Source organism: Frederiksenia canicola, from assembly GCF_011455495.1.
GTDB classification, from domain to species: Bacteria; Pseudomonadota; Gammaproteobacteria; order Enterobacterales; family Pasteurellaceae; genus Frederiksenia; species Frederiksenia canicola.
This window is the reverse complement of the sequence record NZ_CP015029.1, coordinates 2,017,869-2,075,539: the sequence shown is the minus strand read 5'-3', so window position 1 is coordinate 2,075,539 and position 57,671 is coordinate 2,017,869. Positions and strand designations below refer to the sequence as shown.

Genomic DNA, 57,671 nt, shown 5'->3' with positions numbered 1-57,671 from the left:
TCAAGGCAAATCCACCTATGGCTTGCTTAACTTGTGATGAAATTGCCGTTATTTACCCAGAACCAAAATATTTTGATTTTATTAAACTAGATACAGCAACACCGGCGGAGACAACTGAAGAGGAAGGAAGTGATTTAATTCCAGAGTTGGATATTGCAACGGTCAAAAGAGAGAATGCACCGAGTTTAATGGCAGATTCTGTGCATAATTCGAAAGAATCACGTTACGCACCAAGAGTCATTAGTGGTGAGCTCGCATTCTTAATGCGAAGTGCATTAAACTCGGCGATTTTTGGTGAACCAGGACAGAGCTGGCGTGGAACCAGTGCGAGAGTTGCGAATGAAATCAAACGTAAAGATATCGGTGGTAAAACAGGGACAACCAATAATGCGAAAGTTACCTGGTATGCTGGTTTTGGTTCAAATATTGTCACCACGGTTTATGTGGGATTTGACGATAATAAACGTGAACTAGGTAAAGGTGAAGCGGGAGCACAAACAGCATTGCCAGCCTGGATCAGCTATATGAAAGTTGCTCTAAAAGATAAGGAAGAGGCAAAAGAACATCGTCCGCCTAATATTGTTGAGGCGAAAATTGATGCAACAAGCGGTTTTCTTGGAGAAAGTATGACCGAGTACTTTATTAAGGGAACCGAGCCAACGAAAAAATATATCGTAGAAAAAGCCTATACTGAGCCACATGACGCGTTAAAACAGCGTTTAGGTTTACCACCACCTGGCGTGTTACAAAACGAAGGCAAAGAATTGTTCTAAAAGCAGAAGAATTATAGGTTTTAGGTTGAAAAGAAGGGCGATTTATTGAGATAATATCGCTCATCTTTATTTTTGGGCGATTTGTGGTTTATTCATATCTAAGTGTCAGCACTTTTTTGTAAATTTTAACGCATAACAGACCGCTTGTATTTTGCAAGCGGTCTGTTTTTTCCAAACTTTTCCACAAATCAAATCGTTACATTTCATTTTATAGACAAACAATACAATGGCAGAAAAACGTAATATTTTCTTAATTGGACCAATGGGGGCGGGTAAAAGCACTATTGGTCGCCAATTAGCACAAATGTTAAATATGGATTTTTTAGACTCGGATGCAGTGATTGAAGAACGAGCTGGAGCAGATATAGATTGGATCTTTGATCTTGAAGGTGAAAGTGGCTTCCGTAAGCGTGAAGAAAAAATTATCAATGAACTAACGCAATCTCAAGGATTAGTGCTGTCAACCGGTGGCGGTACGGTGGTCTCTAAAGATAGCCGCAATGCATTATCGGCTCGTGGGATCGTAGTTTATTTGGAAACATCGGTAGATAAGCAATTTGAACGTACTCAACGTGATAAGAGGCGTCCTCTGTTACAGACAGAAGATCCTTATCAGGTATTAGTAGAGCTGGCCAAAGTGCGTAACCCCCTTTACGAAGAAATTGCAGATATTACCATTCAAACTAATGATCAAACCGCCAAAGTGGTGGCGACTCAGATCATCGAAATGATGGATAACCTTCAATAATCAAGGAGTCGCAAGATGGTGCAAGTCAATGTGGAATTAAATGAACGTCGCTACCCAATTTCCATCGGGGCAGGGTTATTGCAAAATCCTGAGAGTTTCCGACCGCTTGTGGCGGGCGATAAAGTGATGATTGCTTCTAATCCCACCGTTGCTGAACACTATCTTGCAACCGTTGAGCAAAGTTTGAAAAGTCTCGGTTGTTCGGTGGACAGCGTACTTATTCCTGATGGTGAAAAACATAAAACGTTGGATTCACTTAACCTGATTTTTACCGCATTGCTCGAAAAAAATCATAATCGTGATAGTACGTTGATTGCATTAGGCGGTGGTGTGATTGGTGATGTAGCAGGTTTTGCTGCCGCCGCTTATCAACGTGGCATTCGTTTTATCCAAATCCCAACCACATTGCTCGCACAAGTCGATTCTTCTGTTGGTGGCAAGACTGCGGTGAATCATCCCCTTGGCAAAAATATGATCGGGGCGTTTTATCAGCCGGTATCGGTGATTATCGACACCAATACCCTTTCAACTTTACCAAAACGTGAAGTGAGTGCGGGTTTAGCGGAAGTAATCAAATACGGGGCGATTTTTGATCTGCCGTTTTTCGAATGGCTTGAGCAGCATATGGATGCGTTAGTTGCACTTGAACAAACCGCGTTAATGCATTGTATTCAACGTTGCTGTCAGCTCAAAGCGGATGTTGTAGCCCGTGATGAAACGGAAAAAGGCGATCGTGCTTTACTCAACTTCGGGCATACCTTCGGGCACGCCATCGAAGCTCATCTCGGTTATGGTAATTGGCTACACGGCGAAGCAATCGCAGTCGGAATGCTCGAAGCTGCAGCACTTTCGCAACTGTTGGGCGATCTCAGCGAACAAGATGTCGCTCGCCTTGAAAAACTGATTGCCAGAGCGAATTTACCAACCATTTCTCCAGACGGAATGCAAGCAGCGGAATATCTGCCTTATATGTGGCGAGATAAAAAAGTATTAAGCGGTCAGCTTCGCTTGATTTTACTCAACCGCCTTGGACAAGCCTACGTTACTGCAAAAGCCCGTGAGGATCAGGTGATTGCGGCGATTACTCGTTTTACCCAACACTAACTCCCATGAGCAAACAGCGTGCCTTTTTGAAATGGGCAGGCGGAAAGTACCGCTTAGTCGATGAAATTTCTCGCCATTTACCGAAAAAGGCGTGCTTAGTAGAGCCTTTTGTGGGAGCAGGCTCTGTGTTTCTGAATACAGATTTTGAACGTTATTTATTAGCGGATATCAATCCTGATCTGATTAATCTCTATAAAACTGTTCAGCGAGACGTAGAGTGCTATATCCAAGCCGCTCGTCAGCTTTTTTCTCACCCACAAGCGAACACGCCGCAGTTTTATTACGAACAACGCAAGCGGTTCAATTCAAGCCAAGATTTGCAAGAGCGGGCGGTACTGTTTCTTTATCTAAATCGCTTTGGATTTAATGGGCTATGCCGCTATAACAAAAAACAGCAATTTAACGTCCCTTTTGGTGATTATCACAGCCATTATTTCCCAGAAAAAGAGCTCTATTTTTTCGCAGAAAAAGCACAGCGAGCGACCTTTTTGTGTATTGATTTTGACCAACTTTTTAGCTATTTGTTTGAAAATCCTGACGACTATGTGGTTTATTGCGACCCGCCTTACGCCCCGTTGGTACAAGAAACCAACTTTACTCAATATGCAGGTGGTGGCTTTAGCTTAATACAGCAAGAAACATTGGCGGAGCGAGCTAAACAAGCGGCAAATGATCAAATTCCCGTCCTAATTTCCAACCACGATACTGCATTCACGCGTGAAATTTATCAAGGTGCAGAAATTAGCACCTTACAAGTCCAGCGAAATATTGGGCAGAAAGTTGAATCCAGAGTGAAGGTGACAGAGCTTTTTGCCTTGTTCAAATAATTCGTTCGGATTTGCAAAATGTTCAGTGGAACTGACCGCTTGTATGAGCCTTTTCTTCAATTCATAAGCTGTCAGATTTCCCCCTAGCCTCTTTTAGCACAGATAAGTTAGGGAATATTTGTCAGAAATAAAAGCAAAGTGATGGCAATAACAACGTATTGAATTTTTATTTGTATATGGAGCTGTAATGACAAATCAAACAACCGAGCGTCAATCGTGGTCTAGCCGCTTGGCGTATATTATGACTGTTGCAGGTGCAACGGTCGGTTTTGGTGCCACTTGGCGTTTTCCTTACCTTGTCGGCGAAAATGGTGGCGGGGCTTATGTGTTGCTGTTTTGTGTGGCAATGATTGTGATTGGGATCCCAATGATTTTGGTAGAAAACGTGATCGGTCGCCGTATGCGTGTGAATGCGATTGATGCTTTCACGGGGAATGCCAACGGTAAAAAAATCAACCCTGCGTGGAAATTGCTTGGCTATATGGGGTTGCTCGGTGCCTTTGGGATCTTGGCGTACTATATGGTGCTTGGTGGCTGGGTGCTGAGCTATATTGGCAGTTTTGTGTCGGGCAGCCTAGATATTTCTTCGCCAGTGAGTGCAGAAATCACTGCTGCTCATTTCCAGCAGAGCATTTTCAGTAGTCCCACAACGATTTTAACCTACACCGCACTATTTGTGGTGGTGAACTATGTGATCTTGGTAAAAGGCGTTGTGGATGGCATTGAGCGTTCAGTGAGATATTTAATGCCATTATTGTTCGTATTCTTAATCATTATGGTGGTGAGAAACGTGACTTTAGACGGCGCGTGGGAAGGGGTTAAATTCTATTTAATGCCAGATTTTTCTAAAATTACCCCGAAATTATTCGTGTTTGTATTGGGGCAAGTCTTCTTTGCGTTAAGCCTTGGTTTTGGCGTGTTGATCACCCTTTCAAGCTATTTGGATAAAAGCGAAAATCTAGTAAAAACGGCAGCAATTACTGGCGTTTTGAACACCTTAATTGCCTTACTTGCGGGCTTTATGATTTTTCCATCGCTCTTTAGCTTCGGCATTGCACCAAATTCAGGACCAACCCTTGTGTTCCAAAGTTTACCTGTGGTCTTTTCAAATATGTGGGGTGGCACTCTCTTTGCAATCATTTTCTTTAGCTTATTGATTGTGGCGGCATTAACCACTTCTCTTACCATCTGCGAAGTAATCATCACCGCTTTGCAAGAAAAAACCAAAATGGGGCGTAAAATAGCGATTTTCGTTACCTTGGCCGCGATTTTTGTGCTTGGAAATGTGCCGTCAGTGCTTGGCGACAGCGTGTGGAAAGACGTAACCATTATGGGTAAAAGCATTTTTGATGCTTTTGACTACATCAGTGGCAACATCTTATTTATTTTAACGGCCTTAGGCAGTGCGGTATTTGTTGGATTTGTATTGAAAGATGAAGCAAAATCAGAATTAAATGCAAATAGTGTATTAACAGCCATCTGGTTTAATTATGTGAAATACATTATCCCACTATTTATTTTGCTTATTTTTTTCTATTCTATTTAGTTTAATATTTGGAGTACGGCTCTCAGCTTTACTCCAAATAATTCGAAAAGTCGAGAACGGTATCAGGTTCATTTACTCGCCATTCTAATTTTCCGTAAAAGCCTAATGTGTGATCAATCATTCTGATATATTGTAGTGAAATTTCCCACACGGATAATTTATCAATGACTTCATGCTTATATTCTTTTTTATATAGTTCAGCCGCTTTTTCGATTTCGTCACCTTCTAATCTTTTAGCAATGCCTGTGAACTGGACGCCTTGCAATGAAGGGTTGAAGCGTGTTGGCGAGAAAATCGTGCCTGCCACATTTGGGTTTTGGAACATCGTTTTAGCGTGATGGGTCTTATCACTCGTCACATAAATTAGCCGATGATTGTCTTCATCAAATACATAATAAAAGGTATTTGCCCAAGGTTGATTGCCATCGCTACAACAAACGGTACATAAATATTTTTTCTTAATAAATGTGAAAATTCGTTTCTTCATAAAATAGTATTTTTTACCAGAATTAAACTTTAAACTATTTTATTATAGCTAAAGTTATTTGAAAGGGAATTACTTTTTTTTACATTATTGACACATTTATTTTAAAACTAATAAATCAGGTAGAGAACCAAAACTTTCTGATTGAACGGTATGATGAAAATCTGAAATATATGCCATTTCGGCATCTGACTCTCGGATAGCACCGTAAAGGTTGCTATATAAACCTTGTTCAGTAATTTTCCGAGCAACAACGTAGCCTCGCTCTAAATATGGCTTGACCGCCCAATAAGGCAATGCCGCCACACCACGTTTGCTGGCAACAAGTTGAATAATCGCAATGGTCAATTCACTGGTTCGCCGAGCAGGGTTAATGCCTTTTGGCAACAGTACTTTTCGTAATAAATCTAACATATCATCTGGCACGGGGTAATGAATCAGCGTTTCATGACGAAAATCTTCGGCATCCCAAATATCTTTATTTGCTAATGGATGATCTTTGGAACAAATCGCCACCATTTCATAGGAAAAAAGCGGTTTATAAACCACGCCTGTTGCTTCTTCCATGTCTGACACCACTGCCCAATCGGCTCGATGAGTGAGCAACAATCCTACCGTATCCGTATGGAATCCCGAGACAATATCTAACTCGACCAAGCCCCAACTTTGACGGAATTTATCCATTGCGGGCATCAGCCAATCGAAGCAGGTATGGCATTCCACCGCAATACGTAATTCACCCACTTCTCCTTGTTTAACTCTAACTAAATCTAACTCTGCTTCCATCACTTTAGGTAAAATTTCATAGCCTAATTTTATCAGTCGCTCTCCTGCGGGAGTGAAGCGAATGGGCTGCGTTTTGCGTTCAAAAAGTGGTAATTCGTACTGATCTTCTAACAACTTGATTTGATGAGATAATGCAGATTGTGTCAGATGAATACGTTTAGCAGCTAGTGAAACACTGCCGCTCTCTTTTAAGGCGATCAAGGTTTTTAGGTGGCGAAGTTCGAGAAAAATCGGTTTCATTATGAGAAATGTTCATTAAAAAGCGAAAATGGATGAAAATTATAACACTTTCTTGCGGTAACAAGCGGTCAGTTACCACAAATTTTTTGCAAATTGTTTGAGGGAAGTGACCGCTTGTCTTTTTATGTATATGAAAATATTTCACGTTAATTGTGAAAATTATGAAGTTGCATAATGTTATGAATTTGTAGATGATGCATTCAAGCCATTTAGACGGCTAAACGTCTAAATACAATTCATATATTTAAGCAGGAGATGCAAGATGACCACATTCCATATTTTAGGTTTCCCACGCGTTGGGGCAAAACGTGAACTGAAATTCGCCCAAGAGCGTTATTGGCGTAAAGAGTTGGCGGAGCAAGATTTATTAGATTTAGCTAAAGCATTGCGTGAAAAAAATTGGAAACATCAATCCGATGCAAAAGCTGATTTTGTCGCCGTGGGCGATTTCACCTTTTACGATCACATTTTAGATCTGCAAGTGGCAACGGGGGCGATCCCAGCTCGTTTTGGGTTTGATAACCAACATTTAACCCTTGATCAATACTTCCAACTGGCTCGTGGTAACAAAGCACAATTTGCGATTGAAATGACCAAATGGTTCGATACTAACTATCACTATTTAGTGCCAGAATTCCACAAAAATACCCAATTTAAAGCGAATCCAGCCCATTATGTGAACCAAATTCGTGAAGCCAAAGCGGCAGGACACAAGGTTAAACCTGTGATTGTTGGGCCTTTAACTTTCCTTTGGTTAGGAAAAGAAAAAGGCGAAGCCTTCAACCGTTTTGAGCTACTCAATCAACTTGTGCCTGTGTATGTGGAAATTTTAAATGCGTTAGTGGCAGAAGGTGCGGAATGGATCCAGATTGATGAGCCCGCTCTTGCATTAGATTTACCACAAGAATGGGTTGAAGCTTACAAAGCTGTTTATGCGGAACTGAGCAAAGTCAATGCGAAATTATTGCTCACTACCTATTTTGGATCTGTGGCAGAACACGCTGAATTATTGAAAGCCTTACCAGTGGACGGCTTACATTTAGATTTAGTGCGTGCACCAGAGCAACTTGCTGCCTTTGAAGATTACAGCAAAGTGTTATCTGCAGGTGTGATTGAAGGACGTAACATTTGGCGTGCCAACTTAAATGCAGTGCTTGATGTGCTTGAGCCTTTACAAGCTAAGCTCGGCGAGCGTTTATGGATTGCCCCAAGCTGTTCGCTGTTGCATACCCCTTATGATTTAAGCGTAGAAACACAACTTCAGGCGAAAAATCCTGATCTCTATTCTTGGTTAGCCTTCACGCTACAAAAAGTGGAAGAATTAAGCGTGATTAAGACCGCACTTGAGCAAGGTCGTTCTGCGGTAGCAAGCGAGTTAGCAGCAAGCCAAGCAGCCGCTGATGCTCGTGCCAACAGCAAAGAAATTCATCGTCCAGAAGTTGCGGAACGTTTAGCCAATTTACCTGCCAATGCGGATCAACGTAAATCGCCATTTAGCGAACGTATCAAATTGCAAAATGCGTGGCTAAACCTACCGCTATTACCAACCACCAATATTGGTTCATTCCCACAAACAACGGAAATCCGCCACGCTCGTGCAGCATTTAAGAAAGGCGATTTATCCCTTGAAGATTACGAAGCGGCGATGAAAAAAGAGATCGAGCTTGTGGTGCGTGAGCAAGAAAAATTAGATTTAGATGTACTTGTACATGGCGAGCCAGAGCGTAATGATATGGTGGAATATTTCGGCGAATTATTAGACGGTTTTGCCTTCACCAAATTCGGCTGGGTACAAAGCTACGGTTCACGCTGTGTCAAACCCCCTGTGATTTATGGCGATGTGGTTCGCCCTGAACCGATGACAGTACGTTGGTCACAATATGCACAAAGTCTCACGCAAAAAGTGATGAAAGGCATGCTGACAGGCCCTGTGACAATCCTACAATGGTCATTTGTGCGTAACGATATTCCACGTTCAACGGTATGTAAACAGATTGGTGTGGCACTTTCCGATGAAGTGTTAGATTTAGAAAAAGCGGGCATTAAGGTAATCCAAATTGACGAGCCTGCAATTCGTGAAGGCTTGCCACTCAAGCGGGCAGATTGGGACGCTTATTTACAATGGGCAGGCGAAGCTTTCCGTTTAAGCTATATGGGCGTGGCGGATGACACTCAAATTCACACCCATATGTGTTATTCCGAATTTAACGACATTCTGCCAGCCATTGCAGGCTTAGATGCGGACGTAATCACCATTGAAACTTCTCGTTCTGATATGGAATTACTAACTGCTTTCGGCGATTTCAAATATCCAAACGACATCGGCCCAGGCGTGTACGATATTCACAGCCCACGAGTGCCAACAGCAGAGGAAATTGAACGCTTACTTCGCAAAGCCCTCAATGTCGTACCAAAAGAGCGTTTATGGGTAAACCCAGACTGCGGTTTAAAAACTCGTGGCTGGCCTGAAACCATCGCGCAGCTTGAAGTGATGATGGCAGTAACCAAAAAATTACGGGCAGAATTGGCATAATAGAAGATGAAAAAGCAGCGTGGAAAAACGCTGCTTTTTTATGCCTTTTGTTGATACAAGCGGTGAGATCCTGATAATGTTTTGCAAATGGTTTCTCGGATCTGACCGCTTGTTGCTACTTCAACTTCAACTTTTTACCGACAAAAATTTTATTATCCTTAATATTGTTCAGCTGACTCAGCTTTTCAGGCGTGGTCTTATACATTCTTGCGATCGAATAAAGCGTTTCATCTTTTCCAACAATATGATGCGTTGCATTGGGATTGATTGTTTTACTGTCTTCTTTTTTCGATCCTTCTTTTGTCGCTTGCTCTTTTTTTACCTTCTCTTTAGCGTCAGCTTTTTTATCGGAAGATTTGGCGGCTTTTTCAGTTGCTTTATTTTTGGCGTCTGTTTTTTTATTGCTAGTCTGAGCAGGACTCGATTTTTTATTGGCTTTTTCCGCTTTTTCTTCTTTAAACACCGTTTTCGGCGTAAGGTAGCCAGCATTGCGAGTACGATATTCGCTTAATCCGTTGTAAATCGCCCTAGCAACTTGGCGGCGATAGGTGATACTTGCCAATTTTTGCTCTTCTGTGGCATTCGATAAAAAACCCGTCTCAACCAAAATAGATGGAATATCCGGTGAACGTAGCACACTCAAACTGGCGTGCTGTGGTGAACTTTTGGCAAGTGATGTGATTCCGCTCATCTTTTTCAATACCGTTTTCCCTAGCTCATAACCCGAACGTTGTGAATGAGAGAATTGCAGATCTAGCACGGTTTGGCTCAAATAGCGTTCGTTTGCGTTTGATAATACTGAACCTGCACCACCAAGGAGTTCGGATTGTTTTTCGTGATCTTCTAGCCATTTTCCTAACTCGTCATTGGCTCGGCGGTTTGAGAGTACCCAAACAGAAGCCCCTTTCAGATCTTTTGAGCTGGGGGACGAATCAGCATGAATCGAAACCAAGTAGTTCGCTTTATTTTTACGGGCGATTTCAGTGCGGTTTGGGAGTTGGATAAAATAGTCGCCCTTACGTGTCATCACCGCCTTGAAATTTGGGTCGGCATCAAGCAGAGCTTTGAGTTCTTTTGCGATCGACAGGGTGACATCTTTTTCTTTTATTCCTAAATGTTTACCGATAGCACCGGGATCTTTACCACCGTGCCCTGCATCAATGGCGATAACGGTCTTGGCTTGAAGGGCTGTGCTAAAAAGGCATAAAAAAGTAAAACAGCTTAAAAATTTCTTCATTATTCTCTCTGACAAGCGGTTAGATCATTAAAAAGTTTTGCAATTTCTCATTCTGTGGCAGAAGGTGAATGTGTCTGCCTTGCTCGGCGTAATCGAGTTGAATCACCAAATCTGCTGGTGGAATCATCCCTTCGCCACGGCTCGCCCATTCTAATAAACAGAGCGTTTGTGGACGGAAGTAATCCCGAATACCCATAAACTCCAATTCTTCAGGATCAGCAAGACGATAGAGATCAAAATGGTAGATTACACAATGCGGCAATGAATATTCTTCCACCAAGGTATAAGTCGGGCTTTTTACATTACCTTGATGCCCAAAGGCTCGCACGATGCTGCGGGTGAGTGTCGTTTTGCCCGCCCCAAGCTCGCCATTGAGATAAATCGTCAAGGCGTGGTTCGGATCTGCCGCTAAATAGCGTTTTAGTTGTTCGGCAAGTTGGCTGCCAAAAGCGAGCAGGGCATTTTCGTCTGCGGCATAAATGTCGGTTGTCATTTTCGTTAGTCTAAGTTGATAAAATGGCGACGATAAAATTTCAGTTCTTCGATAGATTCTTTAATGTCGTCTAAGGCTAAGTGTGTATTTTTCTTAGAAAATTGCTTGAGTATCTCTGGTTTCCAGCGGCTTGCCAGCTCTTTGAGCGTGCTGACATCTAAATGGCGATAGTGGAAATAATCTGCCAGCTCAGGCATATAGTGGTATAAAAAACGTTTATCTTGCGGCACACTGTTACCACAAATAGGAGAGGCCCCTTTCGGTACCCATTGTTTAAGAAAATCCAACGTTTGCAATTCAGCCGCTCGCTCGGTGAGTTTGCTCTGTTTCACACGTTCCACCAAGCCATTTTCGGTGTGGGTTTTGACGCACCAGTCGCTCATTTTATTCAGCAATTCATCGGATTGATGTACCGCAAGCACAGGTCCTTCCGCCAAAATATTGAGATCTTTATCGGTTACGATCGTCGCAATTTCAATAATTCGTTCTTTTTCAGGATCAAGTCCAGTCATTTCTAGATCAATCCAAATTAAATTCTGCTTATCTTGTTTCATTTCAAATCCTTAAGTGCTTGATAGACCACCGTAGGCACAAATTGTTCCAAATCACCATGATGGCGGTAAATTTCACGCACCATAGTAGACGAGAGATAACGCCATTCAACTGAAGGCGGGAAAAAAATCGTTTCTAGCGAATTGGCAAGTTTATCATTCAGCTGAGCAAGTTGGATTTCATAATCAATGTCGTCCGCCCCTCGCACGCCACGAATTAATGCCACCGCCTGGTGCTGTTGGGCAAAATTTGCAAGTAATCCGCTAAAACCGACCGCTTGTACATTGGCAAGCTCCGTACAGCTTTGCTCGACGAGTTCGATCCGTTGTTCAAGGCTAAAAAGTGGCTGTTTACTTGGGTTTTTGGCTACTGCAACAATCACATGTTCAAATAGGTTGGATGCACGTTGAATAATGTCTAAATGCCCATTAGTGATGGGGTCAAAAGTACCTGCATAAATAACTGTTTGACTCATTTTATAAATATCTCGCTAATAATTTCAAGGTACGAGCTAAGGCACCTTGGTTTTCTTTTAATACATCAAAGCCCGCTTGGCTAATTTTTTGGCTCAGTTCAGGGCGTTCAAGAAAGTAGTTTACGGCTTCGACAACGGCGTTTTTATCCGTTTGAATTTCAACTACCCCATTCATTTCTCTCAGTTTTGAAAAAACTTCAGGAAAGTTGAACGTGTGTATCCCTGAAATGACGGGGAGTTCAAAAGCAATCGGTTCTAATGGATTGTGTCCGCCATGTTTGACTAAGCTGCCGCCCACAAACGCGATTTGTGCTAAGCCATAGAGTAGCATCATTTCACCCATGGTATCGCCAAATAGCACCTGCGTGTTTTGCAAAATTTTCACCGAATCTGACCGCTTGCAATAAGGGATTTGTTGCTTTTTCAGCAACTCCTCCACGTTTTTGAAGCGTTCTGGATGCCGTGGTACAAGGATCAATAACAGATTTGGGTAGCATTCTAAGAGTTGCTGGTGTGCTTCTAAAATCAGCTTTTCTTCGCCTTCGTGGGTGCTGCCCGCAATCCACACTGGGCGATTGGTAATCCCGAGTTGCTCACGGGTTTCACTCACCTTTTGGCGAAGTTCGGGGGTGATTTCTAAATCAAATTTGAGATTCCCTGTATTGATCAGTTTTTGTGAATCAAAGCCAAGCCTGATATAACGTTCGGCACTGACTGCATCTTGAGCTAAAATTAGATCCACTTCTTGCCACATCTCTTTGAGTTGCGACTTGATCCAGCCGTAACGTTTTGCCGAGCGTGGCGAAAGGCGAGCATTGACGATGACAAAAGGGATTTGGCGTTGATCGATTTGGTGAATTAAATTTGGCCAAAGTTCCGTTTCAATCACCACAACTAATTTAGGCTGAACAAAATCTAAAAAGCGTTTCACTGCATCAGGTAAATCGTAAGGCAAATAAAGATGCGAAACGGTTTCACCAAACGCGGCTTTCACCCGAGCTGAACCTGTTGGCGTAACGGTTGTGACTGTCATTGGCAATTCAGGATAACGCAGTTGTAACGCTTTGATTAATGGCGTTGCGGCAATCACCTCGCCAACAGATGCCGCATGAATCACAATGCCATTTGGCTGTGGCGGTTTCATTCGATCATAACAACCATAACGTTCAGTCAAACGTTGTCGGTATTCAGGCTGTTTTCGCCCCCGTTGCCACATCAGCAGTAAAATCAAGGGCTGGATAATATAACTGAGTAACGTATAAATTCGACGTAGCATTTCTTGATCTCGTAAGATGGGATTTAGCCCATTAAAAAATGTAAATTTGTTGTTGGGCTAAAGCCCATTCCATCGCTGTACAAGCGGTAAGATTTGCGAAGAATATTGCAAATCTATTCAAATTCTAACTCCACCGCATTTTCGCCAAGCAGGGATTTTAAGGCAGTGAGCATCTCTTCTTTTGGCGTTACTCTCCATTCTATCCCGCCTTTGAGTAAGGCTCGCCCTTCGGGACTTTGGTAGTAGAAATGTAGCGGTAAAATGCCATCTTTGTGTGGTTCGATAATGGATTTCAGCTGTTTGATAAAACTTGGGTTTAGCTGCTCTTGGTGAATCGCAAGGGCGAGGCTTTTGGCAAATCGCTCACGGGCTTCGTCGAGTGAAATTACTTCTCGAGCCGACATTTTCAAGCCACCACTGAAGTCATCAAACTGAATGGAACCACTGGCGATAATGATATTGTCTTTCTGAAGCAAATGCCCAAAATTTTCCAAGGCTTCAGAAAACAGGGTAATATCCAACTTGCCAGAGCGGTCTTCAATGGTGGCAATGCCGATGCGGTTGCCTTTTTTCGTGACCGCAATGCGTGAAGCCATTACTAAACCCGCTACCGTTGCCACTTGGCCACGATAAGTTGGTTGCAATTCATTCAAGCGTGCGGGGGCATAGTGGGAAAGTTCTTTTAAGAACCGCCCAACAGGATGCCCACTCAAATAGAGCCCTAAGGTATTTTTTTCGCCTTCTAGCACCGCTTGTTCAGTCCACTTTGGCGTGTTGGCGTAGGCGTTTTGCACTTCTTCCACGGTTTCGGTCAGCACGCCGAACATATCGCTTTGCCCCAAGGCTTCCATTTTGCTGTGTTGATCGGAGGCTTTGAGAGCATCTTCCAAATTCTTCATTAGTGCGGCACGGTGCGGTCCGAGTTTGTCAAAGGCACCCGCCATAATTAAGCCTTCAAAGGTACGGCGATTGACTTTACGCAGATCCACCCGTGCGGTGAGATCGAACAGATCTTTGAAAATACCGTCTTGGTTACGGGCTTCCAAAATCGCATCAATCGGGCCTTCACCCACGCCTTTGATTGCCCCTAAGCCGTACACAATTTCTCCTTTTTCGTTTACGCTGAAACGGTGTTTACCACTGTTGATGTCTGGCGGCACGACGGTTAAGCCCATATTGATACATTCATCATAGAAGCCAACGATTTTATCGGTATTATCCAATTCCGAAGTCATTACTGCTGCCATAAATTCCGCAGGGTAGTGGGCTTTGAGCCACAAGGTCTGGTAGGAAACTAATGCATAAGCGGCAGAGTGGGATTTGTTAAAGCCGTAGCCGGCAAATTTTTCCACTAAGTCGAAGATTTTCATCGCCAACTCGCCATTAACGCCTTTTTCTACGGCCCCTTTTTCAAAAATTGCTCGCTGGGCTGCCATTTCTTCGGGTTTTTTCTTACCCATCGCACGTCGTAGCAAGTCTGCCCCCCCGAGGGTATAACCCGCTAACACTTGTGCGATCTGCATTACCTGCTCTTGATAAACGATAATGCCATAAGTGGGTTCTAAAATCGGTTGCAGCCATTCGTGCTGATATTGAGCATCAGGGTAAGAAATCGGTTCTTTGCCGTGTTTGCGGTCGATAAAGTTCTGCACCATTCCTGCCTCTAACGGGCCAGGGCGAAACAGTGCGACTAACGCAATAATATCTTCAAAGTTACTCGGTTGTAGGCGAGAAATAAGGTCTTTCATACCGCGAGATTCGAGCTGGAATACCGCAGTGGTTTTCGCCGCTTTAAGTAGTTTGAATGCCTTTTCATCATCAAGGGGAATGCTTTCAATTCGTACTGGCTCTTTGCCTTCTTTAGCAAGGCGGGCATTGATCATTTCTAATGCCCATTTGATGATGGTCAGTGTCCGTAAGCCCAAAAAGTCGAACTTCACTAAACCGGCGTATTCCACATCGTTTTTATCGAAATGGGTAACAGGGTGTAAGCCTTGTGAGTCGCAATAAAGCGGTGAGAAATCGGTGATCGCTGTCGGAGCAATCACTACGCCGCCTGCGTGTTTGCCTGCGTTGCGGGTGACGCCTTCCAGTTTGCGAGCCATATCAATCAACGCTTCGACTTCTTCATCGCTGTCGTACAGCTCTTGCAATTTGGGCTCAACCCCGAAGGCTTTTTCTAACGTCATACCAGGGTCTGGTGGAATGAGTTTGGAAATCCGATCAACAAAGCTATATGGGTGCCCAAGCACTCGCCCTACATCACGAATGACGGCTTTCGCCGCCATCGTACCAAAGGTGATAATTTGCGATACCGCTTGGCGACCATAAGTTTCAGAAACGTGTTCGATCACCCGATCTCGCCCGTCCATACAGAAGTCCACGTCAAAATCGGGCATTGAAACCCGCTCTGGATTTAAGAAGCGTTCGAAAAGCAAATCAAATTCAAGTGGGTCTAAATCGGTAATTTTTAACGCATAGGCAACTAGCGACCCTGCCCCTGAACCACGCCCAGGACCTACGGGAATGTCGTTATCCTTCGACCATTGAATAAACTCCATCACGATCAGGAAGTAACCAGGGAAGCCCATTTGGTTGATCACGTCCAGTTCGATTTGCAATCTTTCGTCATAAACTGACCGCTTGTTGGCTCGTTCTTCAGGATCGGGGAACAGAAATTCCAATCGTTCTTCCAACCCTTCTCGAGATTTCTGCACCAAATAGTCTTCAGTAGAAAGCTCGCCTGTCGGGAAATTCGGCAAAAAGTACTCGCCTAACCGAATGGTGACATTACAGCGTTGGGCAATTTTTATTGTATTTTCAAGCGCTTGTGGTAAATCGGCGAATAATGCACACATTTCCTCTTCGCTACGGAAATATTGCTGAGGTGAGTATTTTTTTGGGCGTTTTGGATCATCTAAGGTGTAGCTGTCGTGGATCGCTACGCGAATTTCGTGGGCATCAAAATCGTCTTCTTTCAAGAACACGACATCATTCACCGCCACCACTGGAATTGTAAAACGTTGAGCGAATCTGACCGCTTGTTGAATATAGCGTTCTTCGTCCAACCGTCCTGTACGACAGAGGGACAAGTAATAATGGTTTGGAAAATGGGTTTGGTAGAAGTGAAGCAGGCTTTCGGCTTCTGCTTGATTTTCTTTTAATAACGCTTTGCCAACATCGCCATGGCGGCCGCCAGACAGCACAATGATACCTTCTGCGAGTTCCGACAACCACGCTTTTTCCACCACGGGAAACTCAAAATAGCCTTGCTGATAAGCTCTGGAAATCAAAAGCGTAATGTTATGATAGCCAGTATTATTTTTGGCGAGTAGTGTCAGCTCAAAAAATTCTTCACTTTCAGGCTCAGGGCGAACCATCACATCTACCCCAACAATCGGTTTCACTCCCGAACCCAGAGCCTCGCCATAAAACCGCACCAACCCGCAAAAGTTGGTGAAGTCGGTCAATGCCATTGCCACCATATTGTTGGTAACGCAGGCTTTCACCAAAGGCTTCACCTTGGCTAAGCCATCAATCATTGAGAAGTCACTGTGAACTTTAAGATGTACAAAACGGGGTTGGGACATATGTATATCGTATCTCTATGCGTGGGGCGGACTTGTGTATCCGACCGAAAACAAGCGGTTGAATGTATTTTAAACTTTACAAATAATTAAGCGGGCGGACATGCAGGTCCGCCCCGACAAAAGTTAATCCCTTTTCTTGCTGAGTAACCACCAAACGATCATCAAGCTGAGCAAACTTGGAGTAAGGGCACCGAGCGGGACAGGGAGCCACGAGGCGACGAGGCTGAGGTTGCCGAACACGATGTTGGCAACGTAAAACACAAAGCCTGCCAAGATGCCGATAACAATTTTCGCTCCCATGGTACTGCTGCGAAGCGGTCCAAAGATAAATGAAATCGCAAGTAGCATCATCACGGCCATGGAAATCGGTTGGAAAATTTTCCGCCACAGCGTGATTTCAAATCGTTTCGGATCTTGCCCCGTTTCTTTTAAGAAGCCGACATAATCCGCTAAACCTGAAATGGAGAGAGATTCGGGTTTCAGCGACACAATTCCTAATTTACTTGGTGTGATTGATGTTTGCCAAGGTTGATCTGCTTCTTTGACTTGCTGAATGTGGTTTTCGTCAATCGTTGATTTTTCTACTCGTTTTAACACCCAGCCATTATCAGAATAGTTGGCTTGATCGGCTTTTAGGATCGATGTTAACTGGCGGTTTTCAAATTCATATACCAGTACGTTGTTTAAATGTTTTTCGTCTTGAATTTGGCGTATATAGATAAAATTATTCCCATCTTTTGCCCAGAATCCACCACTTGTGGCGAGCATCGAGCCGCCGCTTTGGGCAACAGAACGCATATTTCGGGCAAATTGTTCCGTTTGTGGCACGCCCCATTCGCCAATCACCATCGTGAAAATCACCAACGGAATAGCGGTTTTCATCACCGCTAAACCGATGCGAAAACGAGAAAAGCCCGACGATTGCATCACCACCAATTCGCTACGGCTGGCTAATCCACCTAAGCCCAATAAGGAACCAAGCAGCGCAGCAATGGGGAAGAACGTTTCCACATCGCGTGGAATGGTTAAAAAAGTGTAGTAGGCAGCGTGTAAACCATCGTAAGAACCACGTCCAACCGCACGAAACTCTTCGACAAATTTAATAATCGCTCCCAGTCCAACTAACATAAACAGCACCAACATAATGGATGCCAAAATCGTTTTACCGATATAACGCTCTAATACATTCATTATGCTGCCACCTTTTTAGCTGAAAAACGATACCGCAAGGCAGAAAACCATTTGCTATTCCAACTGTTGAGAACAATACCCAGAAGCAAGAAAGCGATAGAAACCAACGGCATCAAAATGCGGACATCGACTTTTCCTGAACTGCCCGCAGATTTGAGCGAACTTTGCAGTAAAAAGTAAATGAGATAGAGCAACAACGCAGGCAAGAGTTTAGCAAACCGTCCTTGGCGAGGGTTTACGCTGCTCATCGGCACCGCCAACAATGCCATTAACGGCACGGCAAAGATCAAGGCAAAACGCCATTGCAATTCGGCGTGGGCTTCGGGAGAGCTCTCTTGCATTAGCTTGGCAAAATCTGCCCGCTGCACCAGTTTTTCATCTGTTTCAACATCTTGATAGCCCAAATAGGCGGTGTAGTTATCAAAGCTAGAAATACGGAAATCAGCGGTTTGTGGTGTGCCTTCGTAGCGGATGCTGTTAGTGAGAGTCAGCAGTTGATCACCATTTGGTAAACCTTGTAACTCGCCCGATTCGGCAACGACCACGGAGGGTTTGTTTTTCTTTACTTGGTTGGGCTGAAACACATAAATATCGTTGATTTTTTTGTCTTCAATATTATCAATAAACAACACATACCCCCCCGCAGACATAAATTGCCCTGCCGATAATGCGGCAAAACGCGGGTTGGCTTTGGCTTCGGCAAGCATTTCACTCTGTTTATTAATTGCCCAAGGGGTGAGCCAGAAGACGTTATAGACTGCAATCGCCGTGGTAAATAGCGAAAGAAAAAGAGCGACTTTCACTAGTAAACTTTGCCCGACCCCGCAAGCTCGCATTACGGTAATTTCACTTTCAGCATAAAAACGCCCTAAAGTCAGCAAAAGAGCAATAAACAACGATAATGGCAACATCAGTTGTGCCATTGTCGGCATACCTAATCCCAACAGACTCAACACGAGATCTGTAGGTACTCGTCCGCTGACAGCGGAGTTAAGAACACGAACTAATTGTTGGCTGAAAAAAATTACTAACAGTATGAAAAGTATAGCAATTTGGCTCTTAAAAATTTCTTTCGTTAAATATCGACTTAAAATCACGATTGGTTCTCATTTTTGCAAATTAATTCTTGCATTTTTTACATAACAGAGTAGCTTTACGACCCGCAAATAGTCTGCAAGTTCAAGCGGTTAGATTTTGGTAAAATATTGCGAATAACTCACCGCTTGTAAAATGCGTAATCATACCTTTTTATCCTGAAAAAATCACGGGAGGATTTATGGAATTTAGCGTAAAAAATGGATCGGTTGAGAAACAACGGACGGCATGTTTAGTAGTAGGCGTGTATGAACCACGTCGCTTATCGCAAGCCGCAGAACAACTCGATAAATTGAGCGATGGTTACATCAGTACCTTGCTCAAAAAAGGTGATTTAGAAGGCAAAGTGGGGCAAACATTGTTGTTGCACCATGTTCCCAATGTGCCAGCAGATCGCGTTTTACTCGTTGGCTGCGGTAAAGAACGTGAGCTGACTGAGCGTCAATATAAACAAGTAATGCAAAAAATGATCCAAGTGATCAACGACACAGGCTCAACGGAAATCGTCTGCTGTTTAACAGAATTACACGTCAAAGCCCGTTCGATCTATTGGAACGTACGTTTTGCGGTCGAAGCGATTCAAGAAGTTGGCTATACTTACACTGATTTCAAAAGTGTGAAGCCTGAAGTTCGTCGTGAGTTGCGTAAAGTTGCGTTTAACGTACCTACTCGTAAAGATCTTACCGATGCAGAACTTGCATTAAAACACGGTAAAGGCATCGCGGCAGGTGTTGCGGTGGCGAAAAATGTGGCCAACTGCCCACCAAATGTCTGTACCCCGAAATATCTTGCTGATTGTGCTAAAGCACTCGCCAAAGAGTATACCAATATCAGCACTACAATCATTGACGAAAAAGAGATGAAAGGCTTGGGAATGAATTCCTATTTAGCCGTGTCGCAAGGGTCGCAAAACCCTGCTTATATGTCGATCATCGAATATAAAAACCACCCAAATCCAAATGCTAAACCGATTGTGTTAGTCGGCAAAGGAATGACGTTCGACAGCGGCGGTATTTCTATTAAGCCGTCTGAAGCGATGGATGAAATGAAATACGACATGGGTGGTGCAGCAGGGGTTTACGGCACAATGAAAGCCATTGCGGAAATGGAATTGCCGCTGAATGTGATTGGTGTGTTGGCAGGTTGTGAAAATATGCCCGATGGCAATGCTTACCGCCCAGGTGATATTCTCACCACAATGTCAGGGCTCACGGTGGAGGTGTTGAATACCGACGCAGAAGGGCGTTTGGTCTTGTGCGATGCCTTAACTTATGTGGAGCGTTTCGAACCTGAATTGGTGATCGATGTGGCGACACTTACTGGTGCTTGTGTGGTTGCTCTTGGTGCCCATACAACGGGGTTGATTTCAACCAGCAACGCATTAGCACACGATTTGCTCAATGCATCTGAACAAGCAGACGACCGTGCATGGCGTTTACCCATGGGTGAAGAGTATCAAGAGCAGCTTAAATCGAACTTTGCCGATCTGGCCAATATTGGCGGTCGTTACGGCGGTGCCATTACCGCAGGCGTGTTCTTGTCAAACTTCACCAAAAAATACACTTGGGCTCACTTAGACATCGCAGGTACGGCTTGGAAATCAGGAGCCGCCAAAGGGGCAACCGGTCGCCCAGTACCGATGCTTTCTCAGTTCTTGATTGAAAAAGTACAAAAGCCGTCTTAAAAGCAAATCCTATTTAACGGGAGTTTCCATGAAGATAAAAGTGATCTTATTAAGTGTGATTGCGGCGATTATCATGACGGCGTGTACGTTTGTATCGCCACAAATCACCAAGTCCCTTTATTGGCGTGGTAAGCCAACAATCGAATTTTTTGAGCGTTACCGCTTTCCTGATGTGTCGTTAGAATGTATGAAAGACAATACATTTCGTCATATTTATGGTTACAGTGTTCGGCTGTTTGAATACAGTGATTCCTTTCTTGGACAAGATGCCACAACCATTTATATGCAGCGTGATAAAGTCTATACAGGCAGAGAATGGACAATAGTCTTTGCGGATGAAAAGGACAATATTACCTCAATCGGCACATTGGAGTGGGGGGATGTAGAAAAAGAATACGGCTGTGGACAGTACGCTGAAAACAAAGCGGATTTTATTGCGAAAGATCTATCCAAACGCCCTGTTAAAGAACGCCAGTGGCGGGCTTATAGTATGGATGATGGTAGCGATAGCACAGCGGTCTATGTTTCTGGTTTACACCGCAGTGAAGAGGCAGCGAAAGCAGATGCCGTTAAACGATGCCAAAAAACAGGAGCAAAAGGATGTGTTGCTTGGCAGTGGTTTAGCAATGTCTGTTTAAGCACGGCAGTTGGTATTAAAGACGGTAAAGAACTGGCTTATATGGGCACAAGTTTGAGTGCCCAACATGCAGACTATATGGCCATTAAGCAGTGTGAAAAAGTCGGTGCGACACAGTGTAAAGTCTTCAATAAAGCAGCATGTGCAACACCTTGCGATGTTTCGAAAGACAAAAATTGTATGTTCGACCAACCACAAATGGGCATATACAACATGTTCCCAACCTCGCCCGTGGATTTAAGCACTGAGTAAGATCACTTATCACGATTTGCAACATTGTCGTAGGAAGTGACCGCTTGCAAGCGGTCACTTCCAGTCAAAAATTTCCAAAAAAAGGGGAATGAATAAAAGGTTGTTCATTCCCCTAAAATGTTTTTAAAACCGCTCTAAATAGCGGTTTTAATATGATGAGTAGCTAGGTTTACCGTACTTATGTTTTGCAATTACGGGTTAAGGCTTCTCATTTTCTAACTGTAACGGTAAGAATAGGCTAAGTGGGCGTTTTTTCGCAATCTGCCAAACACATTTTGCAATATTCCCCCAGCTATCAATTTCAGTGCTAAGTGAACGTAGAGCAACCCAAAGTGTAAGGGAGAAGCTAACGATCAAATTCACCAAGCCAATGATTAACACATAGCAAAGTCCTTGTACAAACAAACCGCTTGCAATTTCACCACTAACGGCAGCATAGCCTAAATTTGCTGAGGAAAATGCCACATGGCGAATATCTAATGGAAGCCCTGTCCAGTAGCCAAAAAGCCCTGTTAAGCCAAGTAGAAAACCGAAACAAAGGTTTCCCATAATCGACCCGTAATTGTCGTGCATATAATTGGCAAAGCCTTCACGCAGTTTGGAGGGCATTATCATTTTTAGCAAGGGGTGATGCTGCAATCGCATTCGCAAGTTGAGATAGTTTGTACGGTTATCAAAAAAGCCCGAAATAATGCCTGATAAAAACAGCCAAACCCCGGCTAATGCCGCAAACCACAAGGTGCCACCGAAAATATCAATCGAATGCAGCTGATAAGCCACTTGCTCAGCACTGAGCAGAGAAGTGCCTGTATAGTGGGCAAAACCGAATGCAATGAGCATTGCTAGACTCAGAGCGACCGACACATTACCCAACACCGCAATGCTTTGTGAACGGAATACATCGACTAAAAGTTGTGCCAATTTCATATCCACCGCACGTCCTTGCGGGTTTTTCTCGACGGCTTCAGCGAAGCGAGCAGCTGTCATCGCAGGTTGCTTCGTTGCAACGGTACAATGCAACATAAAAATAATCACAAACCCAATGCCATAGTTAAGTGCTTCTAAAAGACTTTTGGTTACTTTATCATCAATCACATTGCCAATATGGATTTTAATCAACGCCATCAATGCTATCAGCAAGCCCCCTGCGGCGGCGGAAGAGAACATACCAAAATACTCTTTTTTATTGCGAGTGATGTAATGCTCACCGTGGTCGCTAGTATTTTGCGTAATACTACGAGAAAGCATTTTGACACTTTGTCTCCATAGACTTGACACACTATGTTGATCTGCCGATGCCGCAGCAAGTGAGCCCGTTAAAACCAATACTCGGCGAGATAAAAAACGATCGGAGGCGAACACATCCATCAATTCTGCTAAACGCACTAACGTTTGTGAAAGTCGTTCTAACAAATGAGCTGCACCTAGCGATGATCCCGCAACACTTCCCCGTTTTTGTAAGCGTTCGATTTGCTGTTGGCTTTGCTCAAACATCACTTCCAAATGGGCACTATCATATGTCTCATGTTGACGGCGAGCAGCAGCCCAGTTTGCGACTTCCCGTTGTAGCTCAACAAAGGGGCTTTCAGTATCCAGTAATTCAGGATCAAGTCGCATCAGTTCAGGTTCCATTTCTTCGGCAGCGATCCAAATAGAGAGCATTTCAATGGCAAACAAACCTTCATAACGCAAATGGTTGTGGACCGTTTCTCGTTCGTGTGGTGTGGCATAGCGGCGAAGTAAATTGAGAAATGTTTCCCAATATTGCATTGGGATCGCATTCAACCAATTGGCATCGTCTTTACGATTGAACAGCAAGAAAAACACATCGCGTAAGTCATTGACATCTTTGAAAGAAGGGTTAATTCGCTCATATAGACGGTTTTTCATCTCTTTACCGAAATTTTCCCGAGCTAAAATGCCACGGCTAACGAGCAGAGGATAAATTCGCATTCCGCATAGCCAACGGCACATTTGAGAGGCGAATTTTTTCCCTAACTCATTGTTTTGTTTCAGTACTTTAATCACAAAGTAGAGCCGGTCACCTGCTTGTGGGCCTCCTTCTCGTAGCCATTCACATAAGCCATCAAGTAGCCCGAAGATGTCATTCTGACTGAGCTTTTGTTCAATAAATGGTGTTAAATTATCTTGGTTTTTCAATAAGTTATCTTTCAAATTGTTATCCTTTTGTTGTGAGTGGCTTAAGACTACCAAAACTTTAAAAAATTCAATTTTATCGCATTTTATAGTATTATCCGCCCACAATGATAAACGACAAGCGGTCAGATCCAGCAAAAAATTTGCAAAATTTTTCACGGATCTTACCGCTTGTATTTTGGAAATCGGAATGGAAAACACTTTTTACCGTGGGCGATTCTCGGTGGCTCCGATGTTGGACTGGACGACACGCCACTGCCGTTACTTTCACCGTCAATTTACGCATCACACCCTGCTATACAGTGAGATGATTACTGCACCTGCTATTTTACATGCAAAATACGATTTGTTGGCTTTTGATTCACAAGAGAATCCAGTCGCATTACAGCTTGGTGGGAGTGATCCAGAACAACTAGCGAAATGTGCTAAATTGGTGGAAGAGCGAGGTTATGCCGAAATTAATCTCAATGTCGGTTGTCCATCAGATCGTGTTCAAAATGGGATGTTTGGTGCTTGCTTAATGGGCAAGGCAGAGTTGGTGGCTCGCTGCGTTGAAGCGATGCAAAATCAGGTACAAATTCCCGTTACCGTTAAGCACCGCATCGGCATTGATGATTTGGATAGCTATGAATTTTTATGCGATTTCATTGAAAGAATTCAGCCGTATTGTAATGACTTTATCGTCCATGCTCGCAAAGCGTGGCTTTCTGGGCTGAGTCCGAAAGAAAATCGTGAAATTCCACCGTTGGATTATGAGCGAGTTTATCAGCTCAAACGGGATTTTCCGCATCTCAACATCAGCATTAACGGCGGAATTAAAACCATTGATGAAATCAAGCAGCATTTACAGTTTGTTGATGGCGTGATGGTCGGACGCGAAGCCTACCAAAATCCATCGTTGCTTGGGCAGATCGATCATGAATTATTCGATCAGAATGCCCCGATCATCACAGCCAAACAAGCGGTTGAAAATATGCTCCCGTATATTGACAATCAACTCAGTCAAGGGGTTTACCTCAACCACATCGTCCGTCATATGCTCGGGGCATTTCAACACTGCAAAGGAGCAAGACAATGGCGGCGGCACCTCAGCGAAAACGCCTGCAAACAAGGGGCGGGAGTGGAAGTCGTGCAGCAAGCATTGGCTTTTGTGGAATAGCGATTGGAAATTAGAGTCAGGCAGCAGATTAAACCGCTGCCTGATTTTTTAGCTGACTAATTGCAAAACTTATGCCGAAACAGACCGCTTGTAGTAAGACAATGCAAGGACCGGTGGCGACATTGAAATGGAAGCTAAGTAGCACGCCGAAAATGGCACTGAATAGCGAAGTAGCAATCGCAATAAGCAGCATGCGATCAAAGCGTTTGGCTAAAATGTAGCCCGTAATCCCTGGGGTGATCAGCATTGCCACTACCAAAATGACACCAACTACTTGCATGGCACTAATGATCACTAAGGCTAAAATCACCAATAAACCGTAATGCAGCACTTTGCTGTTTAGCCCAACGGTGCGGGTGTGGCTTGGATCAAAGCAGTAGAGCAGTAAATCTTTGCGTTTGAGTAAAATGGCGAGAAATGCCACCGCGGAAATGGCTAAGGTTTGCCAAAATTCTTGTTCAGTGATACCGAGAATATCGCCAAATAAAATATGCATTAAATGTTGGTCAGTTTCCACTTTGGCAAACAGCACTAAACCGAAGGCGAACATTCCCGAGAACACGATGCCCATCACAGTATCTTCTTTAATGCGGCTGTTGTCTTTCAAGTAGCCAACGGTTACCGCACAAAAAATCCCCGAAACAAATGCGCCGATCGCAAGCGGAATCGAAAGCAGATAAGCAATGACAATCCCTGGCAAAACGGCGTGAGAAATCGCATCGCCCATCAACGACCAGCCTTTCAACACCAAATAGCAAGAGAGTGTTGCACAAACAATGGCGACAATCGGTGCGACAATCAAGGCTTGTTGCATAAATGGATACGCCAACGGCTCGGTGAACCACGCAAGGAGACTATCGATCATTTTTCCTCCTTACAAGCGGTCAGATCTGAGCTATTTTTTGCAATCGCCCTGTTGCGTGGCACTAAGCCATACTTTGGTGCAAAGAAAAATGCCAGAAGGAAAATCAAGGTTTGCAGAGAGACAATAAATCCCCCCGTAGCACCGTCAGCAAAGTAGCTTAAATAGGCACCAATTGCACCTGTTGAGCCGCCCAGTAGAATGGAAATAATCAGCAATTTGCCGAACCTGTCCGTGAGTAAATAGGCGGTTGCTCCTGGGGTGATGACCATTGCAATGACTAAAATGGCCCCAACGCTTTGCAAAGCGGTGACAATGCAGGCACTTAATAGGGTAAAAAACAGGATTTTGAATTTGAGTGGTGAGAGACCAACGGCTTTTGCCTGAATTTCATCGAAGAAGACCAGTAAGAGATCCTTCCAGAAAATCAATAATAAAATCAATGAAATACCTAAAATAATCGCCACTTGAATCATATCTTCATCGGCAATCCCCAAAATGTTGCCTAAAATAATCGATTGCACATTAACCGAAGTTGGATTGATGGAAATGATCAGCAAACCAAGGGCAAAAAAGGTAGTAAAAATAAAGCCGATAATCGCATCTTCTTTGAGTTTGGTAACGGATTTCACCGCCAAAATGGCAATGGTTGCGAGCAAACCCGAAAAGAACGCTCCAATGGCATAGGGTAGAGCCAAGGCATAGGCAATTGCCACCCCAGGCACCACGGCATGAGAAAGGGCATCGCCAATCAGCGACCAGCCTTTGAGCATTAAATAAGCGGATAAAAAGGCACAAACTGCCCCGATTGCCCCGCTGGCGACAATCGCTTTGAACATATAATCGTAAGAAAATGGCTCTACGAGTAGCGTGAACAGTTCCACTAAGGCTTCCATTGGGGGCTACTCCGCATTGTTTAATTGGTGTTTGTAACGTAATACTCCACCGAAAACCCGTTCTAGATTTTCAGGAGTAAAGGTGGTTTCGATAGAGCCTGCAGCAAGTACCGTGCGGTTAATCATTACCGCTTGATCGCAAAAACTTGGCACAGTGCTTAAATTGTGAGTAGAAACTAAGATCAAATGTCCTTCGGCTCTGAGCTGTTTGAGTAGTTCGATAATTGAATTTTCGGTCCCAACATCAACGCCAGTGAAAGGCTCATCTAACAAAATAATTTGGCTTTCTTGGGCAAGGGCTCGGGCGAGAAATACGCGCTTTTTTTGCCCGCCAGAAAGTTCGCCAATTTGGCGATCAGATAAATGGGTGATATTCACCCGTTCCATGGCTTCATGGACTTTTTGTTTGTCGATTGCGTTTGGTATACGTAAAAAATTCATATAACCATAACGTCCCATCATGATGACATCGTAAACCGAGACGGGAAATTGCCAGTCCACTTCTTCGCTTTGTGGCACATAAGCAACTAAATTACGTTTTAGGGCTTGGTTTACCGGCATGCCGCAAATTTCAATTTTGCCTTGTGGATTAACCAAGCCCATAATGCTTTTGAATAAGGTTGATTTCCCACTACCATTCACGCCCAGTAATGCACAAATCGTGCCGCCTTCAAGGGAGAAATTCACATCGTGTAATGCGGTGTGTCCGTTGTTATAACGAACGGCAACATCTTTAACAGAGAGAGAACTTAAGTGAGTCTTCATTAAAAAGTATAACCTTATTGCTTAAATCCGTTGACGATAGTCGAAACGGTGACGTTTAATAAATCAATGTAAGTCGGTACAGGACCATCTTTAGCAGAAAGTGAGTCAACGTAGAGCACACCACCGTAGTTCGCTTTGGTTTCTTTTGCGACTTGTTTGGCTGGTTTATCTGAAATAGTACTTTCGCTAAATACCACAGGGATTTTGTGTTCACGCACTTTGTTGATCACATTGCGGATTTGTTTTGGTGTACCTTGAGCATCAGCATTGATCGGCCATAAATAGAGTTCTTTAAAGCCGTAATCGCTGGCTAAATAGCTAAATGCCCCTTCGCTTGTCACTAACCAGCGTTGTGCTTCTGGCACATTGTTCAGTCTAGCACGTAGCGGCTCATCTAACGCCATAATTTTATCCGCATAGGCTTTGGCATTCGCGTTGTAGCTTTCGGCATTATCAGGATCGTATTTTACCAAGGCTTTGCGAATATTTTCGATATACACTAAGGCATTTTTTGGCGACATCCATGCATGTGGATTTGGCATATTTTTGTATGGACCTTCGTAAATCGAAATTGGTGTAATACCTTCTGTTACAACCACCGCTGGTTTATCTTTCACTTGTGTGAAGAACCGCTCAAACCAGCGTTCTAAATTCATTCCGTTCCAAAGCACTAAATCTGCTGATTGGGCTTTGACAATATCTTGCGGCGTAGGTTGGTAGTCGTGGATTTCTGCACCTGGTTTGGTGATGGATTCCACCATGGCTTTATCACCTGCTACATTTTGAGCAATATCTTGGATAACCGTAAAGGTAGTCACCACTTTAAATTGTTTGGCTGAGACAGGTAGTGCCACAATAAAAAGGGTGGATAACAGCGCGACGATTTTTTTCATTTTGATCTCCTTAAAAAAGTCATGGTCTTACGCAACGCTGCATTATAAGGAGGTGTAAATCATTGTCAAGTGATAATTGTTCTCATATTTGATAATTCTCAAATATGGTTAATCTGGGCTTGTCAATTAGGGGCTACAAGCGGTTAGATACGCTCACTATTTTACATTTCTTCTTTCCTAAAATGTCTTTGGCTTTTGGTCTCGTCACGGCTTTCAATTAAACGGTGATAATTTTCAAACCGAACTGGGTCGATTTCGCCGTTTTCGACGGCTTCTCGCACGGCACAACCAGGATCGGTTTTATGTTTACAATCACGGAATTTGCAAGTGCCTATCACTTTTTGAAATTCCCGATAGCCATTGGTGATCTGCTCTGGTTCCAAATGCCATAAACCAAATTCACGAATACCTGGAGAGTCGATCAAATTGCCACCTTGTGGTAAGTGGTAAAGGCGTGATGCGGTGGTTGTGTGTTGCCCAAGCCCAGATACATCGCTAACCAAACCCGTTAATGCATTTACTTCAGGTAATAACTGATTGATTAAACTGGACTTTCCAACGCCTGATTGGCCCACGAAAATGGATGTTCCTTGCGATAAATAGCGGTCTAATTCTGCCATATTTTCACCGCTATCTGCCGATAAGCAGAGCGTGTTGTAGCCGATTTTTTCATAAATAGCGAGTTGCTGTTCAACTGCTTTTCGTTCCGCTTGGCTCAGTAAATCAATTTTATTTAACACAATTAATGCAGGGATTTTTGCCGTTTCGCAAATGACTAAATAGCGATCAATAATGTTGAGCGACAACTGAGGCAGCACCGCGGAAACAATGATAATTTGATCGATATTCGCCGCCATCACTTTGATGCCATCATAATAATCAGGGCGGCTCAGCTCGTTTTTGCGTGGATGCACCGCTTCAATCACACCGCTGATCCCTTGCAATTGCTCACTTCCCAACCGCCACGAAACCAAATCACCCACCACGACATTTTTCAAGGTGCGGCGAAGGTTGCAGCGAAAAATCTCGCCCGTGTCTGTTTCCACATCCGCATGTTTGGCGTGACGAGTGACCACAATACCTTGCTGCACATCGCCCAGCATTTCATCTTGCCATTCAAACTCTTTTTTACTGATTTTTTTGTGGTGGTTGGATTGAATTCGCCGTTGCTGGTTCTGTGTTAATCGTCGCTTGCTCAAAGTGATATCCATTTTGCCAAAAAAGGAGACAAGGATACTATAAAACACAGACAAGCGGTGAGATTTTCCCAATTTTTTGCAAGTTGCAAAAAATCTACAGGATCTGACCGCTTGTCTTTTAGCTGTTTTAGTCTATTCAAAAATTAAACCCCCGTTTGTGCATCACAACCGAGGGTTATATCAGAGATTGGGGATAATTTAGTTTTTACCAAACAATTTTTGGTCTAATGAAAGTTTGCCTGCCCCAGTAAAGATAAATAACAAGAACACAACAGAATAAAGAGCGGCTAATTCACCATTATTTAAAATAGGTTGGAAGAACGTATCGGCTGTTGCGTGTACGATGAAATAAGCATATGCCATTTGCCCAGAAAGAATAAAGGCCGTAGGACGAGTAAATAAGCCTAAAATAATAAGTACCCCACCGATTAACTCTAAAACAGCCGCTGCACCAAAGAGTGAGAAGAATGGTACGCTACCATTTCCGCCAGTCATTGAGATAGGAAATTCAAAGAATTTCGCGGTGCCGTGAATTAAAAACATATAGCCTACAACAATACGAACTAATAAAAATGCGATTGGTTGGATTTTCTCTAATTGTGGATTCATTTTTTTTCCTTTTTAATAGTAAATTTAAAACTGATAACTTGCTCTAGTGAAGCAAGGCGCGCATTATAGAAGAGATGTATTTGGTTGATAATCACTGATTTACTTAATATACTATTAACTAAAACTTAATAATAAAAAGAGGGAGAGATGCAAGACTATAAGGCAATGATTGCATTTGCGACAGTGGTTGAGCAAGGTTCTATGCAGGCGGCGGCTGAAAAATTAGCGATTACGCCTTCTGCCGTTACGCAAGCTATTCAAAAATTGGAAAGCGAATTACGAATAAAATTACTGAATCGTACAACCCGTAAACTTTCTCTTACTGAGGCAGGTGAAGTATTCTATCAACATACTTCACAAATGCAAAAGAGTGTGGATGAGGCATTTAAAAATATCGAGTTGCTACGTTCGCAGCCAGTTGGCCAATTAACCATTGCTTGTGCAACAGGGCTGACAGATAGCCTATTTGTGAATATGTTTAAATCAGTATTGAAAAACCACCCTGAGTTTCATCTTAATTTATTATTTGAAGACAAGGTCATTGATTTGTCAGAGCAAAGGGTGGATATCGCGTTGCGTGCGGGGCCTGATGTACTGAATGATAATATGATTGCTCGACATCTCTATGATTTTGAGTGGAAGATTGTGGCTCACCGTGACTATGTGCGAGAAAAAACAGCAGAAACGGGCGAGCCTAAAAACTTATTAGAGATTGCTAAATGGGATTGGATCAGTTTTTCTAACCCTCGTTTTTCTTCCCTTAAAATGCAAAATCAATCGAAGGAAATGGAGATCACACCGGATTATCGCATTAACTGTAATTCGCTTTATGCGAGCCGCCGTTTGACAATGAGCGGCTTAGGGGTTTCGATTCAACCAGATAATGATGTGCAGCAGGCACTTGCTCGAGGCGAGTTAGTTGAGCTTTTTTGTGATTGGAAATTACCTTCTGTGCCGTTGTATTTAGTCACTTTGCAACGCGTACAATCAGAAAAAGTACGCATTGCATGTGAACTGATTACCGAATATTTTAAGAATCTTAACGTAATAAACGCTGACTGTTCAGCACAACCGTAATGGAGGAGAGAGCCATTGCGATAGCGGAAATCATCGGATTGAGCAACCAGTTGGTCAAAGGATAAAGAATACCCGCAGCAATTGGAATGCTAATCACATTGTAGATGAATGCACCGAGTAGGCTCTGCTTCATATTTGCTAATACCCGTTTGGAAAACGGTAACACCGCTGCCAGTGGCTGCAAACCTGCCCGCATTAGTGAAAGATCCGCTGTTTCGACCGCTACTTCGCTACCGTTGTGCATTGCCACGCCAACATTCGCTTGGGCGAGAGCTGGTGCATCGTTAATGCCGTCGCCAATCATCGCCACTTTTCTCCCTTCTGCTTGTAATTTAGCGATTTCAGCTGCTTTCTGTTCAGGTAATACTTCGGCAATCACGCCGTCTAAGCCAAGCTGTTTGGCGTAATAGTCGGCGGTCACTTGGCGATCGCCCGTGAGCATGAGGCAGCGATAACCTTGGCGTTGGAACTGGTTGATTAGCTCGGCACTTTCAGGACGAAGTTGGTCTTGCAGGGTAATGACACCGATGAGCTGGCTATCAACGGAAATAAAAACTTGCGTGCCAACGGAATGCACCCCTTCCATTTGCGAGAGAGATATCTTTGTAGAAGAAAGGGGAGAAAGCACTTCTGTCACGAATTTTTCATTTCCAATTCGCACTTTTTGTCCGTTCCAGTCAGCTGAAATACCTTTTCCTTTGCTGATTTGAATATCTGAGACATCACAAGCGGTCAGATTTTCACAAAATTTTACCAAGGCTTTGGCGATCGGGTGGCTGGCTTGGCTTTCAAGACTTTTGACTAATCGCAGTAGCTCCGTTTGATCGACATCGGCAAAAGTTTCCACTTGGCTGACCGTCATCTCGCCCGTGGTGAGTGTCCCCGTTTTATCAAAAACGAGAGTATCGATTTCGCTACTGGCTTGCAGGGCTTCGATATTACGAACCAGCACGCCAAATTCGGCGGATCTCGCCACGCCCGCAATAGTCGAAAGCGGAATGGCTAAGCCCAAGGCACAAGGGCAGGCGATGATCAGCACGGTGGTGAAGATCGACAACGCAAATTCAAACGATTTGCCAAAACCAAGCCAAATCAGACTGCTTGCAAGGGCGATAAGCAACACTATCGGCACAAAAACGGCGGCGATTTTATCCACCCATTTTGCTAATGGTGGTTTGCTAGATTGGGCATGGCGAACGGCGTGAATAATCCTAGCCAATGCCGTTTGCGAACCGACTTGCTCTGCCACATATACGCCCGCTCCGTCTTGCACGATAGTACCTGCCCGCACGCTATCCCCAATTTTTTTCTCTATTGGCAAGGCTTCGCCAGTGAGCATCGACTCATCCACCCAAATCGTACCGCTTTCCAACACGCCATCGACCGCCAACCTATCGCCTGTTAGAGCTTGTACCCGCATTTGCGGCTTGATCGCTTTTACGGGAAGGGTTTTGGTAAAATCTCCGTCTAAAATGACCGCTTGTTGTGGGGCAAGATCAAGCAATTTCTCCAACGCCAACGACGAACGTTGCTTGGCTTTGAGTTCCAAAAACTTGCCGAGATTGACGAAGCCGATGATCATCACACTGGCTTCAAAATAGAGATGCCCGCCCAGTTGATTGACCATCAACAGATAGCCTGAATACGCCCACGCCACACCCGTGCTGATCGCAATGAGTGTATCCATATTTGCCGAGCGATTTTTCAGACTAACCCACGCCCCCGTGAAAAAGTGCTTACCAGTGACCATCATCGTTACCAAGGTGATCACCGCCCAAATCAGCCATTGCCCGCGATTTTCGTTGGTCAACTCCATACCGAAAAGCATTCCGTAGATCATCAACGCCGCTCCAACGGCTAGTGCAGACATAAACGCAAATTTTTTCTGTTTTAGTGCTGCTTGGGTTTGGGCTTGCTGCTTGGCTCGGCGGATTTCCTCGCTTTCCAGCAGCTCCGCCCCAAAGCCAATTTTGGTAATCGTGTCAATCACTTGGCTGGCTGAAACGTTGCCTTGCACAAAAGCGGTTTGATCGGCTAAATTGACTGAAACCAGTTCGACTTCGGACAATTTCCCTACCATTTTTTCCACCCGATGGACGCAGGCTGCACAATGCAAGCCGCTGAGCAGAAATTGTTGTTCTTGCGACATTAGTTTGCCAACTCCGCATCAAAGCCAATATTTTCAATGGTTTCTATCAACGTTTGCACACTTTCTTGGCTGTCAATTTCTGCCATTTGCGTGGCTAAATCGATCTTAACATCAGCCACACTTGGTAAGCCTTTTAATGCTTTTTCCACGCTTTTTACACAGTTGCCGCAGTGTAAGCCGTCGAGTTTTAAAGTAGTTATTGTCATTTTCTGTTCCTCTTTGGTGAAAAATTTGTGCTATCTTAAACCTTTACCCTAGGTTAAGGTCAAGTCGATGAATATTAGTCAAATAGCAAAGCAAAGCGGACTTTCCGCCAAACAAATTCGGGATTATGAAAAAGCGGGATTATTGCCCGCAGCAGTGCGAAATCAGGCGGGTTATCGCCAATATTCACCACAGGATTTAGAACGTTTGCACTTTATCAGCAATGCTCGCAAGGTCGATTTTTCACTTAAGCAAATTGCGGAGTTGCTCAAATTACGGGATAACCAGATGCGTTCAAGCCGAGAAGTGAAACAGTTGACTGAGCAGCATCTAATTGAATTAAAAGCCAAAATTGCCGATTTAGAAAAGATGGTTGAATTGCTGCAAAGTTGGAATAGTGCCTGTTGTGGCAACGATAGTCCCGACTGTGCAATTTTGAAAGGCTTAGCAAATGAGTAACAAGCGGTCACTTTTCGAGAAAGTTTTACTAACTGCAGAGAAAATAGAAAAAATGTGCAAAAAATTCAGCGGAACTCACCGCTTGTCGTGACGCAATTTGAGTTGAGTCAGGGCTATAAATTCGGTAAAATCCGCCCCTGTTTTTATTTACACTAAAGAGCAAATCATGTCTGAAAAACGCTATGGAGCGGATGAAATTACCGTTCTTAAAGATCTTGAACCAGTGCAGCTTCGCCCGGGAATGTACACTGATACAACGCGTCCAAACCATTTGGGACAAGAGGTTATTGATAATAGCGTAGATGAAACTCTATCTGGTTTTGCATCACAAATTGATGTTATTTTGCATGCAGATAACTCGTTAGAAGTGATTGATAATGGACGAGGAATGCCTGTTGATCTGCACTCAACAGAGAAAATTTCAGGGGTCGAACTGATTTTGACTAAATTGCATGCTGGCGGGAAATTCTCCAATAAAAACTATACTTTTTCAGGCGGCTTGCATGGCGTGGGGATTTCGGTTGTTAATGCGTTATCTAAACGAGTCGAAATCACCATTAAACGTGGCGGTGAAATTTACACCATCGCTTTTGAAAATGGTGTGAAAGTTGAAGATCTGAAGGTGATTGGTAATTGCCCGAAACGCCAAACAGGGACAACGGTTCGGTTCTATCCGAATGAGAAATATTTTGACTCGCCTAAATTTTCGGTGAGCCGCTTACGCCATTTGTTGCGTGCAAAAGCGGTGCTTTGCCCGAAACTCACGATTCATTTTACCGATCACATCAATCATACCCAAGAAACGTGGTACTACGAAGACGGCTTAGCAGATTACTTAAATGAAGCTTTGCAGGGCTATGAAATTATCCCAACGCCTGCTTTTATTGGCGATGTTAAAGGGGAAAGCGAAGCGGTGAGTTGGGCGTTAGCCTGGCTACCTGAAGGTGAATTGCTGAATGAAAGCTATGTAAACTTGATCCCAACTTCTCTTGGCGGAACCCATGTAAATGGTCTGCGACAAGGTTTGTTCAAGGCAATGAGTGAATTTTGCGAACTGCACAATTTGTTGCCACGAGGGGTAAAACTAGCTGCTGATGATGTGTGGAACCGCTGTGCTTATGTCCTTTCGCTCAAAATGCAAGAGCCACAATTTGCAGGTCAGACAAAAGAGCGATTATCTTCTCGCCAAGCGGCAAGCTATGTTGAGAATGCGATTAAAGATGCGTTTAGTTTATGGTTGAATCAAAATGTTCAGGCAGGGCAGCAGTTAGCTGAAATGGCAATCAGCTCCGCACAAAATCGTTTAAAAGCGGAGAAAAAAGTGGTGCGGAAAAAGTTAGTGAGTGGTCCTGCATTACCTGGAAAGTTGGCTGACTGTATTTCGCAAGATCTCAATCGTACTGAACTATTTTTAGTAGAAGGGGACTCCGCAGGCGGTTCTGCAAAACAAGCAAGAGACAAAGAATTCCAAGCCATTCTACCTTTGCGTGGGAAAATTTTGAATACGTGGGAAGTTTCACCTGATCAGGTTTTAGCGTCGACAGAAGTTCACGATATTGCTGTAGCAATGGGAATTGATCCGGATAATGATGATTTAAGCCAATTGCGTTACGGTAAAATTTGTATTCTTGCTGATGCGGATTCAGACGGTTTGCACATTGCAACCTTGTTATGTGCGCTATTTTTACGTCATTTCCCGAATTTAGTGCGTCATGGACACGTTTATGTGGCTATGCCACCGTTATATCGGATCGATATTGGTAAAGATGAAGTGCATTATGCTTTGGATGAAAGCGAAAAAGAGGCGATTTTATCCCGCTTGTCTCATAAAAAAGGTACACCGAATGTACAACGTTTTAAAGGCTTAGGTGAAATGAATCCTAGCCAATTGCGTGAAACGACAATGGATCCAACAACTCGCCGCTTGGTTCAACTGACTTTTGATGAGCAGATGGAGGAGCAAGACGATAGCGTGGATACCTTCGAGCTAATGGATATGTTACTTGCCAAAAAACGTGCGGAAGATCGTAAAAAATGGCTGCAAGACCGTGGAGATGAAGCGGATTTAGCGGTTTAACTAGAATGAAAAAAGGGACGAAATATGTCGTCCCTTTGTGTTGTCGTTTAAATTAGGCTTGGCAAACACCACAAGTTGCGGCTGCAGTAAACATCCACACTAATTTTTCTTGCTCTTTGATGTAGTCGCTCATTTGTGAAGCCGTTCCTTCATCATCAACTTCACCTGCAAGGGCCAAAATTTGGCGTTGTTGTTGTAATAACGCTTTTAAGCCACTTACTGTACCATTTAAGCATTCTTGAGCATTGCTCACGCCAATATGTTCTTCGATTGCAGAGGTTTTTAAGTATTGGCTGTAACCGTTTGCTGGAACGTGACCTAAAGTTAAAATACGTTCTGCAATTTCATCTACTTTCACCACTAAGTCGTCGTAAATTTCTTCAAATTTAGCGTGTAATTCAAAAAAGCTCACACCTTTAATATTCCAGTGGTAGCCACGCACGTTGGTATAGAAAACTTGGTAGCTAGCAAGTAGGTTGTTGAGTTCATGAGCCAATTTCTCTGAGGCAGCTACATTTAAGCCGATTGAGTTAGTCATCTTATTTTCTCCTATCATGATTGACTGAATTTAGAGCAGTATAGGTAAAATTGAATACTGTGTAAAATGGATATAATTTATCCATTGTATAGGCAAAAGCTATCAAATAAATGAGATTAATTTGTATTTTCTATTGTTTGAAAGTCATTCTCTTTTATAAATTCGCAAATTTTTTACCTAAAGTGACCGCTTGTCAGTGTTCTTTTTGCATGATTTGCTGAATTTCAAGCATCGTTTCTTGATCATTTTCTAATGCCAGTTTGAGCATTTCTTCATTTTTGAATCGTTCAATTTTTGGATCATACACTTCTGCCATCAGTTTTACGCTATGGCGATCACGGTAGAAATAAGCCTCTCCAATTTCATCCACTATTTCTTTATCCATTCCCATTGCGAGTAAGACTTTTTTGCCGGTACGTAATGCGGAGTCAAAGGTTTCACGAACCTGAATATCTGCACCAGCTTGGTAGAGATCGAACACGTGTAAGCGGTCGTAGGCTCGAGCAATAATTTTGATATTCGGGTTCATTTTTCGTGCTAATTCAACAATGTGTGTTGCTTGATGTTTATTATCTACCGCAACCACCAATAATTCGGCACTTTCCACCCCAGCGGCGTGTAAGATTTCAGGGCGAGAGGCATCGCCATAATAGCATTTAATTCCCCGCTTTTTCATTCCGGCAATTATTGTGGCATCTTTATCGATCACAGTTGGGTGGCAACCTGTCATCATCAATAAGTGATTTACAATCTGCCCATATCGACCTAAACCAATAATAATCGTTGGGTGAATAGTATCAATATGATCGGCTTCAGGTTCGATAGTCGAATGATCTAAGTGTGGTACGACAAAGCGTTTATGCAAAATAATAAACAATGGGGTAAGTACCATCGAGAGCACCACAATTGCTGTCATATTGGCTTGAGTTTGGGCATCGATTACATTTTGCGAAGCTGCTGCAGAATAGAGTACAAAGGCAAATTCGCCGCCTTGAGCCATCAAAATTGCTCGGTCTAATGATTTCGCATTGCCTTTTTTAGTGATTCGAGCAACCAAATAGATGGCGAACCCTTTTACTAACATAAAAGCAAGTACACCAGAAATAATCAGAGCCCAGTTTTCAAAGACAACGGAGAGATTCAGTGACATTCCCACGCCTAAGAAGAACAAGCCTAGCAACAAGCCACGAAACGGCTCAATATCTGCTTCTAATTGATGACGGAAGCTAGATTCTGACAGCAACACGCCCGCAACGAATGCCCCCATTGCCATTGACAGCCCTCCCATTTCCATCAATAGGGCTGAGCCGAGAACAACAAGTAACGCGGCAGCTGTCATCACTTCACGAGTTTTGGTTTTTGCCAAGATCTTAAATAATGGATTGAGCAACCATAAACCCGCCGCAACTAAAGCGGCAATTGATAATCCTGCAATTCCAATAGATTGCCAAAGTGAACCAGAGTCATTGTGGTTTGGGGAGAGAAAAGTCACAAGTGCGAGTAATGGTACGATCAATAAATCTTCAAATAGTAAGATTGATACAATTTGTTGTCCGCTTGGTGACGCAATATCACCACGTTCGCTCAGCTCTTTCATTACTATCGCCGTTGAAGTAAGGACAAAGCCCGCCGCAGAGATAAAAGAAACTTGCCAAGAGAAACCGAATAAAATCCCCACGCCAGTCAAACCTGCGATGGCACTGAAAATTTGAGCAGAGCCTAAACAGAAAATATGATTACGCAGCCCCCAAATGTGTGATGGTTTCATTTCTAATCCGATAATAAATAGGAACATCACCACACCAAGTTCAGCTAAATGAATAATGCCTTCGGGGTCGTTAAAAAAACCGAATCCAAAGGGACCAATAATTAACCCAGCGGCAAGATAGCCGAGAATAGATCCCAACCCTAATTTTTTAAAAATGGGGACAGCAATAACTGCTGCTCCGAGTAATGTCACTACGCTGACTAAGTGGCTTGCACCTTCTGCTGCCATAAAAACTCCCTAAGATGATGAATTAAAAATTGTCTAAACCATATTGATACAAGGCATTTTTCTTATATCCAAAAGTCTCTGCAACAATCGCAGCGGCTTTTTTCAGTGGTAGTTCATTTGCTAAATTTTGCAATAATCTGACCGCTTGTAATGAAATTTCTTCGTTTGCCATTTGTGGTTTGCCTTCTACGACTAATACGATTTCACCTTTGATCCGATTGCTGTCTTGTGCTAGCCATTCAATTAGCTCACTCAATGGCGCACCGTAAATAGTTTCCCATGTTTTGGTAAGTTCTCTTGCCATCACGACATAACGATCAGCCCCGAAAATCTGTTGCATATCAGCAAGGCTATCTAAAATTCGATGGGTGGACTCATAGAAAATCAGCGTACGAGATTCATTAACAAGTTCGCTGAGTTTATCGCAACGCCCTTTGCTTTTGGCGGGTAAAAAGCCTTCAAAGCAGAAACGGTCAGAAGCAATGCCCGAACTGCATAATGCAGTAATTGCTGCACAAGCTCCAGGAATGGGAACAATTTTAACACCAGCTTGTCTGCATTCTCGTACTAAATGAAAACCAGGGTCGCTAATGAGCGGCGTGCCAGCATCGGAAATTAAGGCAATGTGTTGCCCTTGTTGTAGTTTTTCGACTAAAACGGCAGAGCGTTGCTGTTCGTTATGATCATGTAAGGCAAAAAAGGGCTTTTTGATGCCATAATGACTAAGCAAAATGCCGCTGTGGCGGGTATCTTCGGCTGCGATTAAATCAACCGATTCAAGTGTAGATAACGCACGTTGAGTAATATCTTGTAGATTGCCAATTGGGGTAGCAACAATATATAAAATGCCAGTTTGATCGGCTTGATGTCCGTTTTTCATTTGATTTTCGCTTATTTGATAAGTAAGATTTACTATTATGTGTTCGTAATCTATTTACTCGAATATTGAATTCTGATTTTAACTCAATGGAGTCATAAAATGCCTACTATTCTAGTACAAACTCACCGTTTTAGCCAAAAAATGAAGCGAGTTTTAGTTCCAACCACATTGGCATTATTTTTATCTGCTTGTACAGGCACGAGCTTCTTTGGTAACGAAGTCACGGAATCGTTAAAAAATGATGCCTATGCCAGTTCAGAATTTTATATTAATAAAGCGGAGCAAAGTAGCAAAGAAACGCAACAAAGTTACCGTTTGTTAGCTATTCGCAAATTGATTGAAGAAAACAAAATTGTTGAAGCCCAAAATACGATAGAGCAACTAAAACCTGCCGAATTTAATAATGCTCAACGTTTAGAATTCCAATTACTCTCTGCACAACTTGCTGTGTTGCAAAATAACAGCCAACAAGCGGTCACTTTATTAAGACAACTTGCAACCTCATCGCTAAGCCGTTCACAGCAGCAACGAGTCTATCAAATTCATGCTCAGCTTGCCGAAAAACAAAATGATATTCTTGAAACGGTAAGAGTGCGTTCATTACTTGATGCTTACTTGACTGATAACATTCGCCGTCAAGAGAATAATGATAAAATCTGGGAAATTCTGCGTAATGCGAATCGAGGCATGTTGGAAAAAGCCAATGCGGGAGCGGGCGAAATTGGTGTTGCGGGTTGGTTAGCATTGGTTAATACCTATAACCAAAATGTGATTAATCCAATGGAGCTTCCTTTTGCGATTGAAAATTGGAAAAAACAGTATCCAAATCATAGTGCTGCACGTATTTTACCCACGGAATTACAAAGCGTAACAAACTTCCAGCAAACTCAGCTAAACAGTGTCGCATTACTTCTGCCATTAACGGGCAATACTAAAATTTTAGGTGAAATCATTAAAAAAGGTTTCAATGATGCCAAAGGTGGCGATAGCACACCGGTTCAAATTTATGATACCGAAATTCAGTCTATAACAGAAATTGTTGATCAAGCAAAAATGCGTGGTGCTCAAACGATTATTGGTCCATTAATTAAAAGCCGTGTTGATGAACTGATCGTGAATCCAAATATTCGTGATGTAAATGTGCTTGCCTTAAATGCAACACCAAGTGCTAAAGCAATCAGCAAAGTATGCTATTACGGCTTATCTCCAGAGGCAGAAGCCCGTTCTGCAGCAGAGCGTTTAAACCGAGATGGCGTGATGAATGCGATTGTGGTTGCTCCACAAGATGATTTTGGCCAGCGTTCTGCGGATGCGTTTGCTAAACGTTGGAGACAGCTAACAGCACGTGATGTAGACGTTCGTTATTACCATCAGCCATTAGACAGTGTAACAGCACTTGAAAACTCAGGGCTTATCCAAAGTAGTGGGCTTTATTTATTGGGGACCGCTCAACAAATTCGTGAGATTAAACAAGGGTTAGATAACTCTAGTCTTGCGGGTAAATACCCTCTTTATACATCGTCTCGTAGTAACTCACCCAATAATGGGCCGGATTTCCGTTTAACGATGGAAGGCGTGAAATTCAGTGAAATTCCATTACTTGCAGATACGGGGTCTGAGCTTTATAAAAAAGCGGAAAATCTTGCAGAGAGTGATTTCTCAATGATGCGATTATACGCAATGGGTTCAGATTCGTGGTCAATTGCTAATAAATTCAACGAGTTCCGACAAATTCCAGGTTATAAAGTGTCTGGCTTAACGGGGGTATTGAGTTCTGGCACAAACTGTAATATTGAACGTGAAATGACATGGTTACAATACCAAAATGGTTCTATCGTTCCGGCTAACTGATAAAAATAAAAGGGCCAAAGGGGCCGTTTATGAGCAAAAAGCCCGCGTTTTTCTTGAAAAACAAGGGCTAAAATTTATTGCTCAAAACCAAACGTTCAAATGTGGCGAATTGGACTTAATTATGCAACAGCGAAATACGTTGGTGTTTGTTGAAGTTCGCCACCGCAAAAATGCTGACTTTGGATCAGCCGTCGAAAGCATCAATTTTCAGAAGCAACAAAAATGGCAGAGAGCTGCTAATGCGTGGCTCACATTACGCAATCAAAGTTTGGAAACGGCTGATTGTCGTTTTGATGTGGTTGCTTTTGAAGGAAATGATGATGCTGTCTGGATTCAAAATTTTTTAGGATAAGATGTTACAAAAAATTCAAGACCGTTTCGCAGAGAGTATTCAAACACAAATTGCAGCCGCAGATCTCTTACCAAATGTATTGCAAAGTGCCGCACAGAAACTAACCGCTTGTTTGCTTAATGGTAATAAAGTAATCGTGTGTGGACATGGGCGATCTTACGCAAATGCCCAGCTACTGGTGAGTAATTTACTTCATCGTTATGATCTATCTCGCCCGAGCCTTGCCGCCCAGTTACTTCATTTTGATGGAATGTTTGCAAGCTATTTAGCACAAGAAAATGATTTAGACGAAATCTACAAAAAACAGTTACAAGTGATTGCCAAAGCGGGCGACATTTTTGTTGCGTTTTCGCCAACAGGAAATGAAACGGCTATATTGAATGCAATTCATACGGCAAATAATGAAGATTTAACCATTATTGCTTTTACCAGCAGCCGCAACGATCATACACAAGGCTTATTGGCAGAAGATGATTGTGAAATTTCAATGCCTTCACTCAATGAAATGCGAATTATTGAAGGGCATCAATTTTGTATCAACGTATTGTGCGAGTTGATTGATAATTTACTTTTTAACCACAGCCCACCCATAAGGAGTACGCTATGTTAACTATTGTTAGAAAAATCGGTTTGACCAGCCTATTTGGTATCTCACTACTCGGTTTACAAGGCTGTATTACGACAGCCGTGATTGGCACTGCGGCAGTTGCAACAAAAGTAGCAACAGATCCGCGTAGTGCGGGGCGTCAACTTGATGACGAAACCTTAGAAGAAAAAGTGGCATATCAACTGAATAAGGATGCTCAGCTACAAGAAGAAGCTCGCATTAATGTCGTTTCTTATAATGGTAAAGTGCTATTGATTGGGCAAGCGCCGAATGACGCAGCGAGAGAAACCGCAAAAAATATTGCCGCAGGTGTAGAAGGTGTGAATGAAATTTACAACGAAGTCCGTACTGGCGGAAAAATTGGGTTTGGACAAATCAGCAAAGATAGTTGGATCACCACACAAGTGAAATCAAAATTGCTCGTCAATGCAGAAGTGAAAAGCACCGAAGTGAAGGTTATCACTGAAAATAGCGAAGTCTTTTTAATGGGTAATTTATCGGAAAACCAAGCAAATGCAGCGGCAGAGATTGCCCGCCATGTTAGTGGTGTGACTAAGGTTGTGAAAGTGATCACTTACGCAAAATAAATCCTACAAGCGGTCAGTTCCGAGTAATATTTTACCAATTTAACAAGGGAGACTTTGCAAAAGTTGTGGGAAACTATGCGTAAAATCCTTATGGACTGTATTTGTTCCTTTGGAGAAATGGTTCAGCATGGTATGACCGCTTGTCGTTTGTCAAAAGATTAAAGGCAATTGACTTTGCCAAGTCCTTCAGACAAGATGACCAACCATTTTTATTGAGAAATAACCAAATGTCTGATACCAAAAATTTGGTTGAAGTAAAAGGTCTTACCTTTAAACGAGGTGAAAGAGTGATTTACGACAACCTGAATCTTCAAGTACAGAAAGGAAAAATCACTGCCATAATGGGGCCGTCAGGGATTGGAAAAACCACTTTGCTTCGTTTAATTGGTGGTCAGCTAGTGCCAGATGCTGGGCAGATTTTGTTTGATGGTGAAAATGTTTGCCACTCATCGAATAAGACGCTATATCAAATTCGTCAGCGAATGGGAATGTTATTTCAATCGGGAGCTTTATTTACCGATCTTTCTACTTTTGACAATGTGGCGTTCCCCATTCGTGAACATACTGAGCTTCCAGAGGAGTTGATTCGTAAACTGGTACTGATGAAACTGGAGGCGGTCGGGCTTCGCGGTGCAGCACATTTAATGCCATCAGAGTTATCTGGTGGGATGGCTCGTCGTGCCGCACTAGCTCGTGCGATTGCACTGGATCCCGATTTGATTATGTATGATGAGCCTTTTGCAGGGCAAGATCCTATTTGTATGGCTGTGATTGTCTCGTTAATTAAAAAACTAAATGAGGCGTTGAATCTCACCTCTATTGTTGTTTCTCATGATGTCAATGAAGTCTTAAGCATCGCAGACTATGCCTACATTGTGGCAGATAAACGTGTGATTGCTAAAGGCTCGCCCAACCAATTGCTGGCAAGCCAGGATCCTAAAGTTATACAATTTTTAACAGGGAAAGAGGATGGACCTGTCCGTTTTCATTATCCCGCAGAGGACTACACCAAGGAGCTCTTCCAATGATTGATTTTATTTCATCAATCGGCATATCTGCGGTTAAATCTATTCGAGCCTTTGGTCGATCTAGCTTTATGCTATGGGGGGCATTAATTGGTAAGCCTGAATTTCGTAAGCATTCTCCACTGTTGATCAAGCAACTGTATGTACTTGGTGTTCAATCCTTACTGATTATTATTCTGTCAGGTTTATTTATTGGGATGGTTCTAGGTTTGCAGGGGTATGTGGTTTTGGTTGATTTTTCAGCTGAAACGAGTTTAGGGCAGCTTGTATCCCTTTCGTTACTACGTGAGCTCGGACCTGTTGTTACCGCCTTACTGTTTGCGGGTAGGGCAGGTTCAGCATTAACTGCAGAAATTGGTTTAATGAAAGCCACAGAGCAACTTTCTAGCCTTGAAATGATGGCGATTGATCCGCTTCGGCGTATTATTGCCCCCCGTTTTTGGGCGGGTATTATTGCGATGCCGATTTTAGCGATTATTTTTACGGCAATTGGCATTTGGGGCGGATCATTAGTGGGTGTGGATTGGAAAGGTGTTGATTCAGGCAGTTTCTGGTCGGTAATGCAAAATAGTGTGACACTCAACGATCTACTCAATGGCTTTATTAAGAGTATTGTTTTTGCTTTTGCAGTAGTCTGGATTGCGTTATTCAATGGTTATGATGCCATGCCAACAAGTGAAGGGATCAGCCAAGCGACAACACGAACAGTGGTTAACGCTTCTTTAATGGTGCTTGGGTTAGATTTTGTGTTAACAGCAATCATGTTCGGTGGTTAACGAATTTGCAAAAAATTGGTCGGAAGTGACCGCTTGTTATAGGAAATAAAAATGCGTCAATCAATTAAGTATGAATTCTGGGTAGGATTATTCGTATTACTCGGCTTTGCAGCATTGGTTTTTTTAGGATTGCGTGTTGCAAATGTGCAAGGTTTTTCTGCTGAAAAAACTTACACTCTTTACGCAACTTTTGATAATATCGGCGGACTAAAAGCCCGTGCTCCAATTAAGGTTGGTGGTGTGGTGGTTGGACGAGTTTCAGATATTCAGCTTGATGAGAAAACTTACACACCTAAAGTGACTCTTGCGATTAATGAGAAATTTGATCAAATTCCTGATACAAGTTCACTCTCAATTAAAACCGCAGGCTTATTGGGTGAACAATACATCGCACTAAATATTGGCTTTACCCTTGAAGGTGAAACTGCCATGTTGAAAGAAGGCGATAGCTTTGGCGATACAAATTCCGCCATGGTGCTTGAAGATTTAATTGGTCAGTTTTTATATGGCGACAAAAAGAAAACTGATGGAGATACCGCTGAACCGAAAGCGGAATGATAACTTGAGTTAATCACTCACTCTCTTACATTTGGAGATTTTACATGATTAAAACCTTGAAAAAAGTATTGGTTGCAGGTGTTGTGGCATTTTCAACATTATTATCAACAGCGGCATTCGCTAACCCATATACGTTAATGCAACAAACTGCAGATAAATTGTTTGGTGATATCAAAGCAAGCCAAAGCAAAATTAAGGCAGATCCAAACTACCTTCGTACCATTGTGCGTAATGACTTAATGCCACATGTACACGTAAAATACGCTGGTCAATTGGTATTAGGTAAAAACTTATCAGCGGCAACCGATGCTCAAAAAGACGCATTTTTCAATGCTTTTGGTCAATTTATTGAACAATCTTATGCACAAGTTTTAACGCAATATAGCAATCAAAAAGTAGAAATTGAGAGTGAAAAACCACTTGGCGATAAAACAATTGTAAGCATTCGAGTGAATGTATTGCAATCGGGTAACACTCAACCAATTAAGCTTGATTTCAAATGGCGTAAAAATAGCCGTACTGGTGAATGGCAGGCATATGATATGGCGGCAGAAGGCGTGAGTATGGTCGCAACGAAACAGAATGAATGGAGCGGAATTTTACGCCAAAAAGGCATTGATGCTTTAACAACACAGGTTGCCGAGTCTGCGAAACAGCCAATTACATTGGGCAAATAACGAATGAGCAAAGTTGTTACGCCACTTGAATGGAATATCCAGCAAAATAGTGAAAGTGTGATGATTCGCTTATTCGGGGATTTAACTCGTGACACGTTGCTTCCGCTTTGGCAGCAACGTGCTTCTTTTTTATCACCGAAACCGAATCAACATATTTATTGGAATTTGGAGTCATTAAATCAGATCGATTCTGCGGGCTTTACCTTGTTAGCAGAAATGCTGAATCATTACCAAAAACAGAATACAAACGGTATAATGAACGCACCAAATTCAATCAAAAAACTTGCTGAGCTATTTGACTTAGATGAGTGGCTCCGCCCTTTTTTATATTGTGAGAAACTAAAATAATGGACCCAAAACAAATCGAAGACATCTTAAAAAATGCGTTAGAACTAGATGAAGTACACGTTCAAGGTGATGGATCGCACTATGGCGTGATTGCGGTAAGCGATGTATTTGCTTCCTTATCAAAAGTTAAGCAGCAGCAAATGATCTATGCACCACTTACTGACCTTTTCGCAACAAACGCTATTCATGCCTTAACGATTAAAACCTTTACCACTGAACAGTGGAAAAGAGAACGCTTGCTAAATATGGCAAGTTAATTTGCAAAATTTCAGTCGAAAGCCACCGCTTGTAGTGGCTTTTTGTATGTCGGGGCGAAGCTGAAATCGTCCTAATCTGATGGATAAAAAAGGAATCCTAATGGAAAAATTTCGTGTTCACGGTCCTTTCACCTTGAGTGGTACCGTTGATATTTCAGGGGCAAAAAATGCGGCCTTACCTATTCTTTTTGCCGCTATTTTGGCTGAAGAGCCTGTAGTTTTAACCAATGTGCCAAAGTTAAAAGATGTAGATACGACTTTCAAAATCTTGCGTAAATTGGGCGTTGTTGTTGAACGTGATGAACAAGGCACAGTACACATTGATGCAAGCAAAATCGATCACTATATTGCTCCTTATGAATTAGTCAAAACCATGCGGGCGTCTATTTGGGCGTTGGCTCCGTTACTCACGCGTTTCCACCAAGGGCAAGTTTCGTTGCCTGGGGGCTGTACGATTGGTGCTCGTCCTGTCGATATGCACATTGCTGGTTTGGAAAAAATGGGAGCGAACATCACTCTTGATGAAGGCTATGTCAAAGCGGAAGTCAGCGGTCGTTTAAATGGTGCAAGAGTTTTGATGGATAAGGTTAGTGTCGGGGCAACTCTGTCAGTGATGATGGCCGCGACGTTAGCAAAAGGCACAACGATTATTGAAAACGCGGCCCGTGAACCAGAGGTGGTAGATACTGCTATTTTCCTGAATAAAATGGGGGCAAAAATTAGTGGTGCGGGCTCTGATATGATTACGATTGAGGGCGTTGAACGTTTAGGGGGCTGTGAGCACCATATTGTGCCCGATCGCATTGAGACAGGGACATTTTTAGTTGCTGCCGCTATTTCTGGTGGGCGGATTACTTGTCGAGGTACTAAAGCGGATACCCTTGATGCGGTGATTGAAAAATTGCGTGAGGCAGGTATGCAAGTCGATGTCACAGAGAATACGATTACGTTAGATTCGTTAGGTAATCGTCCAAAAGCGGTGAATATTCGCACGATGCCTCACCCAGGGTTTCCGACGGATATGCAAGCACAATTTACCTTACTGAATGCGATTGCCAACGGTACAAGTAAAATAACAGAGACAATTTTTGAGAACCGTTTTATGCATATTCCAGAGTTGATTCGAATGGGAGCAAAAGCGGAAATAGAAGGTAATACTGCAATTTGTTATGGGGTTGATACGCTTTCAGGTGCTGAGGTCATGGCAACGGATTTACGTGCTTCGATTAGCTTAGTTCTAGCGGGATGTATTGCTAACGGTGAAACGATTGTTGACCGTATTTATCATATTGATCGTGGTTATGAAAATATTGAAACGAAGTTACAAAAGTTAGGGGCAAGAATTGAGCGATTTAATGCCCCGTTTGCGGAGTAATCACTGAATTGTCAGCTTTAAGCGGTCTTTTTTGACGCAAGCTTGCCTCAAAGAGACCGTTTTTTATTTCTTCTGACTTTAATTTACTCGAATTAGGGTATGATGAATACAGAATTTATATCATAAATTTGAATCACATTATTATAAAGAAACACTACATCAAGATTAACTTATCGCCTAAATATAATAGGTGAATTGTATTGATTAAAAGGAGACTCAATGAAAAAAATCCCTTATGTTCTACCTATTGTCGCCGTGTCTGCCTTATTGACAGCTTGTGGTGGAGGTGGTGGCGGAGCAAACCACTCGTCAGCACCAGCGCCAACTGAGACAATGAAAAGTATGGACAACAAACAGGTAGTTCCCCAAGGCTTGCCTGAAAATAATAATTCAGTATCTGAAGCAGCTAAAAATGTAGATCAGCCTACTGAGCAAAATCAGTTAGATGAAAAACCGATTGTGGAAAGTCAGTCTATAGAACATCCAAAAGTATCTAATAATAGTTCCTCTGAGCAGCCTATTGCAGGAAATAAGCCAGCAGAGCAACCTATTGTTGAAATCAAGCCTATCGATAATCTCCCTATGGTGGAAAAGGAGTCATCTAAGAAATCAGAATTGATTACATTGGATGTTATGGATAAATCAGTAACAGATAAAGATATGTGGTCAGGCAGTTGGCAGCATAGCAAAGATGCTGTACCAGTTCTTTATTTAATCGAAAATCCTAAAGCAAGTGCAGATGAAGATCCCAATATTATTGAAAAGAAAACCGCGACGATAAAGTTAAAAGCGGGTCATAATGTCGATGATGATATCAATTACCGCTTTTACCTACTTGATGATAATGCCTATTATGGTTTTTATCGTGATAGCGTAGATATGAAAAGAGTCGATAGTCACTTAGTTTATGGCTATCACTTAGCGAGTGAAAATAAGGGCAATTTAAGCCAATTGACAGCAAATTACAAAGGAGAGTTTTGGTATCAAACGCTTGGGCTTCCGAATGTAAATACACCTTCTAAAGTTGAACTTACTTATGAAAATGGTGTGGCAAAAGGGGTAATCAATAGCCGTGATGGCTATAAAATGTTTGATGTGCAATCAAAAGAAAATCCAAGAGAATTGGAACTTACTTCAACGGGATGGCTAGATAACTTCGTAGGAGATATTAATAAGGGGAATAAAGGTTTATTGAATATTCACTTTATCAACGCAACAGATGGCACAGAGAATAAAGTCTTAGTCGGTAAAGGTGGTAATGACCTTTATTGGGGGGTTATCGGAGCGGAGAAACAATAATCTCTTCCAAAACGGAAAGCATCGCTTTCCGTTTTTTGTTTGAGTTTGCAAAATTTGGGCTAAATCCTACCGCTTTTTGACTAAACAGCGTATAATCTCGCCGTTTTGGGAAGAGGAAAAGTTACGTTATGAGCCAGTTTTTTTATATTCATCCAGAGAATCCACAAAGTCGTTTAATCAATCAAGCAGTGGATATCATTAAGAAAGGTGGGGTGATTGTCTATCCAACGGATTCTGGTTATGCATTAGGCTGCGGGTTGGGCGAAAAACAAGCAATGGATCGAATTGTTACGATTCGTCGATTGCCTGAAAATCATAACTTTACACTCGTATGTAGCGATCTTTCCGAACTCTCCACTTATGCATTAGTGACGAATCAATCTTATCGATTGATCAAAAACAACGTGCCAAATCCTTATACGTTTATTTTACCCGCAACTAAAGATGTGCCACGCCGTTTGCTGACCAAACGCAAAACTATCGGTATTCGTGTACCAGACAATAACATCGCACTTGCATTGATTGCTGCACTGGGCGAACCCATTCTCTCTTGCTCGCTGATGTTACCGAATGAAGAGATTACCCAATCGGACCCCGATGTGATCCGCGATTATCTCGAGCATCAGGTCGATTTAATTATCCACGGCGGTTATTTAGGGCAATCGCCAACTACGGTGATTGACCTCACCCAAGACAGCCCTGTAATTATTCGTGTTGGATCGGGTGATCCAACGCCGTTTAACTAACACATTCTGCCCACAAGAGTGGGGGAACTTATGCTTAACGACGCTTGTGAAAGCGACAACAAAGGAACTTTAATGAACACATTTCGTAAACCGACCGACAACAAGCGGTCAGATTCTCGCCAAGATTTACCAAAAGCAAGTCGTTCATCACGCTCGCAACCGAGTATGAATGCACGTCTAAAAATGGCAAAAAAAACACAAAATCCAACCGCTTGTGCTGCCGACGAGAGCAAAAAAAGTGAAAAAGTGATCGGTGAAAAACTGCAAAAAATTCTTGCTCGTGCGGGGCAAGGTTCGCGTCGTGAAATCGAAGCGGTGATTGCCGCAGGACGTGTCAGCGTAGATGGCAAAATGGCAACCTTGGGCGATCGAGTGGTGGTGAGCTCAAGTACTAAAATTCGTATTGATGGGCATCTTGTCAGTCTCACCCCAGCTCAGAAAGAGATCTGTCGTGTGCTGATGTATTACAAACCCGAAGGCGAACTTTGCACCCGATCTGACCCAGAAGGGCGTGCGACGGTTTTTGATCGCTTGCCACGTTTGACGGGGGCTCGTTGGATTGCTGTAGGGCGTTTGGATATCAACACCTCTGGCTTATTGTTGTTTACTACCGATGGTGAACTGGCTAACCGCTTGATGCACCCAAGTCGTGAAGTGGAACGTGAATATTCCGTGCGAGTCTTTGGTGAAGTCGATGAAGCCATGTTACAACGCTTGCGTAAAGGCGTACAGTTGGAAGATGGTCCTGCTAATTTCAAACAGATCAAAACCGTTGGCGGAACAGGACTGAACCAGTGGTTTGATGTTACTTTAACTGAAGGGCGTAACCGTGAAGTACGTCGTCTATGGGAGAGCCAAGGCATTCAGGTTAGCCGCTTAATTCGTATTCGCTACGGCAACATCAAATTAGAGAAAAGCTTGCCACGTGGCGGTTGGGAGGAGATGGGCTTAGAACAGGTGAACTACCTGCGTGAGTTAGTGGGCTTGCCTGCGGAAACGGAAACGAAAGTTGATGTGACCAAAAATCGTCGTCGTACCAGTGCCCGTCAAATTCGTAAAGCGGTGAAACAACACACGAAATATCGTAAGATTTAGCCATACTCCCTATATCCTCCTTTTCTCAAGGAGGATATTTTTTGTTTGGAAATTTTAAAGGAGAAAAAATGACCACATTCAATCTGCGTTTAAAAGCCAAAAATGAATTGACACCCCATCCAACAGCACAATACTGGCGAAAATGCCAAGTGGAAGAGCTGTTTGAAATGCCGTTTATGGAATTGGTATTCAAAGCCGCAAAAGTACATCGGGAATATTTTAATCCGCAAGAAATTCAGCTCTCGACGTTACTTTCAATTAAAACAGGCGGTTGTCCTGAAGATTGCGAATATTGCCCGCAATCCGCCCGCTATGATACAGGGTTGGAACGCCAAACGATGTTGGATGTGGAAGAAATTCTCGAAAAAGCCCGCATTGCTAAATCCCGTGGTGCCAGCCGTTTTTGTATGGGGGCAGCATGGCGTGGGCCGAAGCCGAAAGATATTGAATCTGTTACTAAAATTATTTCAGCGGTGAAAGATCTCGGTTTAGAAACTTGCGGCACGTTTGGGATGTTAGAAGAAGGAATGGCAGAAGATTTGAAACAAGCGGGGCTGGATTATTACAACCATAATTTAGATACTGATCCTGATCGCTACGATAAAATTATTCATACTCGTAGCCACGATGATCGAATGGATACCCTTGGCAAAGTTCGTAATGCAGGGCTGAAGGTCTGCTGTGGCGGTATTGTCGGAATGAATGAAACTCGCCCAGAGCGTGCGGGGCTGATTGCGAGTCTTGCTAATCTCGATCCGCAACCAGAAAGTGTGCCAATCAACCAGCTGGTGAAAGTGGCAGGTACGCCTCTTGAGCATGCAGAAGATTTGGATTGGACCGAGTTTGTCCGTACCATTGCCGTGGCACGCATCACAATGCCAAACAGCTATGTGCGTTTGTCAGCAGGTCGGGGTGAAATGCCTGAAGCAATGCAAGCCCTATGTTTTATGGCGGGAGCAAACTCGATTTTCTATGGTGATAAACTACTCACCACCGAAAACCCAGAAGAAGATCACGATCAATTGTTAATGGCAAAACTTGATCTCTATCCACTGACCTATTCAGAGTAAATTTAGATGACGCTCAAAGCCTTGTTGATTGTTCTACAAGGCTTTATTATTTTTCTTGGAAAAGTAGCTTTGGATTGTTTGATAGTGAAACTCAAAACCTTCTCTGAGTAGTCTAGCTGGAACAAGCGGCTGGTTATCAAGTAAAAGTTGTGAACGTTCGCCTAAGGCAAGTTTTAATACAAATGCAGGAACCTTGAAAAAGGCTGGTCGATTCAGACTTTTTGCCAAGACCTGATTGAATTGCCCATTTTGAGCAGGCTCTGGGGCAACGAGATTATATGCTCCACGACTATTAGAATGATTTAGTAAAAAAAGAGTGGCTCGAATGTGATCTTCTAGCGAAATCCAAGCCCAATGCTGTTGTCCACTGCCCAATTTCCCACCAAGCCCTAAACGATAAAGTGGTAGCATCTGTTTTAGTGCTCCGCCTTGTTCATTGAGCACTAGCCCTGTACGGATAACACATACCCGAGTTCGTTCACTTTGGGCGGAAAATGCCGCACTTTCCCACTGTTGGCACAGTTGAGCTGGGAAAGCGGTGCCACAAGCGGTCAGTTCATCCGCTTTTTTTGCAACTTGAGGCAAATCGCCATAATAGCCCGTCGCAGAACCTGAAATGAGTACGTGTGGCGGATGATCACTTTGGCGAATCAAGGTCGCAATTTTTTGAGTTAATTCCACTCGGCTGTTGAGCAGTTTTTGCTTTTGTAATGCTGTCCAGCGTTTGTCAAAAATCGGTTCGCCTGCAAGATTGATAACGGCATCAATACCATCAAGATTTGCAAAATTTTTCACGAATCTGACCGCTTGTGTATCCGTTCTAGACTGTCGGCTAAGCACGGTGAGCTGATGACCTTCCGCAACAAGTGCTTTGCACAAGGCTGTACCAATAAAACCTGTACCGCCAGTGATAAAAATCTTCATTAGATAGATGCCTCAAAGAGATCAGTAATGTTTTCAATTAATGATTCAATCGGTGTCCCTAAAGTAGGGGTGATAAAAATGGTATCATCTCCGGCAATAGTACCGAGAATGCCTTCTGCTTTACCCATAGAATCCAGTAAGCGAGCAATCAGTTGGGCAGCACCTGGGCTGGTTTTAACCACAATTAACATGTGGTTGTGATCAATATCAGTCACTAAATTTTTCAGTGGGCTAGACGTGGTTGGCACACTGAGTTCCGCGGGCAGTTGATAAACCATTTCCATTTTCGTATTACGAGTACGAACCGCCCCGAATTTGGATAACATTCGGGAAACTTTGGATTGATTAATGTGTTCAAATCCCATGTCTTGTAGTGCGGTAACAATCTCACTTTGGGAGCTGAATTTTTCTTCTTTGAGAAGAGCTTTAAAGGCATCATTAAGGGAATCAAACTTTTCCACACGGTTTCCTTTTATGCAAATTTGTTAAAATCTATGCGAAATTTTTGCTTATTTATGCAAGAAATGCAAATCGAAAGCGATTTTTTTTATAAAAATTTGCGGTGGATCTCAAAATTGAACTTTGCTGTTTGAATCTTGACTTAAATTTGCATAGACTAATTTTGTTTCAATTTATCTACTAATAGGAGAATCTTATGAAAGTTGCAGTATTAGGTGCAGCAGGTGGTATCGGTCAAGCATTAGCGTTACTCCTCAAATTACAACTTCCTGCAGGGACAAATTTAGCGTTATATGATATTGCACCGGTTACACCAGGCGTTGCTGTTGATGTGAGTCATATTCCAACGGCGGTAAAAGCGGTTGGTTTTAGTGGTGAAGATCCCTCTCCAGCCCTTGAAGGTGCTGACTTAGTATTGATTTCAGCAGGTGTTGCTCGTAAACCTGGTATGGATCGCTCTGACTTATTTAACATCAATGCGGGCATTGTACGTAACTTAATTGAAAAAGTGGCAGTCGTTTGCCCGAAAGCATGTGTGGGTATCATCACTAACCCAGTCAATACTACCGTTGCAATTGCGGCAGAAGTGTTGAAAAAAGCGGGCGTGTATGATCCACGTAAATTATTTGGTGTGACTTCATTAGACGTGTTACGTTCAGAAACTTTTGTGGCAGAGCTAAAAGGCAAAGACGTTAATAAGATTAAAGTCCCTGTGATTGGTGGACACTCTGGTGTAACTATTCTTCCATTGCTTTCTCAAGCCTATGAAGAAGAGCGTATTGCCTTTACTGATGAAGAAGTAGCTTCTTTAACAAAACGCATCCAAAATGCAGGTACCGAAGTGGTTGAGGCGAAAGCAGGTGGCGGATCAGCAACGCTTTCAATGGCACAAGCCGCAGCACGTTTTGCACGTTCTGTACTCAAAGGCTTAACCGGCGAAAATACCGTTGAATATGCCTATGTAGAAGGTGATGGCAAATATGCCCGTTTCTTTGCACAACCAGTTCGTTTAGGTCGTAACGGTGTGGAAGAGTTATTGCCAATTGGTGAATTAAGTGCTTATGAACAAGCCGCCATTGAAGCAATGATCCCAACTTTAAAAGCAGATATTGAACTTGGTGAGAAATTCATTAACGGCTAAACCTTGAATTTCCGTTAATAAATCGTCATTATACAAAGCCGAAAACGCCCTGTTTTCGGCTTTGTCTATGGTAGGAAATTATGGATTATATAATTAATGTTAACGAACAAAACTTTAGCGAGATAATCAACGCCACAGCCGAAGTGCCTGTGGTGTTTCATTTTATGTCGCCAGCCGAGCCTCGTTCGATTGAAATGGAAGCGATGCTACGGCGTTTATCGGATGAATTTTCCAAGCAATTTCTATTAGCGATTGTCAATTGTGATGAGCAGCCAATGATTGCAGCACAATTCCGAGTGCAAGGGTTGCCAACCAGTTATTTTTTTGCAAATGGTCAGCCTGTTGATGCCATTTCAGGTGTGATTTCGGAGCAAGAACTTCGTATTCGCTTGAGCAATATTTTGCCGAAGGAAGAAGAACTACAATTCGCCCAAGCACTTGAGTTGCTTGAAGCCGAGAATTATGAAATGGCGTTACCACTGCTGAAAAAAGCGTGGGAGCTAACCGATAAGAAAAACAGTGATTTTGGATTGCTTTATGCTGAGACTTACATCGCAATGAAAGATGTGGAACCTGCCAAGGCGATTTTAGCCCAGATCCCAATACAAGATCGGGATAGCCGCTGGCAAGGTTTACAGGATCAAATTAGTTTATTAGAACAAGCGGCAGATTCTCCCGAAATTCAGCAACTGCAAGTGGAATACGGCAAAAATCCAACCCCAGAGATTGCGGTGAAACTCGCGAACCAGCTACACCAAGTCAAACGCAACGAACAAGCGTTAGAGTTATTGATGGAATGGCTTCGCAAAGATCTCACTGCAGGCAATGGCGAAATTAAAGCACAATTTTTAGCGATCTTATCTGCAATGGGGAATGCTGATCCGCTGGTGGCGAAATATCGCCGACAGCTTTATTCATTATTGTATTAAATCCCTCTTTTCAGCGGGAAATTTGTAGGTTGAGCTTTGAGCCACCTAAACATTACAAGCGGTAAGATTTTGGAAAAAATTTGCAAATGGTGGGGCAAAACCACTTAAGATTTATTTGGAGAAAAAAATGACAACAAAACACGCAAAATTATTGATTTTAGGCTCAGGCCCTGCGGGCTATACGGCAGCAGTTTATGCAGCGAGAGCAAATTTAAGCCCTGTGTTAGTCACAGGAATGCAGCAGGGCGGGCAGCTTACTACCACTAGTGAAATTGAGAACTGGCCGGGGGAATTTGGCGATATTACGGGTTCAGAATTGATGAGCAAAATGCAAAAACACGCTGAGAAATTCAACACTGAGATTATTTTCGACCATATTCATAGCGTGGATTTATCTAAACGCCCATTTACCTTAAACGGCGATTTCAACACCTTCACCTGCGATGCATTAATTATTGCAACAGGAGCATCGGCAAAATATCTAGGCTTACCGTCCGAAGAAGCATTCAAAGGGCGTGGCGTTTCCGCTTGTGCGACTTGCGACGGCTTTTTCTATCGTAATAAACCCGTTGCGGTAATTGGAGGTGGCAACACTGCCGTTGAAGAAGCCTTATATCTATCAAATGTGGCCAGTCAAGTACATTTAATTCACCGTCGTGATACTTTCCGCAGCGAAAAAATTTTAATCGACCGTTTAATGAAAAAAGTCGAAGAAGGCAAAATCGTTCTCCATTTGAATGCGGTGTTAGATGAAGTGTTGGGCGACAACTCAGGCGTAACAGGTGTACGAATTAAATGTACCAAAACAGAACAGCCAGAAACGCTAACTTTAGACGGTGTGTTTGTGGCAATCGGCCATGCACCGAATACTGAGATGTTTAAAGATCAGCTTGAATTAAATAACGGTTACATTGTGGTCAGATCGGGTTTAGAGGGCAATGCCACCGCTACCAGCGTCGAAGGCGTGTTTGCCGCAGGGGATGTGATGGACCACAACTACCGCCAAGCGATCACTTCTGCAGGTACGGGCTGTATGGCAGCACTGGACGCAGAACGTTTTTTAGATAGCCAATAAAATGTATCGCCTTGCTTCTATTTGTGAGGCAGGGTTCAAATTTACAAGCGGTCACTTCCTTGCAAATTTTTGCAAATCTTTGGGAACTTCCTTGTGAAATAATGGACGGAAGAGCAGAAATAAAATATAGTATTCCCCGTTTTTGTGAACCTTTATCAATGGAAAACATTATGTCTGAACAAGTTGCTGAATTAGAAGCACATAACTCAAAACCAACCCTGTCTATTAAAGAGGCGATTGCGTATTTAGCCGAAAAATTTCCACTCTGTTTCTCCCTTGAAGGTGAAGCTAAACCACTCAAAATTGGCTTATTTCAAGAACTTGCTGATGCGGTTGCAGGTGATGAAAAAATCAGCAAAACTCAACTCCGTCAAGTACTTCGTGCTTATACCTCAAATTGGCGTTATTTACATGGCTGTAAAGAAGGCGCGATTCGCGTAGGGTTACAAGGTGAAGAAGCTGGCGTGGTAGATGCCACCCAAGCTGAACACGCAACACAGACACTCGAACAAGCGAAAGCAGCATTTGCAGAGAAAAAAGCACAGCAACGGAAAGAACAGCGTAAAGAATTCTTTAAACAACAAGCTAAAGAAGCAAATGCAAAAAAACGTGCAGAAATGAGAACAAAAAAAGAGCCTGCAAAAGCCTCATTGGAAAGCTTAGCCGCACTCGAAAGTAAATTTAGCAAACACTAACAAACGGTCAAATTGCAATGCAATATTACAAACTTAAAGCCGTGGTTGGCTTATGTCTAGCAGCCTTTGCTGGACATAATTTTGCCGTTGAGCCAACCTTGAAAGAAAGTGAGTTGGTCATTCCAACACCCGCAGAAAATCACGCCCTTTCAACTAAACGGGTAACGGCACGTTTAACTCAATCCCATTATCATAAGTTTACATTGGACGACACATTCTCTGAGAAGATCTTCAATCGTTATATTGATTGGTTGGATGGAGCTCACAATACCTTTTTGCAATCAGATATTGATGAGATGCGAGAAAAGTATGCGACCAAGTTAGACGAGCAACTCTATGAAGGTAAGTTGGATATTGCTTTTGAAATCTACGATTTGATGAC

Annotated in this window: 56 protein-coding genes (2 of these 56 cut by a window edge); 32 read left to right on the top strand and 24 right to left on the bottom strand. The window is 42.9% G+C overall.

Annotation, left to right across the window (positions count from 1 at the left end):
* The 5 genes from A4G17_RS09920 to A4G17_RS09900 form a co-directional block, all read left to right on the top strand.
* Positions 1 to 773: the 3' end of a penicillin-binding protein 1A gene (locus tag A4G17_RS09920; RefSeq protein WP_123955749.1), read on the top strand. Its footprint begins 1,804 nt before the window's first position; the window shows 773 of its 2,577 coding nt (coding positions 1,805-2,577); the start codon falls outside the window, past its left edge; the stop codon is at positions 771 to 773.
* Positions 774 to 999: 226 nt separating this feature from the next.
* Entirely contained in the window at positions 1,000 to 1,521 is a 522-nt protein-coding gene (aroK, locus tag A4G17_RS09915; protein WP_123955750.1) for a shikimate kinase AroK, read from the top strand.
* Positions 1,522 to 1,536: 15 nt separating this feature from the next.
* Complete coding sequence (aroB, locus tag A4G17_RS09910) at positions 1,537 to 2,625, top strand: 3-dehydroquinate synthase (RefSeq protein ID WP_123955751.1); 1,089 nt, start codon at positions 1,537 to 1,539, stop codon at positions 2,623 to 2,625.
* Positions 2,626 to 2,630: 5 nt separating this feature from the next.
* Positions 2,631 to 3,452, top strand: coding sequence for a Dam family site-specific DNA-(adenine-N6)-methyltransferase (locus A4G17_RS09905; protein ID WP_123955752.1), 822 nt, complete (start codon positions 2,631 to 2,633; stop codon positions 3,450 to 3,452).
* Positions 3,453 to 3,639: 187 nt separating this feature from the next.
* On the top strand, positions 3,640 to 4,998 hold the full coding sequence (locus A4G17_RS09900; RefSeq protein WP_123955753.1) for a sodium-dependent transporter: 1,359 nt from the start codon (positions 3,640 to 3,642) through the stop codon (positions 4,996 to 4,998).
* A gap of 28 nt (positions 4,999 to 5,026) precedes the next feature.
* On the opposite strand, the gene A4G17_RS09895 is transcribed toward A4G17_RS09900, so the two are convergent.
* Positions 5,027 to 5,485 carry a pyridoxamine 5'-phosphate oxidase family protein gene (locus tag A4G17_RS09895; RefSeq protein ID WP_123955754.1) on the bottom strand — a complete coding sequence of 153 codons (459 nt, stop codon included), beginning with the start codon at positions 5,483 to 5,485 and terminating at the stop codon, positions 5,027 to 5,029.
* Positions 5,486 to 5,581: 96 nt separating this feature from the next.
* Positions 5,582 to 6,508 (bottom strand): LysR family transcriptional regulator, encoded by a 927-nt coding sequence (locus A4G17_RS09890; protein ID WP_123955755.1) that lies wholly within the window; start codon positions 6,506 to 6,508, stop codon positions 5,582 to 5,584.
* 262 nt (positions 6,509 to 6,770) lie between these two features.
* Between A4G17_RS09890 and metE the strand changes: the two genes are divergently transcribed.
* Entirely contained in the window at positions 6,771 to 9,041 is a 2,271-nt protein-coding gene (metE, locus tag A4G17_RS09885; RefSeq protein ID WP_123955756.1) for a 5-methyltetrahydropteroyltriglutamate--homocysteine S-methyltransferase, read from the top strand.
* Positions 9,042 to 9,156: 115 nt separating this feature from the next.
* On the opposite strand, the gene A4G17_RS09880 is transcribed toward metE, so the two are convergent.
* From A4G17_RS09880 to lptF, 8 genes are all read right to left on the bottom strand, one after another.
* The gene (locus A4G17_RS09880; RefSeq protein ID WP_123955757.1) at positions 9,157 to 10,278 is read right to left on the bottom strand and encodes an N-acetylmuramoyl-L-alanine amidase; all 1,122 of its coding nucleotides are present in this window, start codon (positions 10,276 to 10,278) and stop codon (positions 9,157 to 9,159) included.
* Between the two features lie 19 nt (positions 10,279 to 10,297).
* On the bottom strand, positions 10,298 to 10,771 hold the full coding sequence (tsaE, locus tag A4G17_RS09875; RefSeq protein WP_123955758.1) for a tRNA (adenosine(37)-N6)-threonylcarbamoyltransferase complex ATPase subunit type 1 TsaE: 474 nt from the start codon (positions 10,769 to 10,771) through the stop codon (positions 10,298 to 10,300).
* A 5-nt stretch (positions 10,772 to 10,776) separates the two neighbouring features.
* Entirely contained in the window at positions 10,777 to 11,325 is a 549-nt protein-coding gene (orn, locus tag A4G17_RS09870) for an oligoribonuclease (RefSeq protein WP_123955759.1), read from the bottom strand.
* Positions 11,322 to 11,798 (bottom strand): pantetheine-phosphate adenylyltransferase, encoded by a 477-nt coding sequence (gene coaD / locus A4G17_RS09865; protein WP_123955760.1) that lies wholly within the window; start codon positions 11,796 to 11,798, stop codon positions 11,322 to 11,324. The genes orn and coaD overlap by 4 nt, the downstream gene beginning before the upstream one ends.
* A 1-nt stretch (position 11,799) precedes the next feature.
* A complete protein-coding gene (gene waaA / locus A4G17_RS09860) occupies positions 11,800 to 13,074 on the bottom strand; it encodes a lipid IV(A) 3-deoxy-D-manno-octulosonic acid transferase (RefSeq protein WP_123955761.1) in 1,275 nt (424 codons plus the stop codon).
* A gap of 113 nt (positions 13,075 to 13,187) precedes the next feature.
* Complete coding sequence (gene dnaE / locus A4G17_RS09855) at positions 13,188 to 16,664, bottom strand: DNA polymerase III subunit alpha (protein WP_123955762.1); 3,477 nt, start codon at positions 16,662 to 16,664, stop codon at positions 13,188 to 13,190.
* Between the two features lie 123 nt (positions 16,665 to 16,787).
* Complete coding sequence (lptG, locus tag A4G17_RS09850) at positions 16,788 to 17,855, bottom strand: LPS export ABC transporter permease LptG (protein ID WP_123955763.1); 1,068 nt, start codon at positions 17,853 to 17,855, stop codon at positions 16,788 to 16,790.
* Positions 17,855 to 18,952: an LPS export ABC transporter permease LptF gene (gene lptF / locus A4G17_RS09845; RefSeq protein ID WP_123955764.1), complete on the bottom strand. Its 1,098-nt coding sequence runs from the start codon at positions 18,950 to 18,952 to the stop codon at positions 17,855 to 17,857. Before lptF ends, lptG begins: the two co-directional genes overlap by 1 nt.
* A 179-nt stretch (positions 18,953 to 19,131) precedes the next feature.
* Here lptF and pepA point away from each other — a divergent pair, with 179 nt between their 5' ends.
* Both pepA and A4G17_RS09835 read left to right on the top strand, forming a co-directional pair.
* The gene (pepA, locus tag A4G17_RS09840; RefSeq protein ID WP_123955765.1) at positions 19,132 to 20,634 is read left to right on the top strand and encodes a leucyl aminopeptidase; all 1,503 of its coding nucleotides are present in this window, start codon (positions 19,132 to 19,134) and stop codon (positions 20,632 to 20,634) included.
* Between the two features lie 28 nt (positions 20,635 to 20,662).
* Positions 20,663 to 21,523 (top strand): DUF4189 domain-containing protein, encoded by an 861-nt coding sequence (locus A4G17_RS09835; protein ID WP_165894275.1) that lies wholly within the window; start codon positions 20,663 to 20,665, stop codon positions 21,521 to 21,523.
* Positions 21,524 to 21,721: 198 nt separating this feature from the next.
* On the opposite strand, the gene A4G17_RS09830 is transcribed toward A4G17_RS09835, so the two are convergent.
* On the bottom strand, positions 21,722 to 23,683 hold the full coding sequence (locus A4G17_RS09830; RefSeq protein WP_123956671.1) for a site-specific recombinase: 1,962 nt from the start codon (positions 23,681 to 23,683) through the stop codon (positions 21,722 to 21,724).
* 187 nt (positions 23,684 to 23,870) lie between these two features.
* Here A4G17_RS09830 and dusA point away from each other — a divergent pair, with 187 nt between their 5' ends.
* Complete coding sequence (gene dusA / locus A4G17_RS09825; protein ID WP_123955766.1) at positions 23,871 to 24,839, top strand: tRNA dihydrouridine(20/20a) synthase DusA; 969 nt, start codon at positions 23,871 to 23,873, stop codon at positions 24,837 to 24,839.
* A gap of 28 nt (positions 24,840 to 24,867) precedes the next feature.
* Here the strand turns inward: dusA and A4G17_RS09820 are convergent, their stop codons facing one another.
* The 6 genes from A4G17_RS09820 to A4G17_RS09795 all read right to left on the bottom strand — a co-directional run bounded on the left by A4G17_RS09820 (position 24,868) and on the right by A4G17_RS09795 (position 30,063).
* Positions 24,868 to 25,704 carry a metal ABC transporter permease gene (locus A4G17_RS09820; protein WP_123955767.1) on the bottom strand — a complete coding sequence of 279 codons (837 nt, stop codon included), beginning with the start codon at positions 25,702 to 25,704 and terminating at the stop codon, positions 24,868 to 24,870.
* Positions 25,701 to 26,579, bottom strand: a complete 879-nt coding sequence (locus A4G17_RS09815; RefSeq protein ID WP_123956673.1) for a metal ABC transporter permease — start codon at positions 26,577 to 26,579, stop codon at positions 25,701 to 25,703. Before A4G17_RS09815 ends, A4G17_RS09820 begins: the two co-directional genes overlap by 4 nt.
* Before the next feature lie 24 nt (positions 26,580 to 26,603).
* Positions 26,604 to 27,362 carry a metal ABC transporter ATP-binding protein gene (locus tag A4G17_RS09810; RefSeq protein ID WP_123955768.1) on the bottom strand — a complete coding sequence of 253 codons (759 nt, stop codon included), beginning with the start codon at positions 27,360 to 27,362 and terminating at the stop codon, positions 26,604 to 26,606.
* Between the two features lie 14 nt (positions 27,363 to 27,376).
* On the bottom strand, positions 27,377 to 28,255 hold the full coding sequence (locus A4G17_RS09805) for a metal ABC transporter substrate-binding protein (protein WP_123955769.1): 879 nt from the start codon (positions 28,253 to 28,255) through the stop codon (positions 27,377 to 27,379).
* Between the two features lie 161 nt (positions 28,256 to 28,416).
* Positions 28,417 to 29,454 (bottom strand): small ribosomal subunit biogenesis GTPase RsgA, encoded by a 1,038-nt coding sequence (gene rsgA, locus A4G17_RS09800; RefSeq protein WP_123955770.1) that lies wholly within the window; start codon positions 29,452 to 29,454, stop codon positions 28,417 to 28,419.
* A gap of 198 nt (positions 29,455 to 29,652) precedes the next feature.
* Entirely contained in the window at positions 29,653 to 30,063 is a 411-nt protein-coding gene (locus A4G17_RS09795; RefSeq protein ID WP_123955771.1) for a DoxX family protein, read from the bottom strand.
* Between the two features lie 147 nt (positions 30,064 to 30,210).
* On the opposite strand from A4G17_RS09795, the gene A4G17_RS09790 reads away from it, so the two are divergent.
* Entirely contained in the window at positions 30,211 to 31,140 is a 930-nt protein-coding gene (locus tag A4G17_RS09790) for a LysR family transcriptional regulator (protein ID WP_123955772.1), read from the top strand.
* On the opposite strand, the gene A4G17_RS09785 is transcribed toward A4G17_RS09790, so the two are convergent.
* Positions 31,103 to 33,289, bottom strand: coding sequence for a heavy metal translocating P-type ATPase (locus tag A4G17_RS09785; protein WP_123955773.1), 2,187 nt, complete (start codon positions 33,287 to 33,289; stop codon positions 31,103 to 31,105). The two genes, A4G17_RS09790 and A4G17_RS09785, sit on opposite strands and share 38 nt — an antisense overlap.
* A complete protein-coding gene (locus tag A4G17_RS09780; protein ID WP_123955774.1) occupies positions 33,289 to 33,495 on the bottom strand; it encodes a heavy-metal-associated domain-containing protein in 207 nt (68 codons plus the stop codon). The genes A4G17_RS09785 and A4G17_RS09780 overlap by 1 nt, the downstream gene beginning before the upstream one ends.
* 67 nt (positions 33,496 to 33,562) lie before the next feature.
* On the opposite strand from A4G17_RS09780, the gene A4G17_RS09775 reads away from it, so the two are divergent.
* Positions 33,563 to 33,952, top strand: a complete 390-nt coding sequence (locus tag A4G17_RS09775; RefSeq protein ID WP_123955775.1) for a MerR family transcriptional regulator — start codon at positions 33,563 to 33,565, stop codon at positions 33,950 to 33,952.
* A gap of 166 nt (positions 33,953 to 34,118) precedes the next feature.
* Complete coding sequence (parE, locus tag A4G17_RS09770; protein WP_123955776.1) at positions 34,119 to 36,029, top strand: DNA topoisomerase IV subunit B; 1,911 nt, start codon at positions 34,119 to 34,121, stop codon at positions 36,027 to 36,029.
* A 52-nt stretch (positions 36,030 to 36,081) separates the two neighbouring features.
* Here parE and A4G17_RS09765 read toward each other — a convergent pair whose 3' ends face one another.
* From A4G17_RS09765 to rsmI, 3 genes are all read right to left on the bottom strand, one after another.
* Positions 36,082 to 36,567 (bottom strand): Dps family protein, encoded by a 486-nt coding sequence (locus A4G17_RS09765; RefSeq protein WP_123955777.1) that lies wholly within the window; start codon positions 36,565 to 36,567, stop codon positions 36,082 to 36,084.
* 193 nt (positions 36,568 to 36,760) lie between these two features.
* Entirely contained in the window at positions 36,761 to 38,563 is a 1,803-nt protein-coding gene (locus A4G17_RS09760) for a monovalent cation:proton antiporter-2 (CPA2) family protein (RefSeq protein ID WP_123955778.1), read from the bottom strand.
* A gap of 22 nt (positions 38,564 to 38,585) precedes the next feature.
* A complete protein-coding gene (gene rsmI, locus A4G17_RS09755) occupies positions 38,586 to 39,443 on the bottom strand; it encodes a 16S rRNA (cytidine(1402)-2'-O)-methyltransferase (protein WP_123955779.1) in 858 nt (285 codons plus the stop codon).
* Between the two features lie 99 nt (positions 39,444 to 39,542).
* On the opposite strand from rsmI, the gene A4G17_RS09750 reads away from it, so the two are divergent.
* The 15 genes from A4G17_RS09750 to bioB all read left to right on the top strand — a co-directional run bounded on the left by A4G17_RS09750 (position 39,543) and on the right by bioB (position 52,066).
* A complete protein-coding gene (locus tag A4G17_RS09750; protein WP_123955780.1) occupies positions 39,543 to 41,294 on the top strand; it encodes a penicillin-binding protein activator in 1,752 nt (583 codons plus the stop codon).
* Positions 41,269 to 41,646: a YraN family protein gene (locus A4G17_RS09745; RefSeq protein WP_123955781.1), complete on the top strand. Its 378-nt coding sequence runs from the start codon at positions 41,269 to 41,271 to the stop codon at positions 41,644 to 41,646. Before A4G17_RS09750 ends, A4G17_RS09745 begins: the two co-directional genes overlap by 26 nt.
* A gap of 1 nt (position 41,647) precedes the next feature.
* Positions 41,648 to 42,256 (top strand): D-sedoheptulose-7-phosphate isomerase, encoded by a 609-nt coding sequence (locus A4G17_RS09740; RefSeq protein ID WP_123955782.1) that lies wholly within the window; start codon positions 41,648 to 41,650, stop codon positions 42,254 to 42,256.
* Positions 42,250 to 42,840, top strand: a complete 591-nt coding sequence (gene dolP / locus A4G17_RS09735; protein ID WP_123955783.1) for a division/outer membrane stress-associated lipid-binding lipoprotein — start codon at positions 42,250 to 42,252, stop codon at positions 42,838 to 42,840. Before A4G17_RS09740 ends, dolP begins: the two co-directional genes overlap by 7 nt.
* Before the next feature lie 227 nt (positions 42,841 to 43,067).
* A complete protein-coding gene (mlaF, locus tag A4G17_RS09730) occupies positions 43,068 to 43,868 on the top strand; it encodes a phospholipid ABC transporter ATP-binding protein MlaF (protein WP_123955784.1) in 801 nt (266 codons plus the stop codon).
* The gene (gene mlaE / locus A4G17_RS09725) at positions 43,865 to 44,641 is read left to right on the top strand and encodes a lipid asymmetry maintenance ABC transporter permease subunit MlaE (RefSeq protein ID WP_123955785.1); all 777 of its coding nucleotides are present in this window, start codon (positions 43,865 to 43,867) and stop codon (positions 44,639 to 44,641) included. The genes mlaF and mlaE overlap by 4 nt, the downstream gene beginning before the upstream one ends.
* A gap of 51 nt (positions 44,642 to 44,692) precedes the next feature.
* Positions 44,693 to 45,199: an outer membrane lipid asymmetry maintenance protein MlaD gene (gene mlaD, locus A4G17_RS09720; protein ID WP_123955786.1), complete on the top strand. Its 507-nt coding sequence runs from the start codon at positions 44,693 to 44,695 to the stop codon at positions 45,197 to 45,199.
* Between the two features lie 44 nt (positions 45,200 to 45,243).
* Entirely contained in the window at positions 45,244 to 45,876 is a 633-nt protein-coding gene (gene mlaC / locus A4G17_RS09715) for a phospholipid-binding protein MlaC (RefSeq protein ID WP_123955787.1), read from the top strand.
* Positions 45,877 to 45,879: 3 nt separating this feature from the next.
* On the top strand, positions 45,880 to 46,224 hold the full coding sequence (locus tag A4G17_RS09710) for an STAS domain-containing protein (protein WP_123955788.1): 345 nt from the start codon (positions 45,880 to 45,882) through the stop codon (positions 46,222 to 46,224).
* Positions 46,224 to 46,481: a BolA family protein gene (locus A4G17_RS09705; RefSeq protein WP_123955789.1), complete on the top strand. Its 258-nt coding sequence runs from the start codon at positions 46,224 to 46,226 to the stop codon at positions 46,479 to 46,481. The genes A4G17_RS09710 and A4G17_RS09705 overlap by 1 nt, the downstream gene beginning before the upstream one ends.
* 100 nt (positions 46,482 to 46,581) lie before the next feature.
* Positions 46,582 to 47,856 (top strand): UDP-N-acetylglucosamine 1-carboxyvinyltransferase, encoded by a 1,275-nt coding sequence (gene murA, locus A4G17_RS09700; protein ID WP_123955790.1) that lies wholly within the window; start codon positions 46,582 to 46,584, stop codon positions 47,854 to 47,856.
* Between the two features lie 219 nt (positions 47,857 to 48,075).
* On the top strand, positions 48,076 to 49,155 hold the full coding sequence (locus A4G17_RS09695) for a hypothetical protein (protein WP_123955791.1): 1,080 nt from the start codon (positions 48,076 to 48,078) through the stop codon (positions 49,153 to 49,155).
* Positions 49,156 to 49,283: 128 nt separating this feature from the next.
* The gene (locus A4G17_RS09690; protein ID WP_123955792.1) at positions 49,284 to 49,901 is read left to right on the top strand and encodes an L-threonylcarbamoyladenylate synthase; all 618 of its coding nucleotides are present in this window, start codon (positions 49,284 to 49,286) and stop codon (positions 49,899 to 49,901) included.
* 72 nt (positions 49,902 to 49,973) lie between these two features.
* Positions 49,974 to 50,996, top strand: coding sequence for a 23S rRNA pseudouridine(2605) synthase RluB (gene rluB, locus A4G17_RS09685; RefSeq protein WP_123955793.1), 1,023 nt, complete (start codon positions 49,974 to 49,976; stop codon positions 50,994 to 50,996).
* 68 nt (positions 50,997 to 51,064) lie between these two features.
* Positions 51,065 to 52,066, top strand: a complete 1,002-nt coding sequence (gene bioB / locus A4G17_RS09680; protein WP_123955794.1) for a biotin synthase BioB — start codon at positions 51,065 to 51,067, stop codon at positions 52,064 to 52,066.
* Between the two features lie 33 nt (positions 52,067 to 52,099).
* Here the strand turns inward: bioB and A4G17_RS09675 are convergent, their stop codons facing one another.
* Both A4G17_RS09675 and argR read right to left on the bottom strand, forming a co-directional pair.
* On the bottom strand, positions 52,100 to 52,990 hold the full coding sequence (locus A4G17_RS09675; protein ID WP_123955795.1) for a TIGR01777 family oxidoreductase: 891 nt from the start codon (positions 52,988 to 52,990) through the stop codon (positions 52,100 to 52,102).
* A complete protein-coding gene (gene argR / locus A4G17_RS09670; protein ID WP_123955796.1) occupies positions 52,990 to 53,451 on the bottom strand; it encodes a transcriptional regulator ArgR in 462 nt (153 codons plus the stop codon). The genes A4G17_RS09675 and argR overlap by 1 nt, the downstream gene beginning before the upstream one ends.
* 194 nt (positions 53,452 to 53,645) lie before the next feature.
* On the opposite strand from argR, the gene mdh reads away from it, so the two are divergent.
* The 5 genes from mdh to prc form a co-directional block, all read left to right on the top strand.
* On the top strand, positions 53,646 to 54,590 hold the full coding sequence (mdh, locus tag A4G17_RS09665) for a malate dehydrogenase (protein ID WP_123955797.1): 945 nt from the start codon (positions 53,646 to 53,648) through the stop codon (positions 54,588 to 54,590).
* 80 nt (positions 54,591 to 54,670) lie between these two features.
* Positions 54,671 to 55,519 (top strand): co-chaperone YbbN, encoded by an 849-nt coding sequence (locus A4G17_RS09660; protein WP_123955798.1) that lies wholly within the window; start codon positions 54,671 to 54,673, stop codon positions 55,517 to 55,519.
* A 127-nt stretch (positions 55,520 to 55,646) separates the two neighbouring features.
* Entirely contained in the window at positions 55,647 to 56,594 is a 948-nt protein-coding gene (gene trxB / locus A4G17_RS09655; protein ID WP_123955799.1) for a thioredoxin-disulfide reductase, read from the top strand.
* 170 nt (positions 56,595 to 56,764) lie between these two features.
* A complete protein-coding gene (gene proQ, locus A4G17_RS09650) occupies positions 56,765 to 57,289 on the top strand; it encodes an RNA chaperone ProQ (RefSeq protein WP_123955800.1) in 525 nt (174 codons plus the stop codon).
* Positions 57,290 to 57,306: 17 nt separating this feature from the next.
* Positions 57,307 to 57,671 carry the 5' end (the start) of a carboxy terminal-processing peptidase gene (prc, locus tag A4G17_RS09645; RefSeq protein WP_123955801.1) on the top strand. 1,642 nt of this gene lie beyond the right edge of the window, so the window shows 365 of its 2,007 coding nt (coding positions 1-365); it begins with the start codon at positions 57,307 to 57,309; the stop codon falls past the right edge of the window.

Excerpts from the sequence above, each read along its gene's own strand:
- aroK (WP_123955750.1), top strand. The coding sequence starts at position 1,000 with ATGGCAGAAAAACGTAATATTTTCTTAATTGGACCAATGGGGGCGGGT.
- aroB (WP_123955751.1), top strand. The coding sequence starts at position 1,537 with ATGGTGCAAGTCAATGTGGAATTAAATGAACGTCGCTACCCAATTTCC.
- A4G17_RS09905 (WP_123955752.1), top strand. The coding sequence starts at position 2,631 with ATGAGCAAACAGCGTGCCTTTTTGAAATGGGCAGGCGGAAAGTACCGC.
- A4G17_RS09900 (WP_123955753.1), top strand. The coding sequence starts at position 3,640 with ATGACAAATCAAACAACCGAGCGTCAATCGTGGTCTAGCCGCTTGGCG.
- A4G17_RS09895 (WP_123955754.1), bottom strand. The coding sequence starts at position 5,485 with ATGAAGAAACGAATTTTCACATTTATTAAGAAAAAATATTTATGTACC.
- A4G17_RS09890 (WP_123955755.1), bottom strand. The coding sequence starts at position 6,508 with ATGAAACCGATTTTTCTCGAACTTCGCCACCTAAAAACCTTGATCGCC.
- metE (WP_123955756.1), top strand. The coding sequence starts at position 6,771 with ATGACCACATTCCATATTTTAGGTTTCCCACGCGTTGGGGCAAAACGT.
- A4G17_RS09880 (WP_123955757.1), bottom strand. The coding sequence starts at position 10,278 with ATGAAGAAATTTTTAAGCTGTTTTACTTTTTTATGCCTTTTTAGCACA.
- tsaE (WP_123955758.1), bottom strand. The coding sequence starts at position 10,771 with ATGACAACCGACATTTATGCCGCAGACGAAAATGCCCTGCTCGCTTTT.
- orn (WP_123955759.1), bottom strand. The coding sequence starts at position 11,325 with ATGAAACAAGATAAGCAGAATTTAATTTGGATTGATCTAGAAATGACT.
- coaD (WP_123955760.1), bottom strand. The coding sequence starts at position 11,798 with ATGAGTCAAACAGTTATTTATGCAGGTACTTTTGACCCCATCACTAAT.
- waaA (WP_123955761.1), bottom strand. The coding sequence starts at position 13,074 with ATGCTACGTCGAATTTATACGTTACTCAGTTATATTATCCAGCCCTTG.
- dnaE (WP_123955762.1), bottom strand. The coding sequence starts at position 16,664 with ATGTCCCAACCCCGTTTTGTACATCTTAAAGTTCACAGTGACTTCTCA.
- lptG (WP_123955763.1), bottom strand. The coding sequence starts at position 17,855 with ATGAATGTATTAGAGCGTTATATCGGTAAAACGATTTTGGCATCCATT.
- pepA (WP_123955765.1), top strand. The coding sequence starts at position 19,132 with ATGGAATTTAGCGTAAAAAATGGATCGGTTGAGAAACAACGGACGGCA.
- A4G17_RS09835 (WP_165894275.1), top strand. The coding sequence starts at position 20,663 with ATGAAGATAAAAGTGATCTTATTAAGTGTGATTGCGGCGATTATCATG.
- dusA (WP_123955766.1), top strand. The coding sequence starts at position 23,871 with ATGGAAAACACTTTTTACCGTGGGCGATTCTCGGTGGCTCCGATGTTG.
- A4G17_RS09820 (WP_123955767.1), bottom strand. The coding sequence starts at position 25,704 with ATGATCGATAGTCTCCTTGCGTGGTTCACCGAGCCGTTGGCGTATCCA.
- A4G17_RS09810 (WP_123955768.1), bottom strand. The coding sequence starts at position 27,362 with ATGAAGACTCACTTAAGTTCTCTCTCTGTTAAAGATGTTGCCGTTCGT.
- A4G17_RS09805 (WP_123955769.1), bottom strand. The coding sequence starts at position 28,255 with ATGAAAAAAATCGTCGCGCTGTTATCCACCCTTTTTATTGTGGCACTA.
- A4G17_RS09795 (WP_123955771.1), bottom strand. The coding sequence starts at position 30,063 with ATGAATCCACAATTAGAGAAAATCCAACCAATCGCATTTTTATTAGTT.
- A4G17_RS09790 (WP_123955772.1), top strand. The coding sequence starts at position 30,211 with ATGCAAGACTATAAGGCAATGATTGCATTTGCGACAGTGGTTGAGCAA.
- A4G17_RS09785 (WP_123955773.1), bottom strand. The coding sequence starts at position 33,289 with ATGTCGCAAGAACAACAATTTCTGCTCAGCGGCTTGCATTGTGCAGCC.
- A4G17_RS09780 (WP_123955774.1), bottom strand. The coding sequence starts at position 33,495 with ATGACAATAACTACTTTAAAACTCGACGGCTTACACTGCGGCAACTGT.
- A4G17_RS09775 (WP_123955775.1), top strand. The coding sequence starts at position 33,563 with ATGAATATTAGTCAAATAGCAAAGCAAAGCGGACTTTCCGCCAAACAA.
- parE (WP_123955776.1), top strand. The coding sequence starts at position 34,119 with ATGTCTGAAAAACGCTATGGAGCGGATGAAATTACCGTTCTTAAAGAT.
- A4G17_RS09765 (WP_123955777.1), bottom strand. The coding sequence starts at position 36,567 with ATGACTAACTCAATCGGCTTAAATGTAGCTGCCTCAGAGAAATTGGCT.
- A4G17_RS09760 (WP_123955778.1), bottom strand. The coding sequence starts at position 38,563 with ATGGCAGCAGAAGGTGCAAGCCACTTAGTCAGCGTAGTGACATTACTC.
- rsmI (WP_123955779.1), bottom strand. The coding sequence starts at position 39,443 with ATGAAAAACGGACATCAAGCCGATCAAACTGGCATTTTATATATTGTT.
- A4G17_RS09750 (WP_123955780.1), top strand. The coding sequence starts at position 39,543 with ATGCCTACTATTCTAGTACAAACTCACCGTTTTAGCCAAAAAATGAAG.
- A4G17_RS09745 (WP_123955781.1), top strand. The coding sequence starts at position 41,269 with ATGGTTCTATCGTTCCGGCTAACTGATAAAAATAAAAGGGCCAAAGGG.
- A4G17_RS09740 (WP_123955782.1), top strand. The coding sequence starts at position 41,648 with ATGTTACAAAAAATTCAAGACCGTTTCGCAGAGAGTATTCAAACACAA.
- dolP (WP_123955783.1), top strand. The coding sequence starts at position 42,250 with ATGTTAACTATTGTTAGAAAAATCGGTTTGACCAGCCTATTTGGTATC.
- mlaF (WP_123955784.1), top strand. The coding sequence starts at position 43,068 with ATGTCTGATACCAAAAATTTGGTTGAAGTAAAAGGTCTTACCTTTAAA.
- mlaE (WP_123955785.1), top strand. The coding sequence starts at position 43,865 with ATGATTGATTTTATTTCATCAATCGGCATATCTGCGGTTAAATCTATT.
- mlaD (WP_123955786.1), top strand. The coding sequence starts at position 44,693 with ATGCGTCAATCAATTAAGTATGAATTCTGGGTAGGATTATTCGTATTA.
- mlaC (WP_123955787.1), top strand. The coding sequence starts at position 45,244 with ATGATTAAAACCTTGAAAAAAGTATTGGTTGCAGGTGTTGTGGCATTT.
- A4G17_RS09710 (WP_123955788.1), top strand. The coding sequence starts at position 45,880 with ATGAGCAAAGTTGTTACGCCACTTGAATGGAATATCCAGCAAAATAGT.
- A4G17_RS09705 (WP_123955789.1), top strand. The coding sequence starts at position 46,224 with ATGGACCCAAAACAAATCGAAGACATCTTAAAAAATGCGTTAGAACTA.
- murA (WP_123955790.1), top strand. The coding sequence starts at position 46,582 with ATGGAAAAATTTCGTGTTCACGGTCCTTTCACCTTGAGTGGTACCGTT.
- A4G17_RS09695 (WP_123955791.1), top strand. The coding sequence starts at position 48,076 with ATGAAAAAAATCCCTTATGTTCTACCTATTGTCGCCGTGTCTGCCTTA.
- A4G17_RS09690 (WP_123955792.1), top strand. The coding sequence starts at position 49,284 with ATGAGCCAGTTTTTTTATATTCATCCAGAGAATCCACAAAGTCGTTTA.
- rluB (WP_123955793.1), top strand. The coding sequence starts at position 49,974 with ATGAACACATTTCGTAAACCGACCGACAACAAGCGGTCAGATTCTCGC.
- bioB (WP_123955794.1), top strand. The coding sequence starts at position 51,065 with ATGACCACATTCAATCTGCGTTTAAAAGCCAAAAATGAATTGACACCC.
- A4G17_RS09675 (WP_123955795.1), bottom strand. The coding sequence starts at position 52,990 with ATGAAGATTTTTATCACTGGCGGTACAGGTTTTATTGGTACAGCCTTG.
- mdh (WP_123955797.1), top strand. The coding sequence starts at position 53,646 with ATGAAAGTTGCAGTATTAGGTGCAGCAGGTGGTATCGGTCAAGCATTA.
- A4G17_RS09660 (WP_123955798.1), top strand. The coding sequence starts at position 54,671 with ATGGATTATATAATTAATGTTAACGAACAAAACTTTAGCGAGATAATC.
- trxB (WP_123955799.1), top strand. The coding sequence starts at position 55,647 with ATGACAACAAAACACGCAAAATTATTGATTTTAGGCTCAGGCCCTGCG.
- proQ (WP_123955800.1), top strand. The coding sequence starts at position 56,765 with ATGTCTGAACAAGTTGCTGAATTAGAAGCACATAACTCAAAACCAACC.